Genomic DNA, 55939 nt, shown 5'->3' with positions numbered 1-55939 from the left:
CCAGTTCCGTCAGGGTGCCCGCACCAGAGCGACTGATGGCCAGGGTCGCCCGATGGAACAGCGCCGCCATGTTGTCATAAAAAGGCAGCGCCAGGTATTGCGGGTGGCTGAGGCTTTTGGCATCGGGGTCCGAGTCGCCCGTCAGATGGACGATCCAGAAGCCTGCCTCAAACCAGGCGAGCGCACACTCGCGCACCAAGCGGTTCACCGCCACTGCGCCTTGGCTGCCGCCGACAACCACAATCAGCGGCACGTCATCGGGAATCGGCAGTTGCAGCGGCGGCAGGGCCGAGGGTGCGAGTCGAAAAGCGTCGCGCACGGGCGTTCCGACGTGAACCGCCCTAGCGCGGGGTAGCCGCTGGATCGTCTCTTCAAAGCCCACGGCCACCACGCTGCACCAGGGACTCAGCAGCCGCGTCACTTTGCCTGGTAGGGCGTTGGATTCGTGCAAAACGGTAGGCAACCCGAGCGATCGCGCTGCGAGGATTGCCGGCGCTGCAATATAGCCGCCCGTAGTAAACACGCCCTGAAAGTTGCCCTTTTGCAAGAGCGATCGCACCTGCACCACCGACCCCAACAGCCGCGCCAGGGTCTTCAGCGTGCCCAGCCCCAGCTTCCCCTGAAAGCCCTCCACTTGAATCGTGTGCAGGGGATATTTCTCTGGCACTAGCTGCGTCTCCAGGCGGTTGGGCACGCCCAGCCATTCGATATCGTAGGGAGTCTGGTGACGGGAGAGTTGCTCAGCGGTGGCGATCGCCGGAAACAGGTGTCCGCCCGTGCCGCTAGCCGCGATCAGGAGCTTCATGGCGTGTGAGAAGGTGAGGTACGGGGGAATGGGGTGTAGGGAACCCTGGAAGATAACAGAAGCTTCCGGATTCCGTGACGAAGCAGGCGGATAGCGTCTACACTGTGTCTTGTCCTAGCCTTGTCTTACTGTCTCTGAAATAGCCGTGTTTAAAGCTGCTATTTCCAGAACTGCAACGTTTGAAGCGGATGCGTCCAGTGTCAAGGCTTCCAGAAGGCTGGATTTTTAGCCGCGCTCAATGCAGACTTGCGCCCAAACGTCGCCCAAACGTCTTAGTATCCTACCCCATCCTTATGCAGAAACCCCCTGAATTTCCGTTGTCCCAGTTGAATTGCCTGAATGGGCTATCGGTGCGCCCCGTGGGGCGGGCAGTAGCTTCGCGGCTGGGCATGACGCGCCGAGACTGGCGGCGGGCAAATTTGGTGATTCCGGCGGTGCTGCTAGGGGTGTTGCTCAGTTGGGCGGGTCGCGTGGGGGCCCAGGCTCCGCCTGCGTCGGCTGAGCCTGCTGCACCCGCGCCCGCTGTGCGGCCTGCGCCGGAGGAACTGACGGAGGCGATCGCCCGCCTGGATGCTGCCGCCAGCAGCCGCAACCTGCGAGACGTGATGCGCCTCTTCAGCCGCAACTTTACCCATGCCGACGGGCTGACCTATGACACACTCAGCACTGCGCTCCAGCGGTTTTGGCAGCCCTACCGCAGTCTGAGCTATCAGACGGTGCTGGATTCTTGGGAGCGAGATGGCAATGCGCTGATTGCCAATACAACGACGACGATTACGGGCACTCGCGATATCAACGGACGTATCGTGACGCTGAATTCTGTGCTGTCTACGCGGCAGCGCTATGAAAACGGACGCATTGTGTCTCAATCCGTGCTATCCGAGCGCACCGAAGTCTCCAGTGGAGATTTTCCGCCCAGCGTGCAGGTTCAGCTTCCGGCGCAGGTGCTTGTGGGGCAAAGCTTTGATTTTGACGTGATTGTGCAAGAACCGCTGGGCGATCGCCTCTTGCTGGGCGCAGCGATTGAGGAACCCGTGAATGCCGAGGGCTATCTCAGCGCCGCGCCGTTGAATTTGGAACTGCTATCGGCTGGGGGTTTGTTCAAAACGGGTCAGGCTCCGGCGCTGCCGAGCGATCGCTGGATTACGGGGGTGCTGGTTCGCGAAGACGGCATTGTGCAGCATACTCGTCGTCTGCAAGTCGTCGATGATCCGTCCCTGATTACCACGCCGCCGTCCGCCCCGCGCCGCCGCCTGCCTCGCCTGCGATAAGCAATTCTCTAAGCTTTTCTATAAGCTTTGCACCAGTCAGCTTTGAACCAGAAGCTTTGAATCGGGAGCTTTGAACTAGGTCATTGCGCTGGCAGAGGCGCTGTATCCCGCAGAACTATCCTGCGTTCCAGTCCGGATTACGCCCGAAGCGCTCATCATCCAAAATTCTTATAGAACCTCTAGGGAAAACGAGTTGCCCGGTCACGGTTTTCACAGACTGGAGGCGATAGAATTTGGAGAGCTTAGGTTAAGCTTCTTTGTAAGCTGCCCTGCCTGCTTGTCTGCTGCAAGCCAAAATCGCGAAACTATCGAAACTCAAAATCGAAAGCCGATGCTCACCCTTTCCGACTCACTGCCGCTGGTTCCCCTGCTCTATGTTGCGCTGGCAGGTGCTTATCTGCTGGTGCTGCCGCTGCTGACGATGCTGTACCTCAAGCAGCGGTGGTATACGGCTGGCTCCATTGAGCGGCTGTTGCTCTATTTCCTGGTGTTTTTCCTGTTTCCGGGATTGCTGCTGATCAGCCCGTTCCTCAATTTTCGTCCCGAAAAGCGACAGTTGGAAACTTGATAGAAATCTGAACTGGATGCCTGAGGGGAGATCAGCGGCTTTGGTGACGCAGATAAGCTGAGGGGCTGCTGGGTAACTTTTTAGCCTGTCTAATAGGGCCCAAAAGTAATGCTGGGTTAGTTGAGATAAGGAAGAGCGATCGCCAGTGAGTGAAAGCTTCAACCCAGCCCTCAACCCCTCTTCAATAGCAAGTTGAGATAAGGAAGAGCGATCGCCAGTGAGTGAAAGGGCGATCGCTCTGAGTGCAGCTAGATTTGGTTAAGTCGGGAGAGAGTTGCTAGGCAGGCTAAGCTGAGAGATCCTGCGGTGAAGCTTTAGAGGGCGATCGCCGCTGTGTTGCTGAAGAGGGGGGCTGCTTCGGGGCGATATTGTGCGCCGCGATAGGTGAGGTTGACGAAAGGCTGAACTGGCAGTTCAGAGGAGTGGCGCATCGTCATCTCAGCGCCGCGATAGCATCCGTAGAAAGATTGGCTGGTAGCAGGCAGTTCGGTGCAGGGGGTATATTCGGTGCCGCGATAGGTCAGTTGCATGGTTGTGTCTCCTAGAGAGTGAAGCGGGGTGCGCCTCGTTTGATGTCCTTAGTTATATGGCGATCGCCCCTGGCGGCGCGATACTGAAAAGTTATGGACTTATTGCCCCTACGACTCCTTAACTTTTCCGATTGCCTGATGGAAAATCGCTACCCACTCCTTAACCGAGCAATGGACGCAACTTACAAAACCTTTCGGGTTCGAGATTGGCAGCCGAGCGATCGCGCCGTTGCTGCCGAGCTAATTTACACGGTGCTGGCGGAGTACGGCCTCGACTGCGAACCCGACGGAGCCGACCAGGACGTGCTTCAGGTGGAAACGGCGTATTGGGCGACAGGCGGCGAATTTTGGGTGGTGGAGCAAGCGGGCAGCCTCGTCGGCACGGCGGGCTACTACCCCATTCGCCGGGGTGAAAATGCCGTCGAGATTCGCAAAATGTACCTGCATCCGAGTGTGCGCGGTCAGGGCTTGGGCAAGTTTTTGCTGATGGAACTGGAGGGGGCGATCGCCCGCAACGGCTATACACAAATCTGGATCGAAACTGCCAGCGTCTTGAAAGAAGCCGTCCTGCTCTACGAGCGACAGGGCTACGAACCCGCCAGTGGAGTAGAAACGGCTCGATGCGATCGCGTCTATGTGAAACATCTCGCCTAGGATTGCAGGCGCATAATCCTTGCAGGCGAGTTGCGTTTGGCAAACCACGCCAAACCACGCGCTTAACCCTCCAGCATTTGCAGCCGATACAAACTGGCATACAACCCGTTTTGTGCCAGCAGTTCCTCATGGCTGCCCGATTCCACCAGTTGTCCTCGCTTTAGCACCAGAATCCGATCCACGCTGCGAATGGTCGAGAGGCGGTGCGCGATGATGATGGCGGTGCGCCCTTCTAGCAGAGTTTCCAGCGCTTCCTGAATCAGGGATTCCGTACCCACGTCCAGGTTTGCAGTCGCCTCGTCCAGCACCAGGATCGGCGGATTGCGGATGGCGGCTCGCGCAAAGGCAAGAAGCTGCTTTTGCCCACCCGACAGGTTTGTGCCGCGCTGCCGCAGTTCTGTGTTGTAGCCCTGGGGCAATTGCTCGATAAATTTCGCCACGTTTGTCTGCTCTGCTGCCCGCTGGATTTCCGCCATCGAGTAACTCTCGCCCAGCGCAATGTTGCCCTTTACGTCGCCCGCAAACAAAAATCCGTCTTGCAAAATCACCGCCATTCGCCGCCGCAGTTCTGCCTGAGGCATCTCGCGAATGTCCACGCCATCCAGCAAAATGCGCCCGCTCGTTACTTCATACAGCCGACACAGCAGGCGAATGATCGAGCTTTTGCCCGCGCCCGTCGGCCCCACTAGCGCCACCTTCTCGCCAGGGGCAATGGTGAAATCGAGGTCGCGCAGCACCAGTTCATCCGGTTTGTAGCCAAAGGAGACGTGATCGAAGCAAATCTCGCCAGGGGCTTGAGAAGGGGAAAGATGAACCGGAGGGGCCCCTCCATCCCCGACCTCCGGATCGCGGATTTCGATTGGCTCGACCAGGATGTCGCTAACTCGCTCCAGGGCAGTGAAGCCAGCTTGGATAGCGGTGAACTGTTCGGCAAATTCGCGCAGGGGGTCGAAGAGGCGCTGGGCAAAGAGAATAAAGGACGCTAGTGTGCCAAATAGCAGCGCTTCTTGTAAAACAAGTACGCCACCAAACCAGAGAACAGCGGCGATCGCCACCAGCGAGACCCATTCCAGCGTCGCCGACACCAGCGAGTCATAGACAATCGTGCGATCGACTTCTTTGATGTAGCGCTGGTTAATGGTGCGAAAGAGTTCGGCATTAAACGCCTCCCGCCGAAACAGTTGCACCACGTTAATGCCGACGATGTTTTCTTGCAGCGTGGCGTTGAGCGACGACAGTTCTTCGCGGGCCCGATAGTTGGCCTGCCGATATTTTCGCTGAAAGTAAATCGTGAGGATAGTGATTGGAATTAGCATGGCAATCAGCATGGATGCCAGTCGCCATTCCAGCGTGAACATGGTCAGCGCAATCACGATGATGGAAAAGAGATTGCCAATGATCCCGATCGCCCCAGTGGAGAACACGTCGCCGAGCGCGTCTACGTCACTGGTCAGGCGCGTGATCAGTTTGCCAACTGGCGTGCGATCGAAAAAGCGCGTTGCCAGCGAAGTGACATGCAAGAACAAATCATTGCGAATGTCGGCAGTAATGCGCTGACCCACCTTTTGCACCAGGAAACTCTGCAACCCGTCGAACGTCAGCCGCACCACAATCGTGATCAGCAGCAGCACCACCAGCAGATTTAGCCCCTGCGCTAGGGTTAATCCCCGCAAAAAGCCCAGCACTGGCTCATTGCGAATTAGCGAAATGGCCTGCCCCACCAAGATCGGCTGCACCGCATCCCCAATCGCCGTCGGAATTAGCATTACCAGCGAAATCAGCAGCAGCCGCTGATGCCGCATGGCGTAGGGCAAGAGCATCTTGAGCAGTCGCCAGTCCGTCGGGCGCGGGGGGCGACGGGTTGGGCTACGCTCCCATTCAGAGGAGTCGGCGGGGGATGAGGTCATGGATTAAGGCAGGGCGAGGAATGCACAAGCTTAACTGTAGCGTAGTGTGGAAGGGGGTGATGATCCCCCACCTGTCTGATTCCTAATCCCCACAATCCCTAATCTCCAATTCCTTTTCCATGCTGCTCAAACGGTTTCCTGCGCTGGTGCTGCTGGTCTTTATCCCGATTTCGCTGCTGGCGCACGGGCAGGACTGGGGCGACGCAGCGGTGTTTGTGACTTCGGCACTGGCGATCGCCCCGCTGGCAGTCTTCCTCAGCCGCGCCACGGAGGAACTGGCGCTGGCGCTGGGGCCAACCGTCGGCGGACTCATGAACGCCGTATTTGGCAACGCGACAGAACTCATCATTTCGCTGGCGGCGCTGCGGCAGGGACTAGTGGATCTGGTCAAGGCCAGCATCACGGGCAGCATTTTGGGCGACTTGCTGCTGGTGTTGGGGCTGGCGATGCTGCTGGGTGGTTTGAAATACAAAGAGCAGTCGTTTGAGCCGATTGTGGTGCGGGTGAACGGTTCATCCATGACGCTGGCGGTGACGGCAATCGCCCTGCCCACGATCGTTATCAACACGTCCCATGTGGTCGATGCTCAGGATATTACCAGCCTGTCTATCTTTGTGGCGGTGGTGCTGATGCTGGTGTACGGACTGACGCTGGTGTTTTCGCTGAAGACCCACAGCTACCTCTACGACGTGTGCAAGGCCAAACAAGACCCGCTGCTGCTGACAGATGAGGTGGACGGGCGATCGCCCCTGTGGGTGTGGGTTGTCGTTCTGCTGCTGGCAACGGTGGGCATTGCCATCGAGTCGGAACTGTTTGTGGGCGTGGTGGAGGAGGTGATTGCCGACTGGGCGCTGACGCCGCTGTTTACGGGTGTGGTGCTGCTGCCGCTGTTGGGCGACGTGTCGGGTTATGTGACGGCGGTGCGCGTAGCCATGAAAAACAACATGGATTTGCCTGTGTCGGTGGCGATGGGGTCGAGCCTGCTGGTGGCGCTGTTTGTCGCGCCAGTGCTGGTGCTGGTGGGGCAGGCGATGGGCCAGCCGATGGATCTGGACTTCAACCCGTTTGAGGTCATCACTGTGGCGATCGCTGTGTTTATCGTCAACCTGATCAGCCTGAACGGGCGATCGAACTGGCTGGACGGGACGCTGCTGCTGGCGACCTACGCGATTCTGGCGGCGGCGTTTTACTACCATCCGGCGTAGAAGTATCCAGTCTTCGATGACTTTGTGCTTAATCGCTAGGTCTTAACCAGGTCTTAATCGCTAGGCATTCCTCAATCAGCGTTCACTCGTTAGACCATTAGTTTGGAATGGATTTGCCCGGCATAAATTCAGACAATTCCTGCTGCACCATAATTCCGATGCTCAGCGCCTCAGTTAAAAACTGTCCATACTCATTCGCGGTCGCGTTTTCTTGAAGCGTTTGCAGCATGGCGAGGTTTTGGGCGATCGCCTCTGCAAGTTCTGCGCGTTTGGCAATCATCTTCTGGTGCTTTCGCATAATCCTTTCGGTGGTCAGGGCACAGATCAGGCTAGAGCGAGTCGCATCCAGAGCTTGAAAAATTTCCTGTCGATTCACAGGTTCGCGATTGTTCGCCCGCACAGAATCCAACTCTTCCATCAGGGCGATCGCATCAATAATCTCGTTGTGTCGATCCACTTGGTCCAGCAAGTGCGAAAGCTGGCTCAACTGCTTTCCCTGCTGCCAGAGATAGCCATTCCACAAGGCAAACAGACCGACGGCAATTCCCAGAGATATGACGAGGAATTTCCCCAGATCTTCTCCTGTGAACCCCGGCAGATTTCGAGCAATCACCAAACTGACAGGTAGGCAAAAAATAATGAATAGCCCCAGCGTTAGTACTTCGCTCATCAAGAGCGATCGCAGCCGTCGCTGCGACCGCAGCACCGACGGACGAATCGCCCGCCCCATAAAGGTTTCGCTAATATCTAGCCCGGTCAGGCGTTCGAGTTCATCCTCGGTAATCCGAAGGGTTGTTAGAGAGGGCATACTGCCAGAATATTGAGGGTTACCGCAAACATTAAGCCAAAAGCCACGCGCTAGAAGCCGAGGAAATTGAGAATCATGTTAAAAACTGCGCTATAAAAGTTGCCCTCGATCTGGCGGAACAACTGAAACGCTTGACCCGGTGCGCCAAAGAAGGGCCGCAGTGTCCAGCCCAACTGACTGCCCACCAATGCATACAACACCAGCCAGAACCGGAGTAACTTTAGGCGGGTGTTGAGCAAGTCGCTGTTATTTTTGGTGGACAGGCTGCTGTGTTTGGTCGTAACCAGTACATCATCCGGTGGCGCAAAGTCGCGGAATTTCGCAGGGCGATCGCCCGCCTCGTCAAAATCATCTATCTTATCTAATTCATCTGATTTGTAATAGGGGTCATAATCGGGCAGTTCGCCCTTGGGCAGCCCCTCTGACTGGAGTCTGAGCGCATCCCGTTCTGCGAGCGATCGCATCCCGTGATAGAACAGTCGCGTCCCTACCAGCCCGGTCAGCCCAAAGATGCCCACATTCAGCAGTTGAAAAAAGGTATAGTCATGAACTGAAATCAGGAAAAATAGCGTGATGGGCGCAAAGCTAAACAGCAGCACGCTGATGGTCGCCATTGTCGTCATCAGCAGCGCCACATACTGGCTAAATCTCAGCCTAGAGCCAAACAGCACATCGAAGAAAAACAGCGTGGGTAGACAGATGGCTAAAGTCAGCAGATACAGCGCTGGCAGCTTGATGGCTGATGCAATCATCTGCATCCAACTGCTGGAGGAGCCAATAATGGCACCATAAATTGCGAAAAAGAAGCAGCTCGAAATCAGCAGCGATACGCTTTTGCGCTCAACTTTGACATTGCGGCGAATGTCGTCGATAAAATCCGGGCGATCGCGCAACAGGGACAGCAACACGGTAAAATGCTTCATCTCAGGAGCCTCCAGCGGCAAATCGCCAAGTTCAGAGTTTTTGGTTAAGGGATAGATGCTTCATGCTGGAAATCGAGCCAGAAAGCACTACGGGGAGTAATACGCATCAGGCAACGGGGATTCCGGAGAACCCGCCCATGACCCCTCAAGTCTTTATGGACTCCTCCCGACCCTCCGCAGAAACTGATCTGAAATCTTTTACCCCTGGCTACTACAGCGTTTTTGAAGCTAGTGAGGCACACGGATGGTCAATAAGCCCTTGCCTCGTGAGGGCAGCATGTGCCTCACCCCGCAAGAAAATGCTGTATAAGACTTACGCAGTTGAAGGATTTCTCGCGGGCACAGCCTGCAAGAAATCCTTCAAAGCCCAGAAAACTTATCGAAAATGCGTAAGTCCTGTACTAATTGGGATGATCTTTTTCATGAATCAAATCTGACCTGAGCTAGAGCCTAACGATAGGTCACTTCACTACGCTGAGGAGTGTCAGATAAAGTCTTGAGCTTAAGGAAATCTATTCTCTAGATCAGTTTATTCGGGGCGATATCCTCAGTTGAGGCTAGTGAGCAGGTTCCCTTTTGCGAGCCGCTTTTAATTTTAAGTTCTGAACCACTCGAAATCGATCAGAAATTAATCTCAGAAATTGATCAGAGTTGGTCAATCCTGATCAGATCTGATCAACATCAAGATTTGAGCTTTGGATTTAGGACTTGGGATTGAACTTTGCCGAGGACTAGAGGTGTGTTGCTTTGGCTATCGTTTGTCGCTGGTTTCAGAATGCGAAAGTTGAGTTGGACGAACACCAGCTAAGGCTAGAGGTTTCTTTTCTGCTTCCCTTAGCACTTTACTGACAGCCTTCTATCAATCAGATTCACGGAGGATTCTATGAACATCAGATCATCAAACTGGTTTAAGAAATTAACTGAGCGTTCTACTCAGGCTCAGAAGGGATTGATCGCACTATTTATATCCTTCTTGCTATTCAGCAGCACTGCTTGTGCAGGAAGCACCTCAGCCAGAGAAATTCCCCACGCCTCCAGCCCAAGCGCGGGATTTCAGCCTGATTCCTCTGCCCGTGCTTCAGAGCGGGAGGTGATTACTAAGCGCGGAATCTACGGCACGAATCAGCCCAGTCAGGGTGGCATGAATGGCTATGCGGATGACCCTCAGGATAACCGCAGCACGGCAGATGCAAAGGCCAGAAAGTTGATTGATCGCGCTGAGAAAAACCTGCAAAATCGGGCAACGACCCCACAGGAGCTAATTGATAACATTACCCAAGAAAATGTTTTGTCAGAGCAGGCTCGCCAAGTTTCAAAAAATCTGAACGATTCGATTGAGCAAACGAGGAAAGAGTTGGTGGAAGGAACGGAGCAAGGCAGTCGCAATCTAAAGAACAATCTTGAGCGGGCGAAGGATGAAGTTCCGTCTGTTTTTGACCGGGCTGTCCAAAACGCAAAAGGTGCAACCCAGGAGATTCAGCAGGGTGCAGAAAACTTGGGCAAGGGTGCCCAGCGCGTGGTAAACAGAGCCGCCGAAGAAATTACAGACTAAGCTTACCTGAGGGTGAGTTTAGAAGAATACCTTGGCGCTTAAACCAATCCCTCTAAATTTCCTTAATCAGGAAGGCATTTGAGCCGATCCCCCTTAAATCCCCCTTGCCAAGGGGGACTTTGATGAAGGGGGGTCTTTTCTTACTTATGCCGAAATCAGTTTGCGTTTGAGCCAGATGTCTTCGCGGGCGTGGAGATAGCGCGGATCGGGGCTGAGGGCGATCGCCTGCTCAAAGTTTTCCAGCGCGTTGCCGTAGGCCTGCATTTCGGCAAACAGCAGCCCCCGGTTAAACCAGGCTTGATGATAATCGGGCTGCATTGCCACGGCGCGGTCGTAGGAATCCAGCGCTTCGGCGTAGCGCTTCAGGCCGCACAGGGCATTGCCCCGGTTGTTCCAGGCTTTGCAGTAGCCAGGATCGAGGGCGATCGCCCGGTCAAACGCTGCCACGGCTTCTGAAAATTGCTCCGTTTCGCACAGGGCGCAGCCATGGCCGTCCCAAAATTCCGGTTGGTTTTGATTGTGATCGAGATTCATCGTCATTCTTGCCTTGGGTGCAATAGGGTTTTGCAGGGTGCAGGGGTTGCGGTTCGCAGGGTTGCGGTTTGCAGGTTGCAATTCGCACTGGCAATTCGCATTCATTCTGCAAATTTATTCTGCAAAAAATTGCAGCGCCCCTGGAGACGGCTTTCTAGCCAGTTCAAGTGGGGTTTTCTTCCGCCAAGTACGGGCTTTGCCCATTCCTTTTCGCAGTGCGCTGGATCTCAATTCAGAATTTTCTCTGATCTCTGGCGCTTGCCCCTGACCCTTGTCCTAGGATGAGAGGCAGTTCCCTGGCTGCATATACTATGACTCCTCCATCGGGCGATCGCCTATTGGGTTTAACGCGCAAACGGCTGAAAGCGCTGAGGGCGCTAGCGGCGACGCTGGGTGTGGCAAGTTTAGCTGTGACGGGGGCAGTTGTGGCGGTGCGCCAGTTGGGGCTGTTGCAAGGTACTGAGCTAGATACCTACGATTCGCTGGTGCGGCGATCGCCCGATCTGGGGCCCGATAAGCGGCTGCTGGTAGTGGGCATTTCCGACCAGGATATTCAATCGCTGAGCCAGCCTGATATCCACGACGACACACTAGCACAAGCGCTACAAAATCTGGAGCAGGCAGAACCGCGCGTGATTGCGCTGGATGTAGGGCGCGACTTGCCTATAGGTAAGGGGCGAGGGGAACTGCTGCGCGTGCTGCAACAGAGCGATCGCATCCTTGCTGCCTGCACCCTCAGCAAAGCCAATGAACCCAGCCTTGCGCCGCCCCCTGGCGTGCCCGACGAGCGGGTTGCCTTTGCCGACCTGCCCTTCGATCCTAGGGGCATAATCCGCCGCGCTAGCTTGGTGATTACCGATCCGCTGCGGCTGCCCCAGGAAACAGCGCATCGCTGCAACACGCCCGCCGCCCACAATCCGCTGGTTTCTCTGGGTTTGTCAATGGCACTGCTTTACTTGCAAGCCGAGAATATTACTGCTGTTCCTGCCCCTAATGGCGAAATTCAGTTGGGCCAGGCATTGCTGAAACCACTGGCAGCAGGACAGACCGCAGGCTATCGGCGTACAGGCGCGACGGACTATCAAATCATGCTGCGCTATCGCTCGGCGCAACATGCCGCGCCTGTGGTCAGCTTGATGGACGTGCTGCAAAACCAAGTGCCATCTGACCTGATTCGAGATCGCATGGTCATCATCGGCTACACCTCCAGTATCAAGAAAGACCTGTTTCAAACGCCCTACAGCGGTGACAGCGATGGTGGTGAACCCACTCCAGGGGCAATTCTGCACGCCCAGATCGCCAGCCACTTGGTCAGCGCGGCCAAGGGAGAGCGGGCCCTGGTGTGGTACTGGCCGCTGGCAGTGGAAATGCTCTGGATGTTGGGCTGGTCGCTGGTGGGCGGGGCGATCGCCTGGTTGATTACCAAAGCCCACTGGTTCTTGATTGCTGAGGGTGTGGCGGTGCTGGTGCTGGCGGGTTTGTCATACCTGCTGTTTCTGCAAGGCGGCTGGGTGCCCCTTGCGCCAGCGGCGATCGCCCTCCTCAGCACCGCCCTCGCCGTCGTCATCCTCGACCGCGCCACTAAAGGTGGCTACACCGAAGCCCTGTTCGAGCAAATGAAAGAAAAAGTGCAGGGCGTGATCAAGCCCACCGTCGAAATCGACCAGGAAAAACGCGCCCGCCAGGTCGCCGAAATCACCGAAAGCAGCTACTTCAAAGACCTCCAGCAGCGAGCCCGAGAAATCCGAGAACGGCGGGCGCGGGAGGCGGAAGGGAGGGATGGGTGATGGGGGGAGGGGCGGAAAAAATGAAAAGCGAAAAACGAAAAGCGAAAAACGAAACCTCTTCGTTCTTCGTTCTTCGTTCTTCTCTCTTCGTTCTTCATTCTTCTCCCTTTCCTCACTCCAACACTCCATTCCCCAACACTTCCGCCAAGCAGGGGATGTATCCCCCTGGTGGGGAACTCTAAACTACAGGGGTTCTTTGATAAACGCGGTGGAGACAGTGTTGGCACGAAAACTGGCGGGGTGGTTGCCGGATCTGGATTTTCGGGTGTGGATTTTGATTGCGGGGCGGCTGCTGTCGCAGGTGGGAACCGGATTCACGCTGTTCTATGCACCGATTTTCTTTGTAAATCGCGTCGGGCTGTCGGCGACGCTGGTGGGCGTGGGGCTGGGGGTTGGGGCGATCGCCGGAGTGCTAGGGCGCGTCCTGGGCGGGTCGTTTGCCGATTCCCCCAAGATTGGGCGACGGCGGACGCTTCTTCTGTCGGCGGCGGTGTCGGCAGCGGCCTCGACCATTCTGGCAGTCACGTTCGACTTTCCCACCTTCCTGATTGGCAACCTACTGATGGGACTGGGGATTGGGCTATATTGGCCAGCCACCGAGACCGTTGTCGCAGATTTGACCACCATCGACCAGCGAAACGAAGCCTACGCGCTGGCGCGGCTGGGCGACAGTCTGGGGTTGGGCGTGGGCGTGGCCCTGGGCGGCGGGCTGATTGCAGCAACGGGTTCCTATCGGGCGCTGTTTGTGATCGACGCGATGTCCTACGTCATCTTTTTTGGGATTGTGTATCGGGCGATCGCCGAAACCCGCAATCCCACCCAGGCGCATCAGTCCATGCTGAAAAGCTGGAAACAGGCCCTCAGCGACGGCAGTCTGCTGATTTTTACCGTGGTGTGTACGCTGTTTACCACCTATCTGGCGTTGCTCAACAGCGCCTTGCCGCTTTACTTTGCCAACTTTGTGCCGACTGCGGCGGGACGCGGATTTTCCACCAGCACCATTAGCGTTTTGTTTTCGAGCTATGTGGCGCTGACGGCACTGACGCAGCTTCCGGTGATTCGCAAGCTGCAAGGATTGACCCAGCCGCAAATGCTGATCGTGTCGGCGATGTTTTGGGGCGCGGGGTTTGGGCTAGTTTGGGCGACGGGTATGGCGCGAGTGATGCCGTTGGGCTGGGCAGTGCTGGCGCTGGTGCTGATGGCGATTGCCACGGCTGCCTACACCCCAGGAGCCGCCTCGCTCGTCGTTGCGCTGGCTCCTGCAGAATTGCGTGGGGTGTATCTTTCGGTCAATTCACTCTGCTGGGCGGCAGGCTACTTCATCGGGCCAGTGCTGGGCGGCTGGGCGATGGATGGCACGGCTCAACTTGCACACGGTTTCTGGATTGCCTGCGCTGTCAGCATTCTGCCGTCCATCTTGACGTTGCACTATTTGGACAACCGGATTCGCCAAGAAGGACGACACTACCGCTAGGGTGACTGAGGAGATTGATACTCTGCATCGAGCCAGCATCGGGGTAGCCCCTCGTTTGATGGAAAACACAGGTTTACTTTGAGAAACTCTTCCGGGTCTTGTTCTTCTTCCCCTGCTTGCGATCGCCCGACCACGACAGAAGAAAGCGGATTCACCAGCGGGTCAAGATCCATAATCTTAATCAGAACTTCGCTGTCTTTTTCCTTGAGAAACATGGATGAAACTCCTTTAATTTCGGGACAGTCTTGTAGAGAAGCAAGGAGAAAAAACTGTAAAGAAATAAGCTTTTGAAAATGGCTCCAAAGAATTGCTTCAAATTTTGAAGAAATGGTTGTAGAGGCGATCGCCCCTACAACCCTCCACTTGATTGCAGCGTTGCAAGCCTGCTGGGTCAATTCGGCTTCGTGTTAGTAAACCTGTCAGTGGGCTTGTCAAAACTTATCGCTGGAAGTTCGTGCCGCTGTCAGCGCTGCGCGTTTGAATTTGCTGCTTTTCTGCCTGGAAGCGCTGTGCCAGAGCCAGGTTTTCCTCATCGCTGAGGTTATTCCGAATCGCAGCAAACATGGTGCTTTCTTCCTGCCGGACGTGATCTTTTACCGCATCTTTGAGCGTTTTCAGATCCGCATTGAAGTTGGGCGATCCTGGGTTGAGCAGCCGCAGAGAAGACAGCATGGTTCGCATTTCTGCCTGCTCTTGATACAGTTCTTCTGTGTCTGCTCCATAGAATGGGCGAACCGCAGGATATACGACTGCTTCTTCGGCCTCAGCATGAACGGTCAAGTCTTTGTGAAGCTGCCCAAAGTATTCCTCAATCTTGCGAGGATCGTCCGTTTTCTCGATCTCTTTGAAGAGTGTATCCACCTTTTGATGATCCATCCGAATCAGGTCTTGAATAGACATTTCGACCCCAGCCTGAGAAGCCGCACTGCCTGTCACGCCGCTGAGCGCAGCGATCGCATCTTGAACCCTTGCCCATAGCCCTTGCTTCGGTTCTTGACCGGTCATCTCGCGCACGCCCAACACTTCCAAAACACCTTTGAGCTGCTCTTGATGAGCGCGGTTTTCAAAGTTCACCGTGTTTAACGGCGTGATCGCCGCATCTACATCTGCACCCACCACTTGAGCTGCTTTGTGGATTAGCAAACCGGTCATCACCTGCTTATGCTTGAGCAGCTCATGCTGAAAAGTCTTCTCATACAAACTCAGGTTTGAGTCATTAACCCAATGCTCCGCATCTTGCAGCAATTTCTGAGTCGTAGATGTGGGCCTAGCCTGAACACCGTATTGCACCATCACGGTGTCGATGATCTCAATATTCTTCCGATCGTCGTCCAGCATTTTTTGCAGGCGATCGCGAATTTCAGGCTCTCCCGTGGCGGATAAAAGTTTTTGCTCATTGGCAATCAGAAGCTTCTGAACTGCCTTCATATCTGCCAATTTCTCGGCGATCGCAACTCGTTTTTGATCGTCTGACGACATGACCATTTGAGTGTCTCCTTCAAAGCTTTCAGCGAACTCTTTCAGGATGTCACTTGCAAACGGGACGTGCCTCTTTCATTAGAAACATTCAGCAGAATCAGGCTATTTCTTCCGTGTTTTTGAGTTCAATGTGTCAATTGTGCCCAATAATTTCAAATTTCTGAGGAAACCCGATCAACTACTTTTTAATCCTTTGAACCACAGAATAAGCCTTTGCCAAATCTAACAAGGCTTACCTAATCAAAAGTCGTTTTATTGTGCGAACTATCGACGGCGCTCCTGCAATTTTTGATACACCGCTCGCAGATCTACCTTATGATGGGCCAGGGCAACCAGCGTATGGTAGAACAGGTCGGCTACTTCTCCAGCGATCGCCCCTGGGTCGTCATCTTTGCAGGCCATCACCACTTCAGCGGCCTCCTCGCCAATCTTTTTGAGAATTTTGTTGTCCCCACCCGCCAACAGCTTGCAAGTGTAAGAGTCTGGGTTGGGATGATCGCGGCGATCGCAAATCACCTCAAACACCTGCGACAGCGTATCAGCAGGTGGAGGGGCGATCGCCCCGTCGATTTGATGAAAACAACTGCGTTCCCCGGTATGGCAGGCAACGTCGCCCACCTGTTCCACGCTCACCAGCAGCGCATCGCTGTCGCAGTCATATCGCAGCGCCTTGACGTGTTGTAGATGCCCAGAGGTTGCGCCTTTGTGCCACAACTCGGCGCGAGAACGACTCCAAAACCAAGTTTCGCCCGTTTCGATAGTTTTTTGCAGCGATTCGCGGTTCATCCACGCCATCATCAGCACCGTGCCATCTAGATAGTCCTGCACAATGGCTGGCACCAGCCCCGCCTCGTTATAGCGGATCTGATCTAAAGGAATTGGAGAGTCCTGCGCCTGTTGCCCAATCATGACCGCCACCCCGTCGTGCGTCAATTTGTGTTAATTGGTAATTGATCGATGCTTGTAAATCAATGGTTGTGATCGATCAATCCCTGTCGCAAATTCTGTTGAAAATTCTGTCTAAGCTATCTAACTAAAAGGATTTATAAAGTCATGATGGGACAATTACAACCGCCTCGACGTGGGCGAGCTGGCGATTCCCGTAGGGATTGCTTCGCGAATCGCCTTCCACCCGCGTCACCGCCCACCGCAGCGGCTCACCGTAGGCCAGCAGTGCTTGGGCGATCGCCGTCTGCAACTCGCCCAACTCGCCGCCCAGATGAACTTCGACCGTCACCAACTCCAGCCTCATTGCCAGTCCCAGTCCGCTAAATCCTGACTCTCGGTTTCTGATGCCGATGCTCAATCCCTATTTTTGGAACTGACCAAACTGCAATTCATATACCGTATCTTCCTTCTCCGTCTCCAGTTTCAAGTCCGATCGCGGATAGGCAACACAGAGCAGCGCAAACCCCTGAGCTTGCAGTTCTGGGCTAATGCCCATACCATCGCCCTGTTCCACAGTGCCCGATAGCAGTTGCGCGGCGCAGGTCGTACAGACTCCTGCGTTACAAGAGGACGGCAGATCCAATCCGGCAGCAACAGCAGCGGCCAGCACGGTTTCATCTGCTGAAACCGTAATCGTGTGGGAGTTTCCCTGGTGAAGAATTTCAACCCTATAAGTGTCGGTCATGATGCAGTCGTGCGTAACGTTAGAACAGATAGGAGGAATGGGTTCTTGAAAGATGCGCTAAGTGGGCTGACGTGTTAAAAGCCGAAGCTTGGAAACTAGCCCTAGCTCAGTTCAGCGTCGGGAAAGGTGCGCTTAAACTCATCAATCAGGTCGTCTAGCTCTTCTAGCGCTTGGTTAACATCGATCCGCAGCGTCCCCAAATCTGGCTGCTCTAGCAGGCGCACGAGTGAGTCGCGCTTGCTCATCAGAAACTTGAGGCGATCGCGCAAAACTTGAGCATCCAGCATGGGAAATAAACTCCTCAATAAACTCCTAAACAACTTTCGTTCAGCTAGACACAAGCTTCATCCTATCAAACCGTTCCAACAATGTTGAATAATTGTTAACAACCCTTTCATCTGTGGTGGCTATGCTTGGACGTATTTCGCTAGGGACGGTTGGACTGGTCGTGGGCGGTTTGCTCACCGTGGTAGGCTTCATTGCTTATTTCTCCAGCAGCGCCACGCTCAATCTAGTAGGGTTTTTCTACGGCATCCCCCTGCTGTTGGGCGGGCTGGCGCTGAAAATTTCCGAGTTGACCCCAGTTCCATACTCTCAGCCGCCTTCGGCTGCTGCCTTGGCGCTGCGAGATCAGCAAGCAACTGAAACCCAGCATCAGATTCGCAAGGACGTGACTCGCTATCGCTACGGGCAGTCAGCGCATCTCGACAGTTCGCTAGAGAGCCTGGGGCTGGAGCCGACGGACGATGAGCGCCCGGTGCTGGTCGCCCTGCGGGAAGAAGATCGAGACGGAGCCTATGCACTCGTTCTGGAATTTGAGTCTGAATATATTTCGCTGGAAAAATGGAACAGCAAGCGGGAAAAGATTGAGCGATTTTTCGGTCCAGGGCTGCGCGTCGAGATCAGCCAGCCCGGTGAAGATTACATTGACGTAGCGCTAATTTCGACTGGAGCAGCCCAGGCTTAGCCTTCCGGGTTAATCCCCCAAAGCTAATCCCCTGACCTAAGCGCAAACAAGCCCCGTCCGGTTGTAAATTCGATCGGGCGGGTCTGACTTTATGTGTCAAAAATTGTTGCGAAACGTAAATCACGTTAAGATTACAGGATAAAGTTATATTCAGTTAACCCTTTATGTCTGGTTCGAGTACACCGGAACCCGATTTGCTGAAAACCCTGTTAGAGCCTTTGTTAGAAGACTTTCAGTATTGGTTTGAGCGATCGCAAACCCTGCTAGAATCCCAGCCCATTTCGTTTCTCAGCAATGAGCAACAGGCAGATTTATTAGCGCGAGTTTTGCAAGCTCAGCAAGAGGTGCAAACGGCCCAGTTGCTCCTTAGGGCAACAGACGGGAAGGTGGGTGTAGAGGCAGCCGTCATGGTTCCCTGGCACTCGCTGGTGACGGAGTGCTGGCAGGTTTCGAGTCGTTTTCGTCTGGAGCGGATTCAGTCGCAAGACTCAGAGCCTTGAGTGGTTCACTGAGGGGTTCCTTGGCAGTGGCGACGGGTTCAAATGCACTTGTCTGAGCGCTGCCGGTATCCTGCAATTATGAGAGAACCTCAGATGTTTGTGTCTGCTTGTTAAGCATTTGACTATTCGACTTAAGTTGCTCGACGGGTTAATTGCTCTGACTGTTCAAAACTAATGCCAACGGTTCAGGTTGGCGGGGTTACGCAATTTAGAAGGAAAGCACTATGCTACATCTGCTTTATGTCGTTGCCTTTACGATCCTGGCGCTGCTGGCAGTCAGCAACTTGATTCGCAGCTTGATGACGCTGGGTATAGAGTCGCAGCGTGCTTATGCGCCCCCAACACAGCCCTATCGCTCCAGTCGCCTTCAGTCTGCCTCTCATCCAGAACTGCTGGACAACGCAGGAAACCTGATCAATGAGCCGTATTTGGTGATGCGGTCGATCTCGGTCGAAGATGCTCGTGAACAGCTTGATGCGCTATATAACGCATCGCCCAACCCTGCCGAAAAGCCCCAGGAAGAGGCTTAACTAGTCTTTAACTCATTGTTTTGGAAGTGCAGGAACGGTGACGGTCTGCAAGTCTTTCACCTAGCTGAGGTCTTGATTAAGGCGGGTCAGACAAGTCAGGGAGGGCGATTGCCCACCTGAGTTGGATCGCCCTGGTTTCGTTTGCACGGCTTAATATCGATCGACGCTGCCAGAGAAAATCGGCTCGACACGCAGCGCCAAAACCTTGGAGGGGCGGACAACCATATACTCGCCCTGGATGTTTTTGATCGGCACGCTGATAAAGTCATCCGAGGTGGCTTTGGGAACTAGTTCGCCACTGTACCATTTCTGAAAGTCTTGAATCGTTGAAAAACGAACTTCTTCTCGATGTCCGCCCTCCATCAACAGGTGAACAGCAAATTCGCTCGGTGTTCTGGGCATAGTCAATCCATCCTCTGCGTCGCGGTGCTGTGGTCAATATTCCCTAAAAAAGCATCAAAATAAAAGCCAAGCCCAAAAGAAAATGGGGCGATCGCCCGGATATCGCTAAGGGGACAAAGGCAGATGGGATCTGCACATGGGCTTTCTTACTCGCGAATGCCCAGCCCTCATTCAACACTCAAGCATAGTCCAATCCACAGCGTTCTGAACGCTGCATTCCAAACAAAAGAGTCGCTTCGCAAATGACTGCAAAAGCGACCCCTTAAACCTTTTGGGATATCCGTTCTCGAACTCGACTATCGACGCGCTAGGAGAGACATCGGATTAACCGTACCCTGGTTCGGGACATGGATCTCGAAGTGGACGTGGGGCCCAGTGCTAAAGCCCGTGCTACCCATCGCCGCGATGTGCTGACCTTGATCCACTCGATCCCCAACGCGCACCAGTAGACGGCTATTGTGGGCATAGCGAGTGCGGGTGCCATCCGCATGACGAATGTCAATCATGTAGCCATAGCCACCAGAGTTCCAACCGGAAAACTCAACGACTCCAGCCGCCGCCGCCACAATGGGTGTGCCAACGGGTGCTGCAATGTCGATTCCCCGGTGCATCCGTCCCCAGCGCCAGCCAAATCCAGAGGTCAGAACTCCACGCGCTGGCCAGATGAAACCGTTTGAAACGGAAGTCCCCTCTGGCAAAAACGCATCCATCTGAGAGAGCGCAGGTAGCTCAGGAGAAACCATGCGACCCACCAGCGGCTCTAGAAGAGGCTCATAGCTCTCTGATCCGAGGGGGGCAACTGCCACAAGCTGTCCGCCGCTGGCAGCAGGAGCAGATTCGCTAGCAGGAGCAGCAGCCACTAGCTCAGGATCAGCACCAGCAGAAGGATTAGAGGAATCTAAGGCCCCCGGTTTTACCGCAAACTCTCCCGCATCTAACTCAGATACGACCTCAGGTTCAGGCTGAGTCGCTCCAGGGCGAGCCTCTAGAACAGGTTCAACTGTGGGTACAGAAGGTACAAAGCGATCGCCCAGGTCTTGAGCCGAACCAACGCTTCTCAAGTTGAGCGCTGCAACCACAGAGGGCTGATCGTCTTGAGCGAACTTGCTGGCCTGATTGTCCAAACTCGACCCTTCTGAAGGCTCTGACGACCGCAAAGGGGCAACATCGTTGATCAGTCGGTGCAAATGCTCATAGGTGCGGCTAGGATTTTGAGCAGGCAATACAACCGCCGCCACCTCAGTTGTTCCGGGTCTGTCAACTTCAGAACGTACCGCTTCGCTCCGGGCAGGAGCAACACCCCCGACCCCAACAAACTCAGTCGCAAACAGAACAGAACTGCCAGTAGCTATCGTGGGCACCGCATCTGACGGCTCAAACACCGTAGAAGCCTCGCCAACCTGACGAGAATCAGCCGGGGGCAGCACGACCGAAGACTGGCGACGGGCCGATGACACTAGCTCGGACGACTCGGCAGGAACTGCAATGACCTGACCAATCTGAATTACATCCGGATCCTGCAGACCGCTGGCTTCTACAACAGCATCTTTCGACACGCCGTAGGCGCTCGCGATTTGCTCAATGGTTTCTCCAGCGGAAACGCGATGAGCCAGCAACACGGGCTGCTCGGAGCCGAGGGACACCTCCCCAGCAGGCTGACTCAGGGCATAGGAAGAGCTATTAAGCGTTGCAGAGCCAGATGGAACCGCAAGAACTTGGTCAACTTGCAGTTGATGGGGGTTCTCCAAACCGTTCGCTGCAACCAAGACCCTTTGAGGAACGTCGTAGGCAAGGGCGATCGCCCCCAAGGTATCCCCCGGCTTAACGCGATACAGGACACTACCGCCAGCAGGCAACACCGCCGTCAAACTCCGCTCAACATAACCCGAAGCGGCTAGTCCATTGGATGAAGGAGGCGAAACCAATTGCTTTTCATCTGCCCCTAGAGCGCTGCTTTGGTCATTGCCCTGAATACGGACAGAAGGAGTGGTGTCATCCTGAGACAAGCTAGACGGTTCCGCTGCGGACTGCAATTGTTGGCTAGTCAACACGCTACGCAAACGCTCTCGGCGCTGGCGGAGGTTTTCGAGGCTAGCGTAGCGGAGGGGACGGTCTGAGGTGCGAATTTCCTCCGAAATAGCTGCCACCTCGGATGGCGCTGGCTGCTCAGCCAAAACGCCTACTGAAGATGAAGCAGGCGTGTCTGCTGCAAGTGGTGAAGGCTCTACGCTGGGAATTGGCTGCGGAGTACGCTCAGGCGCAACCCCTGAGACGCTAGCCGATTCTGCTCTCCGGTGACCCGGAACTCGAATTGCTTGCCCGACCCGAAGCACAGAATCCAGAGAGAGACCGTTAACTTCGGCAAGGGTTCTAGCGGGAACCCGGTAGTAACGAGCGATCTTGTAAAGTGTCTGTCCGGATCGAACCCGGTGGGTGAACATTGCCCCGGAATACGTCGATGACGACGAAGCCTTGACAGAGGCTGACGGAGCAGCGGGAGCTACTTCGACCGCCCCAATCTCTGTAAGGGGGGAAGCCAGAGAATCGGCCTGGGGAACCGACAAGCCTGTAGAAACCTTGGACTCAACAGAGTTCGGTTCGGCTGCGGTCGCCTGATCGCTGTGTCTTGGGAGCAACAAACTAGAAGCGCCCATCGAGAGCGCTAACCCAAGCATGGCGGCAGAAGTGCGAGCCTTGCGGCTAACCTCTCGGGGGTTCTGCTTGGGCTGCCCTGCCTCGGCCGCGTAGTCAGACGAATAACAGGAAACAGGCTTAACCTTCTGCGGAAATGCTCGTCTCAAAGAACAACCTCCTGTTGAGCGGCGTTCAACTGTCCTCAAAGGGAACCAGTCGTTGGAATCAAGTTGACACGGATGCAGTGACCGAAGTCACAGACCGACGGCGGTTCTAATCACTGACGCGCCTTACAACTAGGTAAGATTACCTTAAGCTTTTTGCTTAGACAAGCTTACACCAGTCTTCAAAAAAATCAACACTCTCGAACAACCTTGTGCTTAAGCTACCCTTGTCAAGGAATCTAAACGTCCAAGTTAAGCGAAACCGTTTACTACTTGACTCCCAGAACAACCGACGAGCTTACACCAGTTCTTCAAAAAAGACTAGCTGTTAACAGGGTAACTGCATTAATCCTTAAAGAGAAAAATAAATCACGGCCTTTTATCTTCACGCAAGATGCCGTTCGAAAAGCTCAAATGCCATGCCAGAAGAGAGTTTTGGTCACTGATTCTGGTAAGAATCTCGGAGCACTTTTGCGTAATTAGGATTTCTAATTTTCAACCGATTGTCCTTTCGAGCTTCCAAATCTACGGAGGAAGATCCAAGGATTTCACGGTTGACGAACTGGAGAAACACTACCTGTTTTTCTCCGGTTTTTAGTACCCATGCCAAGCTTCGTTGAGTGGCTAAATCAAGCCTAGGGGAGGGCTTGTAAGGCTCACTTCTCAGATTGGGATTTCTTATGGTAGCCCCCATTCTTTCGTATTCCAGGTTACTGACTTCTATTGTGTATCCTTCAAACTAAGCGCTTGATTCGGATTGACCTGTTTTTTTCGGGCTGGATTAGGGCAATCTGATCATCAGTGTTGGGAAGATAGTTCGCAGCAGAGCGAGTTCTCAAGAATTTCTCAGTGGGGTGAGATTTCAGGCGCTGGGATTCAAGGGCGATCGCCCCCATATTGCCCTCAGGTCGCCCCGATATTGCCCCTATATCGCCCCAATTCTGCCCAAATTTAGCGTTCAGGAACGAAAAGCCTGGGCACTTACTCTAAGCCCACTCCGTCTGTAATAAAATTTTCTGTAGAAAATTACTCGCCTGAGGAAGTTCCGTTTCATATATATATAGATATGGAGTGAGCGTTTTCCTGAGGAACAGGAGAATCAGGCTGTTCCTGAGCCAGCTTTGTGGCGGGGCTAGTCTAAAAGCCCAAGCTGACGACGCGCCTCGAAAAGCCCCAAAGCAGTGCTGACTGAGAGATTGAGGCTGCGAACACCGGGTTGAGCCATCGGAATTTTGACGACAGTGTGGCAGGCAGCTAATACGTCAGCCGGTAGACCTGTCGTTTCACAGCCAAACAACAGCCAATCGTCATCTCGATACTGAAACTTTGTATAGCTACATAACCCTGAAGTGCTGAAGCCGATCCAGCGTCCTCCCTGCTGGGCATGGGAGCGCTGGAATGTTTGCAGGTCAGGATGATAGTAGAAGTCTACGTATTTCCAGTAATCCAGCCCCGCCCGCCTGAGATAGCGATCGCTAATTTCAAAGCCCAAGGGGCCGACCAGATGGAGCGGTGTACAGGTGGCGGCGCAGGTGCGGGCAATATTGCCCGTGTTTGGAGGAATCTGGGGATTAACGAGAACAACGCTGGGCATAGGGAAAGCGGAAGTTGGCGATCGCCCGATAGGTCTTTCGGTCAGCAGCAATTGGAGATCTGAGCCGTGCGAGATCCAATGCATCGCAGTGGGGGGCGTGCGTCGGTCCGAAGCTAACTCACACGGGCGATCACAGAGCAGGAATGTATAGATTCTTCTAATGATCGGTCAGCAATGGATAGATGAAGTGCAGGATACCTGCTTTTTTCCACCACCCTGCTGGCTGAGTCACTAGAGAGTGGGCTGCCGTGCAGGATCAGAGGCGCTAGAATCCTGGCCCGAAGGCGCGGTAGCGGGATTAGCCGTAGAATCCGGCACATTGGGCGGGACAGCCACGGCAGGGGGCTGAGCAAAGTATTGGTAGGTTGCCTGAGAAATTTGCTGGATGAGCTGTGCCGCCGATCCAGCATCGCCCGCCCGCTGTACCAAGGCGGTAATCACGTAGCGCTTGCCGTTGGGCATATCTACAATCCCGCTATCGCCTGACAGGCTATCGATGTTGCCAGTTTTATGGGCGATTTTTGCGTCCGGCCCGAGGGTTGCTGCCAAGAGGTTGTTGTTTACCGTGGAGCGCATGATGTCGATCAGGCGATCGCGCGATCGCAGCGACAGCAAATCTCCCTGACTCACGGCTGTCAGCAGCAGCGACAAATCGCGGGCACTGGTGGTGTTCGTACCCTGCAAATCTGCCAGGAGATTATTCAATACGGTGTGGCTCATGCCCCAATCGCGAAATCGGCTATTGAGTGCGGTCAGTCCGCCCAGCTTGTGAATCACCATGTTTGTGGCCGTGTTGTCGCTAATGGTGATCATTTTGGTCGCGGTATCCAGGGCGCTAAGCTGGCTGCCCACTTCCATAAACTGAATTTCACCGGAGCCGTCTGTGATATCAATCGTTTGCAAGGTCAGAGACTCATCCAGCCGCACCCGCTGCCGATCGACATCTTGCAAAAAGGCAACCAGGATGGGAGTTTTGATCGTGCTAGCGGCTGGATACACGGTGCTGCCGTTCAAGTCCACATAGTCACCGGTGTCCAAATCCACCACAAACACGCCAGCCGACAGCCCGGACTGAGCTACAAGCGATTGTAGTGTGGTCGTGAGCGGCGCAATCGGCTGCCCGAGACGCAGCTTCATAATCGCAGAAGACGGATTGGCCGGCACAAGGTCGCCGCGAAAGCCAGGAGTTGGCGCGGGGCTGGGGGCGGGGGTGGGACTGGCGGCCAGGCTGGCGGCTGTGGTGTCTTGGGCCCGGATTGTCGGATTCCAGACAGAAAGGCTGGTGCCCACGATTGCCCCAATCCCCACGCCCAGAATGATCAGGCGAGTCGCATAGAGCAGTGGCGAAGTGGGGGCTGGGGGGTAGGCGCGGCTCCGGCGGGGAGTCGAGCGCGATCGCCCCACGGGTCTGGGAGCCAGCGCCACCGGACGAGCGTCTCGTCTTGCCGAATCAGACCGATTCCCGTTCGGAGAAAGTGAGCGAGGCTGGGGTTGGATCAGCGCCAGAGATGGCGGATTCGACCGTTCAGGCGATCGGCGACCGTTGCCCGCAGCAGGCGATCGCTCTGAATGATCCAGGACGTTGCGTAAGTTCAGCGGTGGCTGGGCCGAATAGGAGGCGCGGGGGGAGATAGGACGGGGCGATCGCGCCAGTGCATGTCCTGACCGAGGAGCCTGATTCGTAGCCGAGCGATCGCCCGATTGCGATCGACTGCCTGCGGCCGGCGGCACAGACCCCAAAGGCTGAGTTCCACCCTGCCCAGATCGCCGTTTCATGCGGCGTCGGGACGAGCGGGATGGTTTACCAGAACCCAGCATAAGGGCATACCTCCAGGAAATTTTCGACTTGCGTCACGCGATTTCTGACCTTACAGCTAACTATAACGAACCCCGTTTCATCCGTTGCACCGAATTTTAGGGAAAACTGACTAGACAAGACAGATCCGCGCAATCCTCGTCAAACGACGAGGATTTAGATCGTTTAAGATAAAGTTTCAGCGCTCAGACAGCGGGCTTCCCTCAGAATTAGAGACGCTCTGCTGTGCAGCCGCTTTGGTTCAGCAAGGAATTGCACCCCTAGTTTTCAGGCATGATCAGCCCAGCAACCCACTGCCCTCCAGAGAGACAATGCTTTGGACAGAGCCGTTTCTGGTTTTTAATCATGCGACCGCAAGAAGGTGAGTAGCGGCTTGCGCTGGTTTAGAAAGACAAGCCTATTGAAATTCACCCCATGCAAAAATTACTATTTCCTGACAAAGACGCAGTTAAAGGACGCGCAATTTTTCTTGGAGAGCGCCTCGACTTGCGAACCCTAGAAGCGACAACGCCGCTCGGACGGCAGCCCCTGGCGATCGCCGCTGGAAGCGATGGCTGCGTGGTTCTCTTTAAATATGGTGCAGTGGTGCTATTCGGGTTAGACCCCATTGAGGAGGCCACTTTTTTAAATAACTTGAAACCCTTAGTGCAGGAGCCGTTCAGCAAGCCTGAAACCGAGGAAGCGACCCTCCGGATCGAGCCGTCGCGAGCGGGGCAGGTGGAAAATGGCATTATCTCGCTGCAAGAATTTAGCGTAGAGTCGCTGCAAGTGGTAGCCGATGTGCTGGCTAAGAGCGTGGTGCTGGCACATTACGAACTGGGCACAGCCAGCGTCTTTGACCAAATCGAACCCTTCGCGGCGGGGCTACAGCGCACCACCAAAAATGAGCGCTGGGGCAAAGAACTCCTGCGGCAGCTCGGACGGACGTTATCCATTCAGCATAAAATCGTGGGTCGGGTCGAAATTATCGACAAACCTGACCTGCTTTGGGAAGCACCCGAACTGGAGCGACTCTACGCCCGCTTAGAAAATGAGTATGAAATTCGCGATCGTCATCAAGCTCTAGAACGCAAGCTAGGACTGATTTCCAGTACAGCAGAAACCGTACTAGATTTGCTTCAGCACAACAGCGGCCTTCGCGTAGAGTGGTACGTCGTTGTACTGATCGTAGTGGAAATCTTGCTATCGTTCTACGATATCTTCGTCAAGGCTTGAGCGCATGGCTCAGAAATTTATAGCCAAGAAACTCAAAAACAATCTCAGGCTGCTCCACCCGAAACCCGCGCTAGCGAAACATGCCCGTCCGACGGCTTAATCTGGAACTTTGCGAGATTCGCCAATTCTTGAAGCTGGCTAACTGCCTCCGCGCCTTCAAGCTTCATTAGTTCGCGATCGTCGCGCATCTCTGTCCAGGTAATGCCATAGTCTGACACCAAAAAGCGGATCAGGTGGTTCTCACCCAGACTCACCATAAAGGACGCGCTGTTCATCTGACCACCGCAGGTATAGCAAGACGCAAGGTAACCTTGGCGCTCCAATACAATAGCTAGTGCCTGGAGATTCATTACCAGGTCATGAACAAACCGACGGTGCTGTTCTGCGAGTCGCAAAAACATCTTCGACCTCCAATCACCACACTCTATAACATCACATTCAACTATTCTAGATTGTCGTAACCTTCTTTTAAGTATTTGTAGCTATTCGAGATACGACCGTCTCGCCCTGAATATTAAAACATTCTTACGAAAAAGGAGTTTATGGCAGAAGTATGCAGCGAAGCTGAAAATCCCGACTTGCCTGACTTTTAGGACGCTAGCTTAGTTCCAAAGTCTCATAGGTATCTCCGGTGACATTCGGCGCGATCATCAGTAAATTTCTATGGATGATCAAACAACCCTCGGTGAAAAAGTATGCTCTCTCAATCTGATCGCCGCAGATACCCCTGAACAGTCCTAACCGATATCCCCTATATCCCTTGGTCAGCCGGCTTATGCAAGAGGAGAGCAACCTAATTCGATTTCAGCGACCCACTCTACTGCTGTCTACAGCCTAGTTCCATCGGATTCCGTAAGCCTGCACCGCTCACAACCACATCTTTACCCCAACTTCGTAAAGCATCCCGCCTGGCAAATAAGACTCCACAACCCAAGTAGTAAGAAAGTAGGACGCAGTCCGCTCAACCTTTCAATGGGTCAGACTTTGAGCCAGATTGGAGCGAGGGCCTTGTAGCGCCTGTATTTGTAGCGCTTGCGATTCTGCCAAGAACTCGTCCAATCAGTTCTGTTGAATTCTGCTTGTTGAATCCTGTTTGTTAAATCCTGTTGGACTATGTGACTTTACTCTTCAAAGCGTCGCTCCCAAACACATTCTAGTTCGGGATCTTTAAGGTGGGAAGTTTAATCAGGATTCGATGATGAAAGCTGTTGGTGTGATCCCCATGTTCGAGCGATCGCCCAAATGGCTCCAGCGTTTGCTCTCAGGGCAGCCAGGGATATTGACGAAAATCGGGCGATCGCTTTTCCAGAAACGCCTGCTTGCCCTCGCTACCTTCTTCTGTCATGTAATAGAGCAGCGTTGCGTTGCCTGCTAGCTCTTGCAGCCCCGCCTGTCCATCACAATCGGCATTGAAAGCAGACTTCAGGCAGCGGATGGCGATTGGGCTTTTCTCCAGAATCTCCTGCGCCCAAGCGATCCCCTCGGCTTCCAACTGCTCCACAGGCACAACACAGTTGACGAGTCCCATATCGAGGGCTTGCTGGGCGGTGTACTGGCGGCAGAGGTACCAGATTTCTCTCGCTTTCTTTTGTCCAACAATGCGGGCCAGATAGCTAGCACCAAAGCCCCCGTCAAAACTGCCAACCTTGGGCCCAGTTTGCCCAAAAATGGCGTTGTCTGCGGCAATGGTGAGGTCGCAAACAACATGAAGGACATGACCGCCCCCAATCGCATAGCCTGCCACTAGCGCAATCACCACCTTAGGCATCGTGCGGATCAGTCGCTGCAAGTCCAGTACGTTCAGCCGGGGCGTGCCGCCTTGATCTAAATAGCCGCCCTGACCGCGCACGCTCTGATCCCCGCCCGCGCAAAAGGCATATTTCCCGTCCGTATGGGGGCCCGCTCCGGTCAACAGCACCACCCCAATCCGGGGATCTTCGCGGGCATTGCTAAAGGCATCGTACAGTTCGGCAACCGTCTCCGGACGAAAGGCATTGCGCTTGTGGGGGCGGTTGATCGTGATTTTGGCGATGCCATCTGCCTTGTGATAGAGGATATCTTCGTAGCTTTTTGCAGTCTGCCAGTCCGCGTGCATGGTAGGGATCGATGCCAGAAAAAAGTGAGTGGGTAAGTTAGCGAGAACGCCAGCACAGGAAAGTCAAGAGAAAGCAGGCAACCGTGCAAGAAACATGGGTGGGCGATCGCCCTACGAGCCTACCACGTTGCGCGATCCCGCAGTTTACCAATCCCAGCCCCACCCCACCCCAGAACCCCCTTACCCCCTTACAATTTTCGCTCTTCGCTCTTCGTTCTTCGTTTTTCTCTCTTCCCTCTTCGTTTTTCATTTTTACGGCCTACAAAGCACGTAAATTCCTCAGTAGGGCGATCGCATTGTTGCCAGAATTCCGTAATCCTACGCGAATCCTTCGATTAGGCAGGGGGCAATCTGAGGGCAGAGCAGCAGAGGGCGATCGCAGTGTGCCCATCAACCTCTAGCCGTAGCTTAGAAAGCTCGTAAATTATTCACACTGCAATGTCTACAGCACTACCCCAACTTCATCAATAAAGCGTTAGGTTGGTTGCAGTAGCGGCTCTCTACAGCTTGTAGAAAAGGTTAACATTTCTTATCCGCTACTTTTGCTGCCTTCTCGCGGTTTACTTACCGGACTAACGCAAACTTAGCGCAAAGTCCTTCTCTCACCGTCACATCCCTCCATTGCAGGGCGAGGTATTGACATGAATTGGTCTCATTACAGAACCCCGGATCTGGCGCTCTCTAGCTGGACATGGCTTCCTAACGACGCTGCAACCAGTCAGTTCCATCCAGCCACCGAGCCACCAACTACCCTCTACAGAACAGCATTCGTCTCACCGTCGCTGCGTCCCCAGTGTGGGCCATTGCAACCCCTACGCCAATGGCTCAACAACACTGAAATTTCAAGCGAAGCCCAAGCCCATCGGATTTGTCAGGCGATCCCCGCCCGGTGTCCCTTCGAGCGAGAGGTGCGGGTCTTTGGAAAAACGATTCTCCGGATTCCGCCGCTGTGCAAGCTCAATCCCGTCTATGAAGAGGTTGTAGCGCTTCGGTTTCGGGCAATGTGCTACCTGGCAGATGAATGCGGGGTGGACGTAACGCCTTATTGCTAACCAGCATCCGAATCGAGTTAGCAGTGTCCCAAAAGTGTCAAAGTATGGTTCCAGCGCTTTATGGACCTGCGGCGTGGGATCAAGCAGAGTGATGCTATGGTTCTACCGACTCTGCGGAGGCGGCTGTTGCCGGAAGCTCCAGGCAGTAGCCTGCGCCGTAAACCGTTTTGATATAGCGCGGATGGCGGGGATCAGGCTCTAGCTTGGTTCGTAGATGCCGCACATGAACCCGAATCGTCTCAATATCGTCGTCGGGATCGTAACCCCAGACTTCCTTCAGGATTTCGCTGGGGGAAACCGTCTGCCCATGCCGTTGCAGCAGGCAGTGCAGTAGCTCGAATTCCAAATGCGTTAGCTTCACGGTCTGGTCAAACCAGATTGCTTCTAACCGCTCTGGCACCAGCGTCAGCGGGCCATAGTTCAGGATTTCCGTATGCTTTGCCGCCTGGGGAATGCGGTCAGTGCGGCGAAGGAGGGCGCGGACTCTCGCCAGCATTTCCTCTACCTCAAAGGGCTTGGTGAGGTAGTCGTCTGCGCCTGCATTGAAACCTTCCACCTTGTCCTGGGTCTGGCTGAGGGCGGTGAGCATGAGCACAGGAATGTCGGCTGTGCGCTCGTCTCGCCGGAGCCGCTGGCACACGGTAAAGCCGTCTACTTTGGGCAACATCAGGTCGAGCATGATCAGGTCGGGCAGCAGTTGCAGTGCCAACGCCTGGCCTTTGACCCCGTCTGCGGCCTGGCTCACGTCATATCCAGCCATTTCTAGATTGACGGCTACTAGCTCTGAGATGGAAACGTCGTCGTCGATTACAAGTATCCGAGGCATCATTAAAAACTGGGTTTAACGTTTAGAAATTCTATGGAATCTATTGTTTTTATAACGGATTAATAACAAAAGCTACAGAGCCGTTCAAACATTTGTAGAACTTAAACAGAATATACGAGAAATTCTAAATTTTTTCTGCCCAAAATGCACCCTCCTGGCTGGAGGCTGAATCAGGAGCCTGCGAGCTAAGGCAAGAGATGGTCTGGTAAGAGTGGGTTGAAGAACCAGAGCGGGTATTGCTCAGACCTTAGGCGATCGCCCTCTATCTGCCTTCTGTCCTTATGAACTAACCTTGCGTCGCGGATTTTGCGCCGAAATCCTTGTATTCGCCTGTCGCCAGAGATTTTTTCGATTAGCCCAACAACTCCGCCCGTAGCGCGTAGTCGCGGAATCGGTTGAGATCGGCTTGCAGCGTCGATTCCACCAGGCGACCCAGAAAAAGATTGTCCATCACTTTGCCCAAAATACCGGGGATCGCGTAGGACACCGTGAGCTTTACCACGCTGCGATCGCCCCGATCGTAAAACCGGATTGCGCCCCGGTTGGGCAGTCCGTCCACCGATTCCCACTGCATGATCTGGTGTTGCACCAGCTTGGTGATACGGGACTGCCAGCTAAACTCGAATCCACTAGAGGCCAGCTTCCAGCGCGATAGGTCGGGGTTATCGGGCTGAATCGTCACTGAATCGATCCACTTCATCCACTTGGGCATTTGCTCTAGGTCAGACCAGAGTCCCCACACCCGCTCGATGGGCGCTTCGACTTCGACTTGAACGGTGTGATCTAACCAGTCGGCCATGATGGGAGAATGAGAAACTGCGATCGGTTGGGGCTACTGCTTTACTCTACAAAGTTTCCGGGGAAGAGGGAAGGAGGAAGAGGGGAGAGGGAAGAGGGAAGAGGGAAGAACGAAGAAGGAAGAGGGGAGAGGGGAGAGGCTTTAAATCGGCAGGTATGACGATATTGGCGATTGACGGGAATGGCGGAAGGGGACAAGTTTGCTTTTGTTGAGGCGTTTTTGGAGGGGCGATCGCGCCAGCAAACGAGGCGATCGCTCCAGTCTGTGGTGCCGCTCGATGCTGTCTACGTGCAAAAGCAGGGCAAGACCTTGGTGAACTTTAGCGCCAATGACTATCTGGGATTGTCCAAACATCCCGTGCTGATTGCTGCTGCCCAGCACTATACGCAGCGCTACGGCACGGGCGCAACTGCGTCGCGGCTGGTGACGGGCAGTTTCGACATTCACCAGCAGTTAGAGGCGGCGTTGGCGGCGGCCTGCGGGCGCGAAGCGTCGCTATTGTTCAATTCTGGGTTTCAGGCAAATGTAACGATCCTGGGGGCGCTGCTCGATCGACATGCGCTGGTCTTGTGCGATCGCCTAGTTCACAGCAGCTTGCTCAACGGCGCACTGGCCAGCCGCGCCACGCTAACCCGCTATCGGCACAACGACCACGAGCATCTGGAATCGCTGCTGCGACAGGCGGTGGATCAGCGCCATAGCCGCATCGTGATCGTGTCGGAAACGGTGTTCAGCATGGATGGCGATCGCGCGGATGTCGATCGGCTTGTTCACCTGGCGCAGACCTACGGCGCGATTTTGTATCTGGACGAGGCCCACGCGATCGGGGTGCTAGGCGCGGGGGGAATGGGGCTGGCGATGGGCAATCCTGGCGTTGATCTGGCGATGGGCACACTGGGCAAAGCCTTTGGTGCGTTTGGTGCGTTCCTGGTTTGCTCGGCGCGACTGCGGGACTATTTGATCAACGCCTGCCCCGGCTTTATTTACACCACAGCGCTTCCCCCCAGTGTGATTGGGGCGATCGCCGCTGCGCTGGAACTGATGCCCAGTCTGGAGGGCGATCGCCAGCAGTTAATGAGCCAAGCGGATGACCTGCGAAGTCAACTCTGGGCGGCAGGGTTCGACACCGGGCCCTCGTCCACACACATTATCCCGGTGATGCTGGGCGAGGCAGAACGGGCACTGCACCTGGCTCAATGGCTAGAAACCCAGGGTATCCTTGCTGCGGCCATTCGCCCACCAACGGTTCCCCAGGGGACGGCACGACTGCGGCTCGCACTCTCTAGCCAGCACACCAGCCAGCATTTAGGATCGTTGGTGAGCGCGTTGAGGCACGGGCATGAGCAGTGGCATTGAGGCGATCGCCTATCACGGCTGGGGGTTTGACGCAGCCCTGTGGCAGCCGTGGGCGGCGGCGTTGAAAACTGCGGGCGTTGAGGTGCAACTATTCGACCGGGGCTATTTTGGCTTGCCCAATCAGCCCGGTTTTAGCCAACAGCCTTCCCGTAAAGTGATTCTGGCTCATTCCTATGGGCTGCATCTCTGTCCAGCAGAGCAGATGCATCAGGCCGATCTAGTGCTGGTCTTCAGCGGATTTTCGTCGTTTCATCCGCTGACGGGGCGATCGCGCGATCGCTCAAAAAGCATTCTCCAAATCATGATTCAGCAGTTTGAAAAAACACCGAGCCTAGTCTTGCAAAACTTCTACAAAAAGTGTTTCTCACCTGTCGAGGTTGATCCAGCCTGGTGTGAACCTTCTGAAAGTTTTCGGGTTCGCGAAAATCGGCTCAATTCTGCCCTCTTGCTGCAAGATTTGCAACTGTTAGATGAGTCGATTCAGAATCTCGACCACTTGCCGCAAACGGCTCATGCCATTGCCTTTCATGGTCAGAGCGATCGCATTGTTCCATTTCCAGACACGCCTGAACAAGCCACCCATCTGCTGGCAAAAGCAGAATTTGTCTCAATTCCCGATGCCGGACATCTGCTGCATCTAACGCATTTTGAGCGCTGCTGGGAACGGGCGATCGCCGCTATTCATTCTCTACCTCCCGCATGATTTTAGAAAACGGCGCTAATGCTTTGGAGAAAATCCATGCAAAATGCCAAATCGAAGAAGCCTTTGGACAAGCTGCAAAGCAATATGATCAGGCAGCTTTGGTGCAAAAAAAATGCGCGGCCCGGTTACTAGAGGAACTCGATCGAGTGTGCCCTGAACTGCCCTCTGGAAAAGTGATTGAGATTGGCTGCGGTACGGGTTTTTTGACTCAAGGATTGATAAAGAAGATGGGCGATCGCCCTCTGGAAATCACTGACTTATCCCAGTCAATGCTCGCCGTGTGCCAGCAGCAAGTTTCTCAGACCAGCCATTCCTCTAAAATGACCTTCAGAACCCTTGACGGTGAACTTTGGCAACCCATTTCTAGGAGCTATGCGTTGATTATTAGCAGCTTCGTTGTGCAGTGGTTTCAGCAGCTTGAACCAACGCTAGACCGCTGGATTTCTGCTCTCAAACCGGGCGGCAAAATTCTCATCTCGTTCCCAACCTGTCACAGTTTTCCAGAGTGGAAAACTGTCTGTCAAAGTCTGGATTTGCCCTTTACTGGAAATCCTCTTCCAGACCCAGGGGCGATCGCCCAATTCCTCGCATCTCGGACTGTTCAAACTCAATACTGGCAACAATCCATCGGCATTTCCTGCGCGTCTTCACGCGATTTCTTCCGCAGCTTAAAGCAAATTGGTGCGGGAACTAGCCTTTCCCAAACCAGGCTTTCCATTTCAGACTTTAAACAGTTGGTTGGCGCACTCGATGAATTTTCAAGTCTTTCCGAAGGGATTCACTATGACGTAGCCTATTTCACTATTTCTCGCAATAAAATTTAACCAAAGATGCTGATTCACTCGTTCATGTTTCCAGAAAAATTCTTCATTACAGGAACCGATACCAACGTAGGAAAAACGGTCGTCTCTGCCTTGCTAACCCTTGGGCTGAATGCGTCCTATTGGAAGCCGATTCAGTCGGGGCTTGATCCGATCAGCGATACGGATTACGTGCGGAAAGTCACTGGTTTAGATGACTCCCATTTCCTGCCAGAAAGGTTCACGTTAACGCAGCCCCTCTCTCCCCATGCCGCCGCTGAGATTGATGGTGTCCAGATCCATCTTTCCGATTTTCAGCTACCCTCTCAACTGTCATATAAACCTCTCATTATTGAAGGGGCAGGCGGGCTAATGGTGCCGCTCAATGAAGAGGATTTTGTGATTGATTTAATCCGACAGTTTCAGCTTCCGGTTTGTCTAGTGACTCGCAGCACGTTGGGCACGATTAACCATACCCTGCTTTCGCTGGCTCAACTGCGGCGGATGGAAATTCCCATCTTGGGTGTGATTATGAACGGCCCCAAAAATGAGGGAAATCGAGCGGCGATCGCCCACTACGGCAACGTGCCCATTCTTGCAGAACTAGAACCATTGTCCGAAGTCAATCCCGCTACACTCAAGCAAGTATTTGATCAGCTTTTCCGAGTTTAAATACCTTCTTAAAACCATGCATCCTCACATTTGGTATCCATTCACCCAAGCGAAAACGGCGCTGGAACCGCTAAAAGTAAAATCTGCTCAAGGCGTTTGGCTAGAGCTAGAGAATGGGCACAAAATGATTGACTGCATCTCAAGCTGGTGGGTCAACACTTACGGACATTGCCATCCTAAAATTGCTGAGGCAATCTATCAGCAGGCGCAGCAGCTCGAGCAAGTCATTTTTGCTGGATTTACCCATGACCCCGCAGAGCAACTGGCGGAGAAACTAGTCGAAAAGCTGGGCGATCCGTTTAATCGGGTCTTCTTTTCTGACAATGGCTCAACGGCGGTCGAAGTCGGGCTAAAGATAGCGTATCAATACTGGGTGAATCAGGGGCAGGCAAGAAGCACATTTCTAGCATTTGACGGAGCCTATCATGGGGATACCTTTGGCGCAATGTCGGTGGGTGCGCGTTCCTTGTTTTCGGCGGTTTTTTCCAACTTGCTATTTAACGTCGAGTTTGTTCCTTTTCCCTCAACCCATTGGGGCGATCGCACGGTTGAAGAAACAGAAGCAAAGGTGCTTTCAATCCTTGAGAAAGTGCTAGATGAACGGGGCGATCGCATCGCAGGAATAATTATTGAACCGCTAGTGCAGGGGGCGGGTGGAATGCGGATGTGTAGACCCCAGTTCTTGCAGAAGCTGAGGGCGATCGCCCAGTCTTTTAACACACTGCTGATTTTTGATGAAGTGATGACGGGCTTTGGGCGCACGGGGGACTGGTTTGCCTGTCATAAAGCAGGCGTTTCGCCTGATATTCTCTGCCTTTCTAAAGGAATTACGGGCGGCTTTTTGCCGTTTGCTGTAACAGTCTGCTCAGAAGAAATTTACCACGCATTCTATGATGACGAGCCGCTGAAAACGCTGTATCACGGCCATAGCTATACAGCCAACCCGCTGGGCTGTGCGGCGGCGCTGGCAGGGCTAGAGCTAATGACTGAATATGAGCCACAGTTTCGCAGTATGGAAGCAAAACATTATGCACAGTTGGCTCAGTTGAAAGACCATCCTGCTGTTGAAAAATTGCGCGTTACGGGTACGATTGCAGCGATGGATCTAGTGACCCAAGAACGATCGGGATACCTCAACACAATTTCGCTGGAAATTCGTCAGCGGGCGATCGCCAAAGGTCTACTATTACGTCCGCTTGGAAACGTCCTTTATATCCTGCCGCCCTATTGTATTAGCGACACCGAGTTGGCTCAAATCTATCAGGGAATCGAAGAAATCCTGATAGATCTATCCAGCCATTCCCTGTTTTAGAGGCATCTCAAAATTCAGGCTTCAAGTACAATTTCCGGACTCTATAATCGGATTCCTGAAACCTGGCTACCGGCTAGAGATATGATGAGAACCTGCCCTGATTCTTGCGTCAAGACCTATGGTTGCGTCTTCTATTCCTGCACTGCGCCACGACTGGACGGCTGAAGAAATTCTCGATTTGCTGCAACAGCCACTTATGGATCTGGTGCATCGCGCCCAAACGATTCACCGCCAGTTCAATCCCCCAAACCAGATTCAATTGGCGACGCTGCTGAGCGTGAAGACGGGCGGATGTTCGGAAGACTGCGCCTACTGCCCACAATCGGCCCATTACCGCACCACCGTTGAACCACAGCCAATTCACCCGGTAGAAGCAGTGCTGGCGGCGGCCGAACGGGCAAAGGCGGCGGGTGCGTCGCGCTTTTGTATGGGCTGGGCGTGGCGAGAAATCCGCGAGGGCAAAGCATTTGACCAGATGCTAGAGATGGTGCGGGGCGTGCGATCGCTCGGCATGGAGGCCTGCGTGACAGCGGGAATGCTGACCGACACCCAGGCGGAAAAGCTGGCTGCGGCGGGGCTGACTGCCTATAACCACAACCTCGACACCAGCCCCGAATTTTATGGGCAGATCATCACCACGCGCACCTATGGCGATCGCCTGCAAACGCTGGAACGGGTTCGGCAGGCGGGCATTTCCGTCTGCTGCGGCGGCATCATCGGCATGGGCGAGGGGCTGGGCGATCGCGCCCGGATGCTGAGCATTCTGGCCAGCCTGAATCCGCATCCCGAAAGCGTACCCATCAACGCGCTGGTGGCTGTGGCGGGCACGGCGCTAGAAGCTCAACCGCCCATCGACCCGCTGGAACTGGTGCGGATGTGCGCTGCTGCCCGCATCGCCATGCCTAGGGCAAGGGTGCGCCTTAGTGCCGGACGCAGCCAACTGAGCCGCGAAGCACAGGTTCTATGCTTTTTGGCGGGGGCAAACTCGATATTTTATGGCGATACGCTGCTGACGACGGGCAATCCTGCAGAAGAGCGCGATCGCCAACTGCTGGCCGACATTGGCGCAGAGCCATTGGTGTGTCAACCCGAAGCCAGCACAAAAAAATAGCGCAGGCTTGAATGCCCACGCTATAAAAGGGTTTCTTAACAAGATCTTCGCCGTAGACGCTAACCTACTCTTCGACTTCTTTAATACGAGCAACTTGCGTAGGCATTTGCGGTAGCCCCTGGGCGGTTTGCTGACCGCTGTACATGGCTCGTAGCACCAGCGCTGGGTCTACCCAGTTATTGTCATACTTCAAACCCCAGTGCAGGTGGGGCCCGGTGGTGCGACCCGTCATGCCAACGCGACCTACTCGCTGGCCGGCGTAAACTGTCTGCCCCTCGTAAATTTGGATGCCGCCTGCGCGATCGAGCATAGAGCGGCGACCGCCCGTGCGATCGACTCGCCCTTCCATGTGGCAGTAAATGCTGAGCCAGCGCCCGGCCTCCACCACAACCGAAGTGCCGCAGTTTGAGTCATCCGTCACTTCGACCACCACGCCCGTCGTCCAGGTGCGGATGTAGCTACCCTGGGGTGCGGCCATATCCAGACCATAGTGAAACTCGTTGTAGTTGTAGCCTTCGATAGAGCGACGATAGCCAAAGGGCGAGGTGTACGCCTGGAATTGCTCTAGCGGAAAGGAAACATTGCTCCACTCGTTGCGGGCGACCACCTGGGCAACGTCAACTGAGGAAATGTTCTGAGCCTGAGCGCCAGGTTCGCCTACGCTGATCGCTGTGGGGTTGGCGCTAGGTCTCGTGGGCTGGATCGTTCCCGTAGCGTTGGGGTTGAGCGTTGGAGTTGAGGTCGTGGAAGCGGGCTGGGGCGATCGCCGCAGTCTAGGAAAAATTGACCGAGTTGAGTCCGCAGGAGCCAGGTCACGGGTAGAAGGGTCAGTCACTTGGGGCATGAAGCGGTCGGCAGGTACAGCACCGGGCGTAGTGCGGATTGCGTTCTGGGTTGCTAAGGCATTGAGAGAGCGAGCTTCGCTCATTTTTTGATGGGCTTCTACTACGACGAGCAGAGAGAGGGCAATGCCAGCAGTTAGCAGAAATTTTCCTAAGTTGTTTGAAACTTCTCTCATGACGGAAATAGGTACAAGTCCAGTTCGGTTTCCTATGCCTTACAACCGCCAACATCGTACATCAGAATAAAACCGCTGAATTAAGAATTTTCTATCAAATCGTCATCCCCCATGTGGGTAATTGATGAAGACTGATAGGGTGAAAAATAGTTGTTTAGGAGGTTGTTTGGGGCATTTGGCAACCTTCAGGATTCCCGATTTGTACCTAAAACTGCACATTCTTGAAATAAAGAACGAATGTCTGTTTAAGAAACTAATTCAATTGTACTATATAAAAGTTCAATCAAAGCGACTGCACGCCGAACTTTTGATCGGTTTCTGCGTCTTTTCTAGGCACTCCAACTTTTTCAAGCCCTTTCCTGGTAGGTACCCCACGAGCTGTAAATGTCCAGATATTCTGCCTGGGCTGAGGAGCGTAACTAATGTGAATGGGTCGGTTGCCCCCATAGTAGTAGAGCGAGTCAAACGGCAATCGCTGCTCTAGAATCCACTCCACAAGGCGATACGTGCTATCGCACAGACTATCAACACCGCTCTCCAACCCTACAATCCGAAAATCACAGGCAGCACCGAGGTGTGAACAGTAATACTTGCCATTTCGGTTCTTCTCATGTGCCATGTGCTGATCCCGGCTTGGGTCAACCCGCCCATTCTTCACCCCTGTCTTTGGGTCTTTCTGAGCCAGAAACCGCTTCAGATCCTTTGAACAAAAGCCATAGGTCAATTGAAACCGCTCTCTGCCAAAGTGAGCAATCACAGGGTCAAGAATATGCTGGCACAGCGCCTCTAAAGCTGGGATGGTTTCTTCCAGGTTTTCGGGGTATGGGTCAATCTGATCCGCATACTTCTGGTAGGTTTGCGTGCAGGTGCAAAACTCCTCCAGTGTTAGGTATTGACCGATTTGCATCGTTCTTACTCTCTAAAACCATGCAAAGCCATGCTAAAGCTAGAGACCGCTAATGAGCTAATGAACTGAGTTTAGCGCAGCCGCCCCGATCGCAGGATGCTGATAATTAGCCATAGCCCCAGGATGCTGGCGGCGGCAAACAGCGCCTCGCTGATCCACACCACGCGGCTGACGGGGGCGTTTGCGGTGATAATCGCCGCGCCCATGATCAGCGCCCCCACGACAATGCTAAAAGAGAGCCGATTGGCAGAAGAATCGACGGTGCGGCGCAAGGTGTCCAGTTCGCGCACGGTCAGGTTCCAGTTCAGCGTTTCAGAGGTGACACGGTCGAGCAGCAGTTCAACCTGACGGGGCGATTGCAGCGACAGATTTTTCACATCCAGCAGCGTCCGCAAGAAGGCAGGCAGCGGCGCATCGCCCACCAGCTTGCGGCGAAACAGATCGGTCATCAGCGGGCGAATTTGTTCTGAAAAGTTGAATTCGGGGTCGAGCGTGCGGGCAACGCCTTCTAGATTGGCGATCGCCTTTGCACATAGCCCCAGGTTTCCTGGCACGCGAATCTTGTTCTTTCGTGCCGCTTGCAGCACCTCATAAAACAGCAGGCTGAAGTTGATCTGCCCCAGGTTGAGGCTGTAATACTGCCGCAGCAGCCGCTCATAGTCTGTTTCCAGCCGCGTCAGGTTAATGGGTTCCTCCGAGGGAGCCAGTTGCAGCGTGAGCTGAGCGCAGCGCTGGGCATCCAGGCTGACAATGGCCAAGATTAGCTCTAGCAAGATGTCCTGCGTGCGCGGGTCGAGCCGCCCCACCATGCCACAGTCCAGCAGGGCCACGCGCCCATCGCTGAGATAAAACAGGTTGCCAGGATGCGGGTCGGCATGGAAGAAACCGTCCAGACAGACCTGCTGGAAAAAGGCGCGGAGCAACAGGTTGGCGATCGCCCGTTTCTCGGATCGCTCGTCTTCTGCGTGGGCGAACTCCGCCAGCAGCAGCGGCTTGCCATCCAGCCACTCCATCACCAGCAGTTGGTCTGTCGTATGCTCCCAGATAATCTGCGGCACCACCAGTTGCGCTGGGTCAAACCAGCGGCTGCGGCCTAGGTTGGTGCGGAGTTGGTCGGTATAGGTCGCCTCCTGGGTAAAGCGCAGTTCAGCCCGCAACGCCTGGGAAAACTCTTCCGCCAGGGTTACCACGTCGTAGAGCTTGCCAAATTCGGTTTGGGCCACCAAGCTGGCGATCGCCCGAATCAGGGCAATATCCTGCTCCACCACAGGCAGCAGCCCCGGCCGCTGCACCTTCAGCGCCACCTCGCGGCCGTCCTTGAGCGTGGCCCGGTGGGTTTGAGCAATCGACCCCGCTGCCACAGGTTCCGGGTTAATCGCCAGAAAGACATCTTCCACAGGGCAGGAAACCGATTCTCGAATCACAGCTTCAATTTCTGCCCACTCTACAGGCGGAACCTTGGCCTGGAGCGTGCTGAGCGCCTCAATATAGTCAGGCGGCAACAGATCAGGGCGCGTACTCAGCAGTTGCCCCAGCTTGACATACACCGGCCCCAGGTCTACCAGAATATTTCGCAGCACCGCAGGCGTGGGCAGCTTTGGCTCGTCTAGCTTGCCGCCCGACAGCAGCCGCCGCATATAGTCCCACCCGTGCCGCAGCACAACCTCAGCGATTTCGCCTTGACGAGAACTGGTCTGGACAAGTTGAGAGAGCATCGATACACTTCCCTGGACTGCCGCTGGCGTTCACAAAAAAGCCCCGCCACTCCTACAGCCTAGCGGGGTTTGTCGAGTTTGGGGTTAAGGTTCAGTTCAGCCTGGCTCAAAACACTAACGCAATGACAGAGTCAGCTTGCTGCGATGGCTGAGGGACTGCACTCAATACTCCTTTGCGGCTTCGTCTACAAAGCACCAGAGCCAGTCTTCGCCCAGCTCTGCCGAACTCATGACCGGATGCCCTGTTTCTTCATAATGGCGGCGGGCGTGCTGATGCTTTGATGAGTCGCAGCACAGCATCTTACCGCAGGTCTGGCAAATCCGCAGATGCACCCACTGGCTGTTGACTCGGATGCATTCTTCACAGCGAAAGACCGGGAAATTTGCCTTGGGAATCAGCGTTTCAAGGGTCACATTGTTCAGATGTTCGCAGGACATGGGCGGAGGGTTGAGGGGAGGGTTGAGGAGTGGGCCTCGGAGTCGGGAATGCACCGAAACGTTAGCGAAACTCTAGCACGGTTTGCCTGACTCTTGGGCTGGTGCCCCAGCGGACAGAGACTTTCGCATATGGGGCGATCGCCCCCAACCCCCTTCACCTTGCTTTCTAGTTCCTGGCCTGCGTAGGCAGCGGTTCTGGCGTGATACTCAGGCTAATAGTTTGCCCGTTGCGGCGAACTTCCACTGGCAGCGGGCTGCCAATGCGGCTGTTTTCTACGACCTGCTGCACCTGTTCCGAAGCGGTGACAGGCTGCTGACCCACTTTGGTAATCACGTCGCCAGCGCGAACCCCTGCACGAGCAGCAGGGGAGTTGTTTTGCACGCGCACCACCAGCACGCCCCGATCTTCCTGAACCCGAATCGGGCTATTGGGATCGTCGTTGATGTTTTGCTTCAATTCAGGGGTCAGGTTGACCATCTGCACGCCCAGATAGGGGTGATCGACCCGCCCCGTGGCGATGAGCTGGTCGGCGATGCGCTTGGCGGTGTTAATCGGAATCGCGAAGCCCAGTCCTTGGGCGTTGGCGCGGATGGCGGTGTTGATGCCGATCACCTCGCCGCGCTCGTTGAGCAGGGGCCCGCCAGAGTTGCCGGGGTTGATGGCTGCGTCGGTCTGAATAAAGCTGGCCCGCTGATCGGGAATGCCGACTTGGGCGCTGCTGCGACCCGTGGCGCTGATGATGCCTGCGGTAACGGTGCTGTTTAGCCCCAGTGGGTTGCCAATGGCGATCGCCCATTCACCCGGCCGCAGCAAATCAGAATTGCCCAGTGGGGCAGTCGGCAGACGATCGCCCTCAATCTTGACAACGGCAACATCAGTGACGCGATCGCCCCCCAACACCCGCCCCTCAAAGGTGCGGCCGTCGCTCAGGGTGACTGTTACCCGGTCAGCTCCATCCACCACATGGGCATTGGTAATGATTAGCCCGCTCGCGTCGATGATTACGCCGGAGCCGATTCCCTGCTGCACGCGGGAAGACGGTGGCAGCCCTTCTTCGCCAAAGAAGCGTCGGAAGAAGGGGTCGTTAAACGCCTCGGGAACGCGCCGGGTCACGGTTCGTGAGGAGTCGATCCGCACCACGGCCGGGCCAACTCGCTCGGCTGCGCTGGCAATAAAGTTTGACCCACCAGAAGCAAACGCCGCGGCAGCGGAGGGCGCAGAAACCGCCGCCGGAGCCTGCACTTGGCTGACCAAGGGTTCTTCTACGGTGGTAGAAATAGGAGCCAGGGCCTGGTTGGCTAAGAGGCGATCGCCCGCTACTACCGCTCCAGCTCCCATCATCATCAGAGCCAGATAGATCAGAGACTGTTTCATGGAAGATTTGCGCTCAGGCTTTCTAGAGGTCGTCACGGTGTCAGATTCCTCGCTATATCCAATTGTTCCCAAAATTTTTGTAGATTCAGGAAAGTGTTTTCGGTTTAAAGCGGTGGCGCTGAGGCATGACCGTAAAATCGACCCCAACACACACTGCCATAGTGCTGAAATGATGAATGCTGCGATACGTCTAGACGGCTACAGCATTTTCTTGCCTCGTGAGGCACATGCTGCCCTCACGAGGCAAGGGCTTATTGACCATCTGTGTGCCTCACTAGCTTCAAAAACGCTGTATTAGCAGACAATTACTAGACCAATACTCTAAATCATCAGGTTAAATCATCAGGTTAGATTGCCGGGTGAGATCATTAAGCATTAGTCTTTCCCTAATTTAATCGGGAAATTTGTCAATCGAATGACAAGGCTGTCACAACCTTATGAAAAGATGCAACTCAGCCTTGAGCCTGCCTTTAGACGTAGACCGACTCCGGAGTTTGTCATGCAAAGTTCATCCCCCTTTCACGACAGCGACAAACCCGATTGATAACTTGAAATCACAGGTGAATGAATGCTCAGGGAGTCGGTTGTCCTGCACGAAAGCTTTTTCGGCATCAAAGCAGGGCCCCTCGGCTCCCTCTTTTTTTAATGTTTTTTTGTTTTATGTTTTTTGGAAGCGGACGTGGCCATGATTTCTCTCCAGCGCGGCCGTCTTCAGTTTCAAAAGCCGTTAGGACTTACACAGGGCGCATCCCCGTTATGCAAGTTTGCCCTCATCCCCCAGCCCCTTCTCCCAAACAAGGAGAAGGGGAGCCGGATTGGAAGTCCCTTCTCCCAAAGCGGGAGAGGGATTTAGGGTGAGGGTTACAAAAGTAGGATGCACCCACTTACACAGTTGAACGATTTCTCGCAGGTGCGCCCGCGAGAAATCGTTCAAGACCCAGAAAGCTTATCGTAAGTGCGTGAGTCCTAAACCGTTTTAGGATATCTATATCTAGACGGTTCTACCTCTAGCTTTTTCAAAAACCTCTAAGCCTGGAACGCTGGTCTGAATGCGGCGAATTGACGTGATCTTGATTGGGGTGGGTGTGTTTGCGGCGGGTGGCATTGTCTATGTCGCGCTGACTCGCCTGGGATTAACCGACCTCGATGCGGGCATCTGGACGCAGGCGGTGCTGACCATCGGACTATTGGGCTGGCTGGTGACGTATCTGTTTCGCGCAGTCACCCAAAACATGACCTACAACCAGCAGCTCAAGGACTATGAAGATGCCGTGCTGCAAAAGCGACTGGATGCGATGACCCCGGAAGAATTGGCGACGCTTCAGGCGGAGCTAGAGCAAGAAAAGGCGGCCGACGAAAACGCAGCGCTGGATGGTAAGGTATCTGGTGATCCTTAGGCACGGCGATCGCCGCTCATGGCTCTAGGTGAAAAATTCTGGGTAGCAAGCTCTGGGTAACAAGCTCTGGGAAGCAAGCTCTGGGCAGCAAGCTCTGAGCAACAAACTCCGGGCAACAAATTCTAGATAACGGCCCAGGCTTAGTAAATAAATCTACAGGACACAGCATGAAGTCGGTTTCAGATTGCATGGGGGCATTGCGCGATCGCGCTCAGTGTGCGCTCATTCCATTTATTACAGCGGGTGATCCTGATTTGGACACCACAGCCAAGGCGCTGCAAGTCCTGGATCGCAGCGGTGCAGATCTGATCGAACTCGGCGTGCCCTACTCCGATCCGCTGGCGGATGGCCCGGTTATCCAGGCAGCCGCCTCGCGGGCGCTCCAGCGCGGTGTGAAGCTAGAAGACGTGCTGGAACTGGTCAAAACCGTCAGCCCGACATTACGAGCGCCGATTATTCTCTTCACTTACTACAACCCGATTTTGAACCGGGGCATTGAGTCTTTCCTGAAACGGGCCTACGAGGCCGGTGCGCGGGGTCTGGTGGTGCCAGATTTGCCCCTAGAAGAGATGGACAGCGTGCTGAAACCTGCGGCAGACATTGGCATTGAGGTGACGCTGCTGGTTGCGCCGACCAGTCCTAAAGAGCGCATCCAGGCGATCGCCCAACAGGCCCAGGGCTTTATCTATCTGGTCAGCGTGACGGGGGTGACGGGAATGCGATCGCAGGTGGGCGATCGCGTGCAAGACCTGCTGCTAGAGCTACGCAGCGTTACGGATAAGCCCATCGGCGTTGGCTTTGGTATTTCAGAGCCGAGTCAAGCGCGGCAAGTCATGGAGTGGGGTGCAGATGCCGTCATCGTCGGCAGCGCCTTTGTCAAACGCTTGGCAGAGGGCGAACCGCATCAAGCCTTGGAATCTGTCGAAACCTTTTGTCGCAGCCTGAAGGCATCGCTGCAAGAGGCATAAAAATTGGGCGCTTGATTGGGCATTTGTTTGGGATGGGCACCTCACCGAACTTGAGGTAGTGAAGTGGCAAACCAATCGCGTGCTTTAGCAGGTCTAAAGTAACAGGTTCAGTCCTTGATGCGCTCCCATAGAGGAGCAAAGGGGGTGGCTCCGTGGCGCTGTGACATCTAATCCTTCGCTACGGACACTTATTCCTTCGCTCTACATGCATCATACGAACGTAAAAATAAAGGCGGCACCCAGATTCGAACTGGGGGTGAAGGTTTTGCAGACCTCTGCCTTACCACTTGGCTATGCCGCCGAGCTTGCTGTCTTGACAGTGTTGACAGCCGACTTTTTTTCGAGGGGTTTGTGAAGGGTTTGCGAGGGGCGATCGCCCCCTGTGAACAGGTTCTTCGTCCCACGAGGATCTAGTATATCATCCGAGGAAGTTGCGATAATTCTCATCTGAAAGATTTCTGGCGGGTTCCCATGCCATCCTCTGCGGGTTCGCCCTCTGCGGGCTTGAAGATTGCTCAACTGACCGACACGCACCTGTTTGCCGACGAGCAGGGTGAGATGAAGGGCTGCCAAACGGGGCGATCGCTCCAAACCGTGCTTCAGGCGGTGGCCCAGCGCCAGCCCCGACCCGACTTGCTGCTGCTGACGGGTGACCTGTCGCAGGATGAAACTGAGGAATCCTACCGGGTCTTGCTGCGGCTGATTTCGCCGCTGGGCATTCCGGCGCTGTGGCTACCGGGAAATCACGATCAGGCGATCGCCCTGATGGAGCAGGTGCTTTCGGTCTTCCCTGCCGCGCCCCAAAAGTGTCTGCAACAGGGCGGCTGGAACCTGATTTTGCTGAATTCTAGCCAGTGGAACGAAGTATCCGGGCGGCTCTCCGACGACAGCCTGCACGGGCTGGATGCTCAGTTGCGCCAGTTTGCCCATCTGCCGACGCTCGTGGCGCTGCACCATCCGCCGCTGGCCGTTGGCTCTGCCTGGATGGATGCTATCGGGCTGCAAAATCGGGAGGATTTGTTTGCAGTGCTGGATCAGCACCCTCAGGTGAAGCTGGTGGTGTTTGGGCATATTCACCAGGAATTTGATCAAATGCGGCAGGGCGTGCGCTATTTGGGCACACCGTCTACTTGTGTCCAATTTTCGCCAAATATCGACGAATTTTCGATCGACTCGACCCGTCAACCGGGGTTTCGAGAAATCACGCTCTATCCGGACGGACGCTACGAAACGCAGGTGGTGCGGGTGGAGCGGGCAGCCTCTCTGGTGTAGCCAGCCAGTCTCTAGTGCAGGGAGTCCGGGTGTTCCCACATTTGCGCGGCGGCATTTGTGCGGCGGCGTTTGCAGCCCGTTGTCCACTGCGTCCCCCTCAAGCGGTACAATGTATCGTCGGTTGTTCTTCTCTCATCCCCTCGATTCATGATTTCCAGCAACGACTTTCGTCCGGGCGTGAGCATTGTCCTCGATGGTTCTGTATGGCGCGTGGTGGAATTTCTCCATGTGAAGCCTGGTAAAGGGTCGGCGTTTGTGCGGACGAAGCTGAAAAATGCCCAGACGGGCAACGTGGTGGAACGCACCTTCCGCGCTGGGGAAACCGTCCCCCAGGCGATCTTGGAAAAGAGCGTGATGCAGCACACCTACAAAGAAGGTGATGATTACGTCTTTATGGACATGGAGAGCTACGAAGAAGGACGGCTGACGGCGGCGCAAATTGGCGATCGCGTCAAATATTTGAAAGAGGGCATGGAAGTGAACGTCGTCCGCTGGGGCGACCAGGTGATGGAAGTGGAACTGCCCAACTCCGTCGTTTTGGAAATTATCGAAACAGACCCCGGCGTGAAGGGCGACACCGCGACGGGAGGCACCAAGCCCGCCATTGTGGAGACGGGCGCTCAGGTGATGGTGCCGCTGTTTATTGCCAAGGGCGAGCGGATCAAGATTGACACCCGCACGGATACCTATCTGGGGCGGGAAACCTCGTGAGTATTTGGGGCTGGCTTGCTATGACCGCTGGTGACGTGGGGCGATAAATACCGTGGAATTAAACTTTAATGAGATTCGTGAGCTTCTAGCTCTGCTAAATCAGACAGACTTGGCAGAGTTTACCTTAAAAAGCAGCGATTTTGAGCTGATTTTGCGGAAACAAGGCAAAGAGAGCGATCGCCCTGTTGTCGTCGAACCTGCTGACACGGCCCGCTTTACCCCACCCCCCGTCGCCCCAGTTGTGCCCGCCGCGCCCCCTGCCCCTGCGATTCCCTCACCCCCGTCCCCCCTGGCCACCGAAAAGCTGGTGGAGATTACCTCGCCGATTGTGGGCACGTTCTACAGCGCCCCTGCACCCGATGAGCCGCCGTTTGTAAATGTGGGCGATCGCATTCGCAATGGGCAGACGGTTTGCATTATTGAGGCGATGAAAATCATGAACGAAATCGAGGCTGAGGTGAGCGGCGAAATCGTCGAGATTTTGGTGAAAAATGGTGACTCAGTAGAGTTTGGTCAGGCGTTGATGCGGGTGAATCCTGGCTAAAGGCGATCGCCCTTCTTCGGGAGTGCGTCTGATAAGCGGGCTTTTTAATCTTTGAGAAACAGTTTTTCGAAAAGCGCTCAGCCCCCATGCAGCCGCTATTTTCTCAGTCTAAATTCATTTAGAATGCAGGCAGTTTCCCTAAGCTAATCCTGAACCTGAGATCCAAATGGCATTGCGGCACGTAATGACTTTAGGATTCAAAGGTTTGTGCTGCTGAACTAATGCGGATCTAACCTGCCATGAGTGTTGAAGATATCGCTACGCTGCTGCATCCGGCGATCGCCGTTTTCTTCGTGTTTCCCTTGATTGGTGCGGTGGTGTACTTTGCCTGGCAAACCCGCCAGCGCCGCCTACAGCTTGCTGCCGGAGACAAGAGCAAGATTCCGCCCATCGTCGGCCCCGACCATTTCAAACTGGGCAAGTGGCTGAGTGGCTCTGTTGTGGGCATCACGCTGCTGGGCATGGCACAGCCGATTTACAAAAAGCTGGTGCTAGACAGCGGCAACTGGGCTGCAAACTCAAGCCGGTTTTATATCATTCTTGGATTTTTTATTGCGACGATCGCCGCATTGGTGTTTCTCTATCGCGCGGCCTCGCTGAATCCGCAAACGCCCCGGCTCTGGCGAGGGCTGTTTGCCATGCTGACTGGCGCAGGCTTGTGGATTATCGGCTTCCAAAAGTTTCAAGCTGGCGACGGAGATTTATACGATCTCGTTTTTCGGCGCGATTTTGAGTGGCAGGTGTCGCATTTCTACTACGGCATGATTGCTGCCATGCTGATGATTTTTTCACTGGCGATCGCCCCCGACATCTACAGCCGCGACAAGGACGCGGCTTTGACCTGGCGCAGAACCCACACCGCGCTCAATACCATTGCCCTACTGTTTTTTGTCGGTCAGGCCCTAACCGGCCCCCGCGACCTGCTAGAAATTCCCCTAAGCTGGCAAAAGTCCTACGTCGAGCAGCTTTATAAGCAGGGCTGTCAGACCGAACCCTGCCAGGTGCAGGCCGCGCCTGCGGAAGAAGCGCCCCAGGGACAGGCAACCCCGTGATGGGATCGCGGGCGATCGCCCCTCCATCTCAGTTCACACGTATGTCTAGGCAATTCTGCGGGTGCGATTTCCTAGCGATCGCCACGATAGCGGCTAGGAGTTGTTCCGGTCGCTTTACGAAACTGCTGGGTCAGGTGGCTGTGGCTATTAAATCCGCAGCGGAGCGCAATTTCCACAATTGAATCATCGGTTTGTTTGAGCAGTCGTTTTGCCGTTTCGATGCGCTGCTGAAGCAAGTATTGATAGGGAGAAAGCCCGACCGATTGTTTGAACAAACGACTAAAGTGAAACTGGCTAATGCCTAGCAGATTTGCCAGATCCGCCAGCTTAATCTCCTGATCTAAATGGTCATTGAGATAGTCCAAAACCCGGAGCAATTGTTGTTGGTTTAGCCCGCCTTCATACTCTGAAATTTGAGCGGTTTTAGCGGCATAGTGCCGAATCAAATGCACCGCCAAAACGTTGGTCAGCGAGTCGATGTAGAGTTTGCCGCCCAGATTTTGCTGCTGCAAATCGGTGAGCAGGAGTTGGGCGATCGCCTCCAGTTGGGCATCCCGAATCCGAAAGTCGTCAACCAGTTCTAGCCGGACTGTGGCGCTGCCCAGCGTTTCATGAGCCACCGTTTGCAAAAACTGAGACGGCAGCCGAATTTCCAAAAAGTGGTCGGCTTGCTGCCAACGAGCAAACACTGGCACCCCCGCCGGAGTAATCGAAATATCACCTTTGCCATACAGCCCGGTAAATCTTTTACTGCCTTTGATCTGGAGAAACTGAACCGGGCGGGAAGACAGCGATAGACAAATGGTGTGTTCCTCAGGAAAGTGGCAAAATGCCTCGCCTGCGGGCGGCTGAAACTGCTTAACCAGGATATTTTCCCAGCCTAAGTCATCGCTCGACAAGACAGGCGCGTGATCCATTTGAGCCGGACGTAGGTCAGCAGATGTCATCGGGTCAGATTCACTCAATTACTTTGTATTGTAGGCATAATGCCACATTTATCGTTTTGGGCTGGACAGGCAGATTGGAGGCGATCGCCCGCCAAAAAATCACCGCAAGATTTTGACAGAACCGCAGGAATCAAATAGTTCCCCTTGGCAGACTTCTCTACGCTAGAGGCGTTAACCCACCCAGGAGGGACTATGGCTCATCTGCTACATCTGGATTCGAGTCCGCGTGATGCGCGATCGCGCTCTCGACAGCTTACTCGTGAATTTGTCGCAGCCTGGAAGCAGGCTCATCCGACCGATACCGTCACCTATCGAGACATCGGCCGCGATCCGCTCCCCCATGTCAGCGAGGCGTGGATTGCAGCGGCCTACACGCCGCCAGATCAGCGCACGCCAGAGCTTTGGGAGGCCATTGACCTGAGCGATCGCCTAGTGGATGAGCTGCTGGCCGCCGATATCTGTGTCATCGGTGTACCCATGTATAACTTCAGCGTGCCCAGCGGCATGAAAGCGTATATTGATCAAATTGTACGCATCGGGCGCACGTTTGAGCTCACGCCAGAGGATGCGGAAAATCCCTACAAACCGCTCGTTTTGGGCAAGAAAATGTTCATCATCACGTCACGCGGAATATCGGGCTATGGCCCAGGCGAGAAGTACGAGATGCTGAACTATCAAGACCCTTACTTGCAGGCAGTCTTCGGATTGATCGGTATCACCGATATTACGTTTATTGCCGTTGAAAATGAAGAGTCTGGGGAACACAGCTTGGCTGAGTCAATCGCAAATGCTCGCGTGCAAATTGCTCAACTTGCAGCACGCTAGCCGGATGCCAAATCACGATTTGGAACTTGCATGACTCGGTGGGCGATCGCCATCAGAAGCACTCCAAATGAGATTGCCGCAGCGCCCACCCCAGCGTCACCGCGCGGGTTGCCATGAAACAAGTGAGCGCCAGCCACAGCAGCGCGTTGTTTTGAGTGTGCCAGGCGATCGCCGCGATGGGGGCAAAACCCAGCAGCGATGAGGCAAGTGCCGACTTCCGCAGCACGTCCCCAGCGGTGATGCCGAGGAAATAGCCGTCGAGCATATAAGCGATCGAGCCAAAGCCCAGCAGCGGCAGCAGCCACCAGACCGACTGGCGCACGCTCTCCAGCACGTTGGCATGGTGCGTCAGCAGGCGAAATAGCGGCTGGGGCCGCAGGGCAAACAGGAGGGCGATCGCCAGTCCGAGGCCTAGGCTCAGTGCTCCAGAGAGTTCCGCCAATGCCCGCAGGCGATCGCGCTGACCGCCGCCGTGAAACTGGCCCGCGTAGGTTTCGGTGGCAAAGGCGAGGCCATCGATGAAGTAGGCCGCCAGCGTCACCACCTGAAGCAGCAGCGTATTTGCCGCCAGCACGGTCGTCCCCATCGCAGCGCTGAGGTTAGTAAACACCGCAAAGGTGGTAATCAGGGCAAAGGTGCGAATCACAATATTGCCGTTCAGCAGAACTAGGGACTTCAGCGCCGCCGCGTTCCAGATCTTGGGAAACACTGCCCGCACCTGCGCCCCAGACACCTCGCGGCTTAGCAGACCCAGCGCCACCCCCAGCATGGCGTACTGGCTCAGGGCCGTGGCAGCGCCGGCCCCCGCGCTGGCCCAGCCCCACCGCACAATCAGCCAGTAGTTCAGCACGACATTCACACCGTTGCTCACCGCCGACAGCAGCAGCACCGCCCGCCCCTTACCCCGTCCCAAAAACCAGCCCATCCACACCAGATTGAGCAACGTCGCGGGTGCCCCCCAAATCATCGCGTTGTAATAAGCTCGCCCGGCCTGTTTTACCTCCGGTGCGGCGCTCAGCAGCGTAAAGCCTATCTCTCGCAGCGGCAGTTGCAGCAGCACAATCCCCAGCCCCACGACTAGGGCGATCGCCCCACCCCGCAGCCCCGTTAGCAGCACTTCGTCCGCATCGCCCCGGCCCACCGCCTGCGCCGTCGTGCCCGTTGTGCCCATCCGCAAAAAGCCAAAGGTCCAGTACAGGTAGTTGAACAAGACAGTGGCGATCGCCACGCCCGCCAGATGCCGAATCTCTGCCAAATTGCCCAAAAATGCCAGATCTAGCAGCCCTGCCAGCGGCACCAGCAGATTTGACACGACATTCACACCGGCCAGTTGCAGGAACGGCAGCCAAAAGGGGTAGCGCATGGCAGGGGGTGGGGTTCAGGGTTAGGGCTGAGAGAATTTTCGGTGACTTTGGAGGGCGATCGCCTAGACTAGACACAATATCAAAGATCTCAGTAAATCGCTGGCAGCGATCAACGCCCCTATCCGCCGCCCGTTCTAGCCCAGCAACCCGTCTAGCCACTGCCGTTTTTAATCGTTTTCAACCCAATTCCGCCCATGACCGCTACTCAAGTTCAGCCCTACACCGCCAGCGCCACCACCGTCCAGCTTCACTACACCGTCACCATGCCCCAGCCAGAGACGCACCTGTTCGAGGTGACGCTGCGGATCTCCGGCTGGCAACAGGACAGGCTCGATCTCAAAATGCCCGTGTGGACTCCCGGCTCCTACTTGATTCGGGAATACTCACGGCATGTGCAGGATTTTTCTGTGGACTCTGGATTGACATGGGAGAAGCTTGGCAAAAACCACTGGCGAATTCACACCAGCAGCACGTCAGAAATCACGCTGAAGTATCGCGTATTTGCCAATGAGCTGACCGTCCGCACGAACCATCTCGACACGACTCACGGATACTTCAATGGCGCAGCGCTGTTCTTCTTTGTGCCAGGGTTTGAGCGTCAGCCTATTCGAGTGACGATTGTGCCGCCGAAGCCGTCCTGGAAAATCGCCACTACGCTGCCCGTCGTTTCGGGTGAGGAAAATACCTTTGAAGCGGCTGACTTTGATGCGCTGGTGGATACGCCCGTAGAGGTGGGCATCCACGATCGCCATGAATTTAGCGTGCTGGGCAAGCCCCACGAGTGGGTGATCTGGGGAACGGGGAACTACGACGCAGCAGATTTAATTCAAGACACCACGCGAATTGTGGAAGTAGAAGCCGCGCTATTCGGCGGGCTGCCCTACGAGCGCTATCTGTTTTTGCTGCATTTGTCGTCTCAGGGCTATGGCGGGCTGGAGCATAAAGACTCCTGCACCTTGAACTACGGACGTTTCAGCTTCCGAGCCAGGGAGAAATACAACCGCTTTATGCAGTTGGTGGCACACGAGTTTTTCCATCTGTGGAATGTGAAGCGGATTCGTCCCAAGGCGCTGGAAGTGTTTGATTATGAATCGGAAAATTACACGCCGTCGCTTTGGTTTTGCGAAGGGACGACCAGCTTTTATGACTTGGCAATCCCCTTCCGGGCGGGACTGTATGATGCAAAGACCTATCTCAAAGAATTGAGTAAGGAAATCACGCAGTTTCTCACGATTCCCGGACGCAAAGTGCAGCCGCTGAGTGAATCCAGTTTTGATGCGTGGATCAAGCTCTATCGCCGCGATGCAAATAGCAACAATAACCAGATCTCCTATTATCTCAAGGGCGAAATGGTGTCGCTGCTGCTGGATTTGTTGATTCGTGCCAGACACCAAAACGAGCGATCGCTCGATGATGTGATGCGGCTGATGTGGCAGCGGTTTGGGCGGGATGAAATTGGCTTTACGCCAGAGGAACTGGAGGGGGCGATCGCCGCTGTTGCTGAAACTGACCTCACCGACTTTTTCCACCACGCGCTGCACACCACCGAAGAATTGCCGTTTGACGACTACCTGCAACCCTTTGGGCTGTGTCTGCAACCCGAAGATGTAAGCAGTCTTCCGCCCAGCCTAGGCATCACCGCCCGCGCCGAAAATGGCAAAACCCTGATTCAGTTTATTGAAATGGGCGCACCGGCTCAGCAAGCTGGCCTCGACATTGGCGACGAGTTGCTGGCGCTGGACGGGCTGCGGGTGTCGGCAGAGCAGTTGGGCGATCGCCTGCAAAACTACCGACCCGGCGACACAGTGCAAGTCACCGTCTTCCACCAAGACGAACTCCGCACTGTTCCTGTCACTCTCGACCCGCCCTCCCCCAGCAACTTCAAGCTTATGCCCCTGCCGTCTGCCAACGATGCTCAAAAAGCGCTCCTGCGGGGCTGGCTGGGTATCGATTGGGAAACACTGTGTAACGTCATGTAACCAACTCTGGACAAGAAGCTTAAGCTCCAAGGCTCTCTGAATGGGGTGTGGTAGTGTCTGAAAAAATTCCTCCATCACACTTGAGGAGATCTCTATGCCGCTACAGACACCGCCGCCACCGTCCATCAGTCCCAGCCAAATGACGCTGCTCCGCGTTGTTGCAGCGATGGCCTGGGCCGATGGCAACCTCGCCGAAGAAGAAGTAGACGTGATGCTCGACAGCTTTAGCGGACTCTTTGCAGCCGATGCGCCCCAAAAAGAAGAACTGCGGAAGGAGTTGCGGGATTACGTCATGCAAAATATTCCGCTAGAGGAACTCATTCCCAAGCTGCAAACGATTGAGGAGCGGGAACTGGTGCTGCGCCTGGGCTATGCCGTGATCAACTCCAGCGCCCGCACGCCAGACGAGGAACTCGTCAACGACGAAGAAGCCGAAGCCTATCAGCGACTCGTCGATCTACTGGGCTTTGCGCCAGAAACAGTGAAGCGCGTGGAAGAAGAGGCGATCGCCGACCTCTCACAAAGCGAAGGGCTGATCGAACGCCTCACCCGCCACTTGGGCAACTTCATCGGGCATTAACCGCTCCTAGCGCCCTTGCTTCTGGTCGTTCGTAGTAAGCGCTTTAGCGCTGAAGCGCTTACTACGAGCCAAGGCATCACCCTAAAACTAAACCATGACACTGCACTAGAGGCAAAATTTCTGCCTCTGAGTACTAGCATTGGCTCTCAGCGCTAGCTTGACTAAGCCAAGTCTTCGTTTCTAGCTCATCTCCAACATTCGCTGAATCGGTCTGAGTGCCGCCGCCTGAATCTCCTCAGATAGAGTGATTTCGGGCTGGCGGTTTTTCATGCAGAGATACAGCTTTTCCAGCGTGTTCAGTCGCATGTGGGGACACTCATTGCAGGCGCACTGGTTCAGCGGCGGCGCAGGGATGAAGGTCTTGGCGGGTTCTGCCTTTTGCATTTGGTGAATAATGCCCGGTTCCGTCGCCACGATAAAGGCACGGCTCTCGCTCTTTTGGCAATAGCTGAGCAGGGCGGTCGTAGAGCCGATGTAGTGGGCATGGCGCAAGACGGCGGGTTCGCATTCGGGATGGGCGATGACTTCTGCTTCAGGATGCTCGATTTGCAATTGCACGATCTTGCGTTCGGAAAACGTCTCATGCACCATACAGCTTCCCTGCCACAGCACCATCTCGCGTCCCGTCTGCTCCATAACGTAGCGCCCCAGGTTGCGATCGGGCGCAAAGATAATGGGCTGATCTGGGGGAATCTGCTGCACGATCTTCACCGCATTGGAACTGGTGCAGATAATGTCGCTGAGGGCTTTGATTTCGGCTGTGCAATTGATATATGACACAACGACATGACCCGGATGTGCTGCCTTGAAGGCGGCAAAAGCATCGGCCGGGCAGCTATCCGCTAGGGAACAGCCTGCCTCTAGGTCGGGCAGCAGCACCAGCCTGTGCGGATTCAAAATCTTCGCCGTTTCTGCCATGAAATGCACCCCTGCAAACACGATCACGTCTGCATCGGTGCTAGCGGCCTGCTGCGACAGCCCCAGGGAGTCGCCAATATAGTCGGCAATGTCCTGGATATCGGGGTCTTGATAGTAGTGCGCCAGGATCACCGCATTGAGGTCGCGTTTGAGATTGGCGATCGCCCCAAACAAATCCCTAGGCAGCGCCTCGGAATTTTGGTAAGACAGAACAGTTTGTAGCACGGTTTACGGACTTCCCAGGTAGTTGT

Annotated in this window: 55 protein-coding genes, 1 tRNA gene and 1 pseudogene (1 of these 57 running past the window's edge); 27 read left to right on the top strand and 30 right to left on the bottom strand. The window is 54.8% G+C overall.

Annotated features, from left to right (window positions below):
* Positions 1-805, bottom strand: the 5' portion of a protein-coding gene (murG, locus tag IGS16_RS08810; protein ID WP_297085013.1) for an undecaprenyldiphospho-muramoylpentapeptide beta-N-acetylglucosaminyltransferase. It extends 266 nt beyond the left edge of the window; 805 of the gene's 1071 nt are visible here — the first part of the coding sequence; it begins with the start codon at positions 803-805; its stop codon lies off the left edge, out of view.
* A gap of 317 nt (positions 806-1122) precedes the next feature.
* On the opposite strand from murG, the gene IGS16_RS08805 reads away from it, so the two are divergent.
* Positions 1123-2076 carry a nuclear transport factor 2 family protein gene (locus tag IGS16_RS08805; protein ID WP_297085012.1) on the top strand — a complete coding sequence of 318 codons (954 nt, stop codon included), beginning with the start codon at positions 1123-1125 and terminating at the stop codon, positions 2074-2076.
* 331 nt (positions 2077-2407) lie between these two features.
* Positions 2408-2644 carry an NAD(P)H-quinone oxidoreductase subunit L gene (ndhL, locus tag IGS16_RS08800; protein ID WP_068516427.1) on the top strand — a complete coding sequence of 79 codons (237 nt, stop codon included), beginning with the start codon at positions 2408-2410 and terminating at the stop codon, positions 2642-2644.
* Positions 2645-2958: 314 nt separating this feature from the next.
* Here ndhL and IGS16_RS08795 read toward each other — a convergent pair whose 3' ends face one another.
* A complete protein-coding gene (locus IGS16_RS08795) occupies positions 2959-3174 on the bottom strand; it encodes a DUF4278 domain-containing protein (protein ID WP_297085011.1) in 216 nt (71 codons plus the stop codon).
* A gap of 171 nt (positions 3175-3345) precedes the next feature.
* Between IGS16_RS08795 and IGS16_RS08790 the strand changes: the two genes are divergently transcribed.
* Positions 3346-3828, top strand: coding sequence for a GNAT family N-acetyltransferase (locus tag IGS16_RS08790; RefSeq protein ID WP_367185761.1), 483 nt, complete (start codon positions 3346-3348; stop codon positions 3826-3828).
* Positions 3829-3890: 62 nt separating this feature from the next.
* Here IGS16_RS08790 and IGS16_RS08785 read toward each other — a convergent pair whose 3' ends face one another.
* Positions 3891-5735: an ABC transporter ATP-binding protein gene (locus IGS16_RS08785; protein WP_297085009.1), complete on the bottom strand. Its 1845-nt coding sequence runs from the start codon at positions 5733-5735 to the stop codon at positions 3891-3893.
* Between the two features lie 119 nt (positions 5736-5854).
* On the opposite strand from IGS16_RS08785, the gene cax reads away from it, so the two are divergent.
* Positions 5855-6940 carry a calcium/proton exchanger gene (cax, locus tag IGS16_RS08780; protein WP_297085008.1) on the top strand — a complete coding sequence of 362 codons (1086 nt, stop codon included), beginning with the start codon at positions 5855-5857 and terminating at the stop codon, positions 6938-6940.
* 97 nt (positions 6941-7037) lie between these two features.
* Here the strand turns inward: cax and IGS16_RS08775 are convergent, their stop codons facing one another.
* Both IGS16_RS08775 and IGS16_RS08770 read right to left on the bottom strand, forming a co-directional pair.
* Complete coding sequence (locus IGS16_RS08775; protein WP_297085007.1) at positions 7038-7748, bottom strand: hypothetical protein; 711 nt, start codon at positions 7746-7748, stop codon at positions 7038-7040.
* Between the two features lie 50 nt (positions 7749-7798).
* Positions 7799-8671 (bottom strand): hypothetical protein, encoded by an 873-nt coding sequence (locus IGS16_RS08770; protein ID WP_297085006.1) that lies wholly within the window; start codon positions 8669-8671, stop codon positions 7799-7801.
* A 1090-nt stretch (positions 8672-9761) separates the two neighbouring features.
* On the opposite strand from IGS16_RS08770, the gene IGS16_RS08765 reads away from it, so the two are divergent.
* Positions 9762-10223 (top strand): hypothetical protein, encoded by a 462-nt coding sequence (locus IGS16_RS08765; RefSeq protein WP_297085005.1) that lies wholly within the window; start codon positions 9762-9764, stop codon positions 10221-10223.
* Between the two features lie 144 nt (positions 10224-10367).
* Here IGS16_RS08765 and IGS16_RS08760 read toward each other — a convergent pair whose 3' ends face one another.
* Positions 10368-10757, bottom strand: coding sequence for a tetratricopeptide repeat protein (locus IGS16_RS08760; RefSeq protein WP_156435174.1), 390 nt, complete (start codon positions 10755-10757; stop codon positions 10368-10370).
* A gap of 311 nt (positions 10758-11068) precedes the next feature.
* On the opposite strand from IGS16_RS08760, the gene IGS16_RS08755 reads away from it, so the two are divergent.
* The gene (locus IGS16_RS08755; RefSeq protein ID WP_297085004.1) at positions 11069-12544 is read left to right on the top strand and encodes a CHASE2 domain-containing protein; all 1476 of its coding nucleotides are present in this window, start codon (positions 11069-11071) and stop codon (positions 12542-12544) included.
* A gap of 217 nt (positions 12545-12761) precedes the next feature.
* The gene (locus IGS16_RS08750; protein ID WP_297085003.1) at positions 12762-14018 is read left to right on the top strand and encodes an MFS transporter; all 1257 of its coding nucleotides are present in this window, start codon (positions 12762-12764) and stop codon (positions 14016-14018) included.
* Here the strand turns inward: IGS16_RS08750 and IGS16_RS08745 are convergent.
* The 6 genes from IGS16_RS08745 to IGS16_RS08720 form a co-directional block, all read right to left on the bottom strand.
* Complete coding sequence (locus IGS16_RS08745) at positions 14015-14233, bottom strand: acetyltransferase (RefSeq protein ID WP_297085002.1); 219 nt, start codon at positions 14231-14233, stop codon at positions 14015-14017. The two genes, IGS16_RS08750 and IGS16_RS08745, sit on opposite strands and share 4 nt — an antisense overlap.
* A gap of 223 nt (positions 14234-14456) precedes the next feature.
* Positions 14457-15503, bottom strand: coding sequence for a hemerythrin domain-containing protein (locus IGS16_RS08740; RefSeq protein ID WP_367185759.1), 1047 nt, complete (start codon positions 15501-15503; stop codon positions 14457-14459).
* 258 nt (positions 15504-15761) lie between these two features.
* Complete coding sequence (gene hisIE / locus IGS16_RS08735) at positions 15762-16406, bottom strand: bifunctional phosphoribosyl-AMP cyclohydrolase/phosphoribosyl-ATP diphosphatase HisIE (RefSeq protein ID WP_297085050.1); 645 nt, start codon at positions 16404-16406, stop codon at positions 15762-15764.
* A gap of 142 nt (positions 16407-16548) precedes the next feature.
* The gene (locus IGS16_RS08730) at positions 16549-16749 is read right to left on the bottom strand and encodes a hypothetical protein (RefSeq protein WP_297085000.1); all 201 of its coding nucleotides are present in this window, start codon (positions 16747-16749) and stop codon (positions 16549-16551) included.
* Positions 16750-16806: 57 nt separating this feature from the next.
* Positions 16807-17130 (bottom strand): 2Fe-2S iron-sulfur cluster-binding protein, encoded by a 324-nt coding sequence (locus tag IGS16_RS08725; protein WP_297084999.1) that lies wholly within the window; start codon positions 17128-17130, stop codon positions 16807-16809.
* A gap of 101 nt (positions 17131-17231) precedes the next feature.
* A complete protein-coding gene (locus IGS16_RS08720) occupies positions 17232-17414 on the bottom strand; it encodes a hypothetical protein (RefSeq protein ID WP_172358720.1) in 183 nt (60 codons plus the stop codon).
* A gap of 125 nt (positions 17415-17539) precedes the next feature.
* Between IGS16_RS08720 and IGS16_RS08715 the strand changes: the two genes are divergently transcribed.
* From IGS16_RS08715 to IGS16_RS08705, 3 genes are all read left to right on the top strand, one after another.
* On the top strand, positions 17540-18097 hold the full coding sequence (locus tag IGS16_RS08715) for a DUF2854 domain-containing protein (protein WP_297084998.1): 558 nt from the start codon (positions 17540-17542) through the stop codon (positions 18095-18097).
* A gap of 164 nt (positions 18098-18261) precedes the next feature.
* Positions 18262-18597: a DUF2605 domain-containing protein gene (locus IGS16_RS08710; RefSeq protein WP_297080548.1), complete on the top strand. Its 336-nt coding sequence runs from the start codon at positions 18262-18264 to the stop codon at positions 18595-18597.
* A gap of 224 nt (positions 18598-18821) precedes the next feature.
* On the top strand, positions 18822-19127 hold the full coding sequence (locus tag IGS16_RS08705) for a DUF2973 domain-containing protein (RefSeq protein WP_297084997.1): 306 nt from the start codon (positions 18822-18824) through the stop codon (positions 19125-19127).
* Between the two features lie 150 nt (positions 19128-19277).
* On the opposite strand, the gene IGS16_RS08700 is transcribed toward IGS16_RS08705, so the two are convergent.
* From IGS16_RS08700 to IGS16_RS08685, 5 genes and pseudogenes are all read right to left on the bottom strand, one after another.
* Complete coding sequence (locus IGS16_RS08700) at positions 19278-19529, bottom strand: hypothetical protein (RefSeq protein WP_068510696.1); 252 nt, start codon at positions 19527-19529, stop codon at positions 19278-19280.
* Positions 19530-19825: 296 nt separating this feature from the next.
* Positions 19826-21676, bottom strand: a complete 1851-nt coding sequence (locus tag IGS16_RS08695; protein ID WP_297084996.1) for a peptidoglycan DD-metalloendopeptidase family protein — start codon at positions 21674-21676, stop codon at positions 19826-19828.
* 165 nt (positions 21677-21841) lie between these two features.
* A pseudogene (locus IGS16_RS22335) lies at positions 21842-21970 on the bottom strand (LysM domain-containing protein); the annotation flags it as partial.
* A 1489-nt stretch (positions 21971-23459) separates the two neighbouring features.
* Positions 23460-23921: a tRNA (cytidine(34)-2'-O)-methyltransferase gene (locus tag IGS16_RS08690; protein WP_297084995.1), complete on the bottom strand. Its 462-nt coding sequence runs from the start codon at positions 23919-23921 to the stop codon at positions 23460-23462.
* A 231-nt stretch (positions 23922-24152) separates the two neighbouring features.
* Positions 24153-25697, bottom strand: a complete 1545-nt coding sequence (locus IGS16_RS08685; protein ID WP_297084994.1) for a serine hydrolase — start codon at positions 25695-25697, stop codon at positions 24153-24155.
* Between the two features lie 454 nt (positions 25698-26151).
* On the opposite strand from IGS16_RS08685, the gene IGS16_RS08680 reads away from it, so the two are divergent.
* Positions 26152-26952 (top strand): RMD1 family protein, encoded by an 801-nt coding sequence (locus IGS16_RS08680; RefSeq protein ID WP_172353467.1) that lies wholly within the window; start codon positions 26152-26154, stop codon positions 26950-26952.
* 44 nt (positions 26953-26996) lie between these two features.
* Here IGS16_RS08680 and IGS16_RS08675 read toward each other — a convergent pair whose 3' ends face one another.
* Both IGS16_RS08675 and menB read right to left on the bottom strand, forming a co-directional pair.
* Positions 26997-27353, bottom strand: a complete 357-nt coding sequence (locus IGS16_RS08675) for a DUF1815 family protein (RefSeq protein WP_297084993.1) — start codon at positions 27351-27353, stop codon at positions 26997-26999.
* A gap of 860 nt (positions 27354-28213) precedes the next feature.
* A complete protein-coding gene (gene menB / locus IGS16_RS08670; protein ID WP_068510707.1) occupies positions 28214-29047 on the bottom strand; it encodes a 1,4-dihydroxy-2-naphthoyl-CoA synthase in 834 nt (277 codons plus the stop codon).
* A 641-nt stretch (positions 29048-29688) separates the two neighbouring features.
* Here menB and IGS16_RS08665 point away from each other — a divergent pair.
* Entirely contained in the window at positions 29689-30099 is a 411-nt protein-coding gene (locus IGS16_RS08665) for a Mo-dependent nitrogenase C-terminal domain-containing protein (protein ID WP_297084992.1), read from the top strand.
* Between the two features lie 94 nt (positions 30100-30193).
* Here IGS16_RS08665 and IGS16_RS08660 read toward each other — a convergent pair whose 3' ends face one another.
* Both IGS16_RS08660 and IGS16_RS08655 read right to left on the bottom strand, forming a co-directional pair.
* The gene (locus tag IGS16_RS08660; protein WP_297084991.1) at positions 30194-30925 is read right to left on the bottom strand and encodes a response regulator transcription factor; all 732 of its coding nucleotides are present in this window, start codon (positions 30923-30925) and stop codon (positions 30194-30196) included.
* Positions 30926-31277: 352 nt separating this feature from the next.
* Complete coding sequence (locus IGS16_RS08655) at positions 31278-31724, bottom strand: SRPBCC family protein (RefSeq protein WP_297084990.1); 447 nt, start codon at positions 31722-31724, stop codon at positions 31278-31280.
* Between the two features lie 180 nt (positions 31725-31904).
* Between IGS16_RS08655 and IGS16_RS08650 the strand changes: the two genes are divergently transcribed.
* The 6 genes from IGS16_RS08650 to bioB all read left to right on the top strand — a co-directional run bounded on the left by IGS16_RS08650 (position 31905) and on the right by bioB (position 37678).
* Complete coding sequence (locus IGS16_RS08650) at positions 31905-33080, top strand: 8-amino-7-oxononanoate synthase (RefSeq protein ID WP_297084989.1); 1176 nt, start codon at positions 31905-31907, stop codon at positions 33078-33080.
* On the top strand, positions 33064-33783 hold the full coding sequence (locus tag IGS16_RS08645) for an alpha/beta hydrolase (protein WP_297084988.1): 720 nt from the start codon (positions 33064-33066) through the stop codon (positions 33781-33783). Before IGS16_RS08650 ends, IGS16_RS08645 begins: the two co-directional genes overlap by 17 nt.
* Positions 33780-34607, top strand: a complete 828-nt coding sequence (locus IGS16_RS08640; RefSeq protein ID WP_297084987.1) for a methyltransferase domain-containing protein — start codon at positions 33780-33782, stop codon at positions 34605-34607. The genes IGS16_RS08645 and IGS16_RS08640 overlap by 4 nt, the downstream gene beginning before the upstream one ends.
* Before the next feature lie 24 nt (positions 34608-34631).
* Positions 34632-35255 (top strand): dethiobiotin synthase, encoded by a 624-nt coding sequence (gene bioD / locus IGS16_RS08635; protein ID WP_297084986.1) that lies wholly within the window; start codon positions 34632-34634, stop codon positions 35253-35255.
* A gap of 16 nt (positions 35256-35271) precedes the next feature.
* Complete coding sequence (bioA, locus tag IGS16_RS08630; protein WP_297084985.1) at positions 35272-36567, top strand: adenosylmethionine--8-amino-7-oxononanoate transaminase; 1296 nt, start codon at positions 35272-35274, stop codon at positions 36565-36567.
* 118 nt (positions 36568-36685) lie between these two features.
* Positions 36686-37678, top strand: a complete 993-nt coding sequence (bioB, locus tag IGS16_RS08625; RefSeq protein WP_297084984.1) for a biotin synthase BioB — start codon at positions 36686-36688, stop codon at positions 37676-37678.
* 64 nt (positions 37679-37742) lie between these two features.
* On the opposite strand, the gene IGS16_RS22330 is transcribed toward bioB, so the two are convergent.
* The 5 genes from IGS16_RS22330 to IGS16_RS08600 form a co-directional block, all read right to left on the bottom strand.
* A complete protein-coding gene (locus IGS16_RS22330; protein WP_367185760.1) occupies positions 37743-38309 on the bottom strand; it encodes a M23 family metallopeptidase in 567 nt (188 codons plus the stop codon).
* A 670-nt stretch (positions 38310-38979) separates the two neighbouring features.
* Positions 38980-39603, bottom strand: a complete 624-nt coding sequence (locus IGS16_RS08615; protein WP_297084982.1) for a hypothetical protein — start codon at positions 39601-39603, stop codon at positions 38980-38982.
* Between the two features lie 71 nt (positions 39604-39674).
* Positions 39675-41318, bottom strand: coding sequence for an AarF/ABC1/UbiB kinase family protein (locus tag IGS16_RS08610; RefSeq protein ID WP_297084981.1), 1644 nt, complete (start codon positions 41316-41318; stop codon positions 39675-39677).
* Positions 41319-41480: 162 nt separating this feature from the next.
* Positions 41481-41756, bottom strand: coding sequence for a UBP-type zinc finger domain-containing protein (locus IGS16_RS08605; RefSeq protein WP_297084980.1), 276 nt, complete (start codon positions 41754-41756; stop codon positions 41481-41483).
* Between the two features lie 166 nt (positions 41757-41922).
* Entirely contained in the window at positions 41923-43131 is a 1209-nt protein-coding gene (locus IGS16_RS08600; protein ID WP_297084979.1) for an HhoA/HhoB/HtrA family serine endopeptidase, read from the bottom strand.
* A 1049-nt stretch (positions 43132-44180) separates the two neighbouring features.
* Between IGS16_RS08600 and IGS16_RS08595 the strand changes: the two genes are divergently transcribed.
* Both IGS16_RS08595 and trpA read left to right on the top strand, forming a co-directional pair.
* Positions 44181-44528 carry a DUF3007 family protein gene (locus tag IGS16_RS08595; protein ID WP_297084978.1) on the top strand — a complete coding sequence of 116 codons (348 nt, stop codon included), beginning with the start codon at positions 44181-44183 and terminating at the stop codon, positions 44526-44528.
* A 167-nt stretch (positions 44529-44695) separates the two neighbouring features.
* Positions 44696-45496 carry a tryptophan synthase subunit alpha gene (trpA, locus tag IGS16_RS08590; protein ID WP_277772733.1) on the top strand — a complete coding sequence of 267 codons (801 nt, stop codon included), beginning with the start codon at positions 44696-44698 and terminating at the stop codon, positions 45494-45496.
* 230 nt (positions 45497-45726) lie between these two features.
* Here the strand turns inward: trpA and IGS16_RS08585 are convergent.
* Positions 45727-45797 (bottom strand) — tRNA-Cys (locus tag IGS16_RS08585).
* A gap of 170 nt (positions 45798-45967) precedes the next feature.
* On the opposite strand from IGS16_RS08585, the gene cpdA reads away from it, so the two are divergent.
* The 4 genes from cpdA (at position 45968) to IGS16_RS08565 (ending at position 49075) form a co-directional block, all read left to right on the top strand.
* Entirely contained in the window at positions 45968-46768 is an 801-nt protein-coding gene (gene cpdA / locus IGS16_RS08580; protein ID WP_297084977.1) for a 3',5'-cyclic-AMP phosphodiesterase, read from the top strand.
* 147 nt (positions 46769-46915) lie between these two features.
* Positions 46916-47479 carry an elongation factor P gene (gene efp, locus IGS16_RS08575; RefSeq protein WP_068510736.1) on the top strand — a complete coding sequence of 188 codons (564 nt, stop codon included), beginning with the start codon at positions 46916-46918 and terminating at the stop codon, positions 47477-47479.
* 52 nt (positions 47480-47531) lie between these two features.
* Positions 47532-48023 carry an acetyl-CoA carboxylase biotin carboxyl carrier protein gene (accB, locus tag IGS16_RS08570; protein ID WP_297084976.1) on the top strand — a complete coding sequence of 164 codons (492 nt, stop codon included), beginning with the start codon at positions 47532-47534 and terminating at the stop codon, positions 48021-48023.
* A gap of 239 nt (positions 48024-48262) precedes the next feature.
* Positions 48263-49075, top strand: coding sequence for a DUF4079 domain-containing protein (locus IGS16_RS08565; RefSeq protein ID WP_297084975.1), 813 nt, complete (start codon positions 48263-48265; stop codon positions 49073-49075).
* A 71-nt stretch (positions 49076-49146) separates the two neighbouring features.
* Here the strand turns inward: IGS16_RS08565 and IGS16_RS08560 are convergent, their stop codons facing one another.
* Positions 49147-50022 (bottom strand): AraC family transcriptional regulator, encoded by an 876-nt coding sequence (locus tag IGS16_RS08560; protein ID WP_297084974.1) that lies wholly within the window; start codon positions 50020-50022, stop codon positions 49147-49149.
* A gap of 192 nt (positions 50023-50214) precedes the next feature.
* Between IGS16_RS08560 and IGS16_RS08555 the strand changes: the two genes are divergently transcribed.
* A complete protein-coding gene (locus tag IGS16_RS08555) occupies positions 50215-50847 on the top strand; it encodes an FMN-dependent NADH-azoreductase (protein WP_297084973.1) in 633 nt (210 codons plus the stop codon).
* A gap of 52 nt (positions 50848-50899) precedes the next feature.
* Here the strand turns inward: IGS16_RS08555 and gntT are convergent, their stop codons facing one another.
* Complete coding sequence (gene gntT / locus IGS16_RS08550) at positions 50900-52210, bottom strand: guanitoxin biosynthesis MATE family efflux transporter GntT (RefSeq protein WP_297084972.1); 1311 nt, start codon at positions 52208-52210, stop codon at positions 50900-50902.
* Between the two features lie 195 nt (positions 52211-52405).
* On the opposite strand from gntT, the gene IGS16_RS08545 reads away from it, so the two are divergent.
* Both IGS16_RS08545 and IGS16_RS08540 read left to right on the top strand, forming a co-directional pair.
* Positions 52406-54190 carry a M61 family metallopeptidase gene (locus IGS16_RS08545; RefSeq protein ID WP_297084971.1) on the top strand — a complete coding sequence of 595 codons (1785 nt, stop codon included), beginning with the start codon at positions 52406-52408 and terminating at the stop codon, positions 54188-54190.
* Positions 54191-54284: 94 nt separating this feature from the next.
* Entirely contained in the window at positions 54285-54770 is a 486-nt protein-coding gene (locus IGS16_RS08540; protein ID WP_297084970.1) for a TerB family tellurite resistance protein, read from the top strand.
* Positions 54771-54950: 180 nt separating this feature from the next.
* On the opposite strand, the gene nadA is transcribed toward IGS16_RS08540, so the two are convergent.
* Entirely contained in the window at positions 54951-55913 is a 963-nt protein-coding gene (gene nadA / locus IGS16_RS08535; protein ID WP_297084969.1) for a quinolinate synthase NadA, read from the bottom strand.
* Positions 55914-55939: the final 26 nt, after the last annotated feature.

It is taken from the genome of Thermoleptolyngbya sp. C42_A2020_037 (assembly GCF_015272455.1).
In the GTDB taxonomy this organism is placed as follows: domain Bacteria; phylum Cyanobacteriota; class Cyanobacteriia; order Elainellales; family Elainellaceae; genus Thermoleptolyngbya.
The sequence above is the reverse complement of the archived record's forward strand: the minus strand, read 5'-3'. Positions and strand labels throughout refer to the sequence as shown.

What these genes read in the sequence shown, in the direction of transcription:
- IGS16_RS08655 (WP_297084990.1), bottom strand. Translation starts at nt 31,724, where the DNA reads ATGGCCGACTGGTTAGATCACACCGTTCAAGTCGAAGTCGAAGCGCCC.
- IGS16_RS08555 (WP_297084973.1), top strand. Translation starts at nt 50,215, where the DNA reads ATGGCTCATCTGCTACATCTGGATTCGAGTCCGCGTGATGCGCGATCG.
- cax (WP_297085008.1), top strand. Translation starts at nt 5,855, where the DNA reads ATGCTGCTCAAACGGTTTCCTGCGCTGGTGCTGCTGGTCTTTATCCCG.
- bioA (WP_297084985.1), top strand. Translation starts at nt 35,272, where the DNA reads ATGCATCCTCACATTTGGTATCCATTCACCCAAGCGAAAACGGCGCTG.
- IGS16_RS08770 (WP_297085006.1), bottom strand. Translation starts at nt 8,671, where the DNA reads ATGAAGCATTTTACCGTGTTGCTGTCCCTGTTGCGCGATCGCCCGGAT.
- IGS16_RS08645 (WP_297084988.1), top strand. Translation starts at nt 33,064, where the DNA reads ATGAGCAGTGGCATTGAGGCGATCGCCTATCACGGCTGGGGGTTTGAC.
- bioB (WP_297084984.1), top strand. Translation starts at nt 36,686, where the DNA reads ATGGTTGCGTCTTCTATTCCTGCACTGCGCCACGACTGGACGGCTGAA.
- trpA (WP_277772733.1), top strand. Translation starts at nt 44,696, where the DNA reads ATGAAGTCGGTTTCAGATTGCATGGGGGCATTGCGCGATCGCGCTCAG.
- IGS16_RS08790 (WP_367185761.1), top strand. Translation starts at nt 3,346, where the DNA reads ATGGACGCAACTTACAAAACCTTTCGGGTTCGAGATTGGCAGCCGAGC.
- menB (WP_068510707.1), bottom strand. Translation starts at nt 29,047, where the DNA reads ATGCACGCGGACTGGCAGACTGCAAAAAGCTACGAAGATATCCTCTAT.
- IGS16_RS08595 (WP_297084978.1), top strand. Translation starts at nt 44,181, where the DNA reads ATGCGGCGAATTGACGTGATCTTGATTGGGGTGGGTGTGTTTGCGGCG.
- IGS16_RS08740 (WP_367185759.1), bottom strand. Translation starts at nt 15,503, where the DNA reads ATGGTCATGTCGTCAGACGATCAAAAACGAGTTGCGATCGCCGAGAAA.
- IGS16_RS08725 (WP_297084999.1), bottom strand. Translation starts at nt 17,130, where the DNA reads ATGACCGACACTTATAGGGTTGAAATTCTTCACCAGGGAAACTCCCAC.
- IGS16_RS08730 (WP_297085000.1), bottom strand. Translation starts at nt 16,749, where the DNA reads ATGAGGCTGGAGTTGGTGACGGTCGAAGTTCATCTGGGCGGCGAGTTG.
- IGS16_RS08685 (WP_297084994.1), bottom strand. Translation starts at nt 25,697, where the DNA reads ATGAAACGGCGATCTGGGCAGGGTGGAACTCAGCCTTTGGGGTCTGTG.
- IGS16_RS08745 (WP_297085002.1), bottom strand. Translation starts at nt 14,233, where the DNA reads ATGTTTCTCAAGGAAAAAGACAGCGAAGTTCTGATTAAGATTATGGAT.
- IGS16_RS08650 (WP_297084989.1), top strand. Translation starts at nt 31,905, where the DNA reads ATGGCGGAAGGGGACAAGTTTGCTTTTGTTGAGGCGTTTTTGGAGGGG.
- IGS16_RS08795 (WP_297085011.1), bottom strand. Translation starts at nt 3,174, where the DNA reads ATGCAACTGACCTATCGCGGCACCGAATATACCCCCTGCACCGAACTG.
- IGS16_RS08785 (WP_297085009.1), bottom strand. Translation starts at nt 5,735, where the DNA reads ATGACCTCATCCCCCGCCGACTCCTCTGAATGGGAGCGTAGCCCAACC.
- IGS16_RS08710 (WP_297080548.1), top strand. Translation starts at nt 18,262, where the DNA reads ATGTCTGGTTCGAGTACACCGGAACCCGATTTGCTGAAAACCCTGTTA.
- IGS16_RS08615 (WP_297084982.1), bottom strand. Translation starts at nt 39,603, where the DNA reads ATGCAAATCGGTCAATACCTAACACTGGAGGAGTTTTGCACCTGCACG.
- IGS16_RS08560 (WP_297084974.1), bottom strand. Translation starts at nt 50,022, where the DNA reads ATGACATCTGCTGACCTACGTCCGGCTCAAATGGATCACGCGCCTGTC.
- IGS16_RS08660 (WP_297084991.1), bottom strand. Translation starts at nt 30,925, where the DNA reads ATGCCTCGGATACTTGTAATCGACGACGACGTTTCCATCTCAGAGCTA.
- bioD (WP_297084986.1), top strand. Translation starts at nt 34,632, where the DNA reads ATGTTTCCAGAAAAATTCTTCATTACAGGAACCGATACCAACGTAGGA.
- IGS16_RS08755 (WP_297085004.1), top strand. Translation starts at nt 11,069, where the DNA reads ATGACTCCTCCATCGGGCGATCGCCTATTGGGTTTAACGCGCAAACGG.
- hisIE (WP_297085050.1), bottom strand. Translation starts at nt 16,406, where the DNA reads ATGATTGGGCAACAGGCGCAGGACTCTCCAATTCCTTTAGATCAGATC.
- gntT (WP_297084972.1), bottom strand. Translation starts at nt 52,210, where the DNA reads ATGCGCTACCCCTTTTGGCTGCCGTTCCTGCAACTGGCCGGTGTGAAT.
- IGS16_RS08600 (WP_297084979.1), bottom strand. Translation starts at nt 43,131, where the DNA reads ATGAAACAGTCTCTGATCTATCTGGCTCTGATGATGATGGGAGCTGGA.
- cpdA (WP_297084977.1), top strand. Translation starts at nt 45,968, where the DNA reads ATGCCATCCTCTGCGGGTTCGCCCTCTGCGGGCTTGAAGATTGCTCAA.
- IGS16_RS08775 (WP_297085007.1), bottom strand. Translation starts at nt 7,748, where the DNA reads ATGCCCTCTCTAACAACCCTTCGGATTACCGAGGATGAACTCGAACGC.
- IGS16_RS08760 (WP_156435174.1), bottom strand. Translation starts at nt 10,757, where the DNA reads ATGAATCTCGATCACAATCAAAACCAACCGGAATTTTGGGACGGCCAT.
- IGS16_RS08565 (WP_297084975.1), top strand. Translation starts at nt 48,263, where the DNA reads ATGAGTGTTGAAGATATCGCTACGCTGCTGCATCCGGCGATCGCCGTT.
- IGS16_RS08605 (WP_297084980.1), bottom strand. Translation starts at nt 41,756, where the DNA reads ATGTCCTGCGAACATCTGAACAATGTGACCCTTGAAACGCTGATTCCC.
- IGS16_RS08690 (WP_297084995.1), bottom strand. Translation starts at nt 23,921, where the DNA reads ATGCCCAGCGTTGTTCTCGTTAATCCCCAGATTCCTCCAAACACGGGC.
- IGS16_RS08640 (WP_297084987.1), top strand. Translation starts at nt 33,780, where the DNA reads ATGATTTTAGAAAACGGCGCTAATGCTTTGGAGAAAATCCATGCAAAA.
- IGS16_RS08610 (WP_297084981.1), bottom strand. Translation starts at nt 41,318, where the DNA reads ATGCTCTCTCAACTTGTCCAGACCAGTTCTCGTCAAGGCGAAATCGCT.
- IGS16_RS08705 (WP_297084997.1), top strand. Translation starts at nt 18,822, where the DNA reads ATGCTACATCTGCTTTATGTCGTTGCCTTTACGATCCTGGCGCTGCTG.
- IGS16_RS08680 (WP_172353467.1), top strand. Translation starts at nt 26,152, where the DNA reads ATGCAAAAATTACTATTTCCTGACAAAGACGCAGTTAAAGGACGCGCA.
- IGS16_RS08545 (WP_297084971.1), top strand. Translation starts at nt 52,406, where the DNA reads ATGACCGCTACTCAAGTTCAGCCCTACACCGCCAGCGCCACCACCGTC.
- IGS16_RS08540 (WP_297084970.1), top strand. Translation starts at nt 54,285, where the DNA reads ATGCCGCTACAGACACCGCCGCCACCGTCCATCAGTCCCAGCCAAATG.
- efp (WP_068510736.1), top strand. Translation starts at nt 46,916, where the DNA reads ATGATTTCCAGCAACGACTTTCGTCCGGGCGTGAGCATTGTCCTCGAT.
- IGS16_RS08675 (WP_297084993.1), bottom strand. Translation starts at nt 27,353, where the DNA reads ATGTTTTTGCGACTCGCAGAACAGCACCGTCGGTTTGTTCATGACCTG.
- ndhL (WP_068516427.1), top strand. Translation starts at nt 2,408, where the DNA reads ATGCTCACCCTTTCCGACTCACTGCCGCTGGTTCCCCTGCTCTATGTT.
- IGS16_RS08700 (WP_068510696.1), bottom strand. Translation starts at nt 19,529, where the DNA reads ATGCCCAGAACACCGAGCGAATTTGCTGTTCACCTGTTGATGGAGGGC.
- IGS16_RS08665 (WP_297084992.1), top strand. Translation starts at nt 29,689, where the DNA reads ATGAATTGGTCTCATTACAGAACCCCGGATCTGGCGCTCTCTAGCTGG.
- IGS16_RS08715 (WP_297084998.1), top strand. Translation starts at nt 17,540, where the DNA reads ATGCTTGGACGTATTTCGCTAGGGACGGTTGGACTGGTCGTGGGCGGT.